Raw genomic sequence first — 50,346 nt, 5'->3', positions numbered from 1 at the left:
GGGAGGCGCGGCGCCCGCGGGTCCGGGGGTCCCGGTCACGCCGCGCGCCGCCAGCGCGGCGGCGGTCGCGGCGACGAGGGGGGCGGTCGGGGGGTCGCTCGGCGCGTCGCCGGTCGCACCGCTCGGCGGGTCGGCGGGGGCGTCGGCCGAGCTGGCGGCCGGGCTGGCGGGCACGTCGGGGTAGAGGTCCGGGGCGTCGTCGTCGGTGGGGGCGGGCGCCGGCGACGCCGGCTCCTCCTCGCCGCGGAAGAGGCCGATGAGGGCGCGCTGGAAGTCGTGGCCGGTGGGGGTCGACTCGCTGCCGTCGTCGGGCGGTGTGGTGGACATACCTCGTCTCCGGGCCGGCGCGCGGTGGCCGGTCTCCTCGGTGGAACGCGCGGGGACGGGCCAGGTTACGCCGACGGCGCCTCCCTGCCGACCCCTGCGGACCGGTGGGGAGGCGCCGTCGTGGCGCTCGGGACCGGGGACCCGGCCCCGGGCCTCAGCCCGCGTCGCCGCCCAGCGCGGTGATGGCCTCGTGGATCGAGAGCACCCGCTCGGCCGACTCCACGTGGAGGTTCTCGACCATCTTGCCGTTGTAGGTCACGACGCCGGAGCCCTTCCCGGCCTCCCAGGCCTCGAGCACGCCGCGGGCGTCCTCGACGGCCCTCGCGCTGGGCGCGAAGGTCTCGTTGGCGCCCGCGACCTGGCCGGGGTGGATGAGGGTCTTGCCGTCGAAGCCCATCTGGGCGCCCTGGGTGCACTCGGCGAGGAACCCGTCGGTGTCCTTCACGTCGTTGTAGACGCCGTCGAGGATCGCGACGCCCGCCGCGCGCGCCGCCAGCACCGACCACGACAGGGACGTCAGGAGCGGCGCACGGCCCGGGACGTGCTCGGCGTACAGCTCCTTGACCAGGTCGTTCGTGCCCATGACGAGCACCGCGAGGCGCTCGTCGGCGGCCGCGAGCTCGCGCACGCCGAAGATGGCCTCGGGCGTCTCGACCATCGCCCACAGGCGGGTGTGGTCGGGGGCGCCGGCCTTCTCCAGCGCGGCGACGAGCTGCTTGACCTCCTCGGCGCTGTTGACCTTCGGCACCACGACGCCCGCGGGCCCGGCCTGGGCGGCGGCGACCATGTCGTCGTCGTGCCACTGGGTGCCGAGGCCGTTGACGCGGATGGTGACGGTACGGCGGCCGTACTCGCCGCTGCCGACCGCGGCGGCCGCCGCCTCGCGGGCCGCGGGCTTGGCGTCGGGGGCCACCGCGTCCTCGAGGTCGAGGATGAGCCCGTCGCAGGCGATGCTCTTGGCCTTCTCCAGCGCGCGCTCGTTCGAGCTCGGCATGTAGAGCACCGAGCGGAGCGGCGTGAACTGCGGGGTGGTCTCGCTCATGGCTCAGGCCTCCTGACCGGTCGGGGCGTCGATCGCGTCGTACTGCTGCTTCAGCTCGGGGTCGATGGCGGCCAGCTGCTCGGCCAGCTCGACGAGCACGAGGCACTGCTTGAGGGAGGCGTCGTCCTCCATCTTGCCGTCGAGCATGACCGCGCCGGTGCCGTCACCCATCGCGGCGACGACGCGGCGGGCGTGGGCGATGTCCTCCACGCTCGGGCTGAAGACGCGGTTGGCGATGGCGATCTGCTTGGGGTGCAGGCTCCACGTGCCGACGCAGCCGAGCAGGAACGCGTTGCGGAACTGGTCCTCGCACGCCACGACGTCGGCGATGTCGCCGAACGGGCCGTAGTAGGGGTAGATGCCGTGCATCGCGCACGCGTCGACCATCCGCGCGATCGTGTAGTGCCACAGGTCCTGCTGGTACGTCGTGCGCTGGGCGTCGACCTGCGCCGCGCCGTCCTCGCCGCGCGGCGGGTCCTGGCGCACGAGGTAGCCGGGATGGCCGCCACCGACGCGCGTGGTCTTCATGCGGCGGTCGGCCGCCAGGTCGGCGGGGCCCAGCGACAGGCCCTGCATGCGCGGGCTCGCGCCGCAGATCTCCTCGACGTTCGCGACGCCGCGGGCCGTCTCGAGGATCGCGTGCACGAGGATCGGGCGCTCGAGCCCGGCCTTGGCCTCGAGCTGGGCGAGCAGGCGGTCGACGTACTGGATGTCCTCGGCGCCCTGCACCTTCGGCACCATGATGACGTCCAGCTTGTGCCCGATCGCCGGCACGAGCGTCAGCAGGTCGTCGAGCACCCACGGGCTGTCAAGAGCGTTGATGCGCGTCCACAGCTGGGTGGACGCGCCGGGCCCGCCGAGGCCCTTGGTCTCCTGGCCGATCCGCACGAGACCCTCACGGGCGGCGACCTTGCTGTCCGCCTTGATGGCGTCCTCGAGGTTGCCGAGGAGCACGTCGACCTTCCCGACCATGTCGGGCACCTTGGCCGCCATCTTGGGGTTGCCCGGGTCGAAGAAGTGGATGGCCCGGCTCGGCCGGGCCGGGATCTCACGGACCGGGGCCGGGGCGCCGACCGCGAGCGGGGCGAAGAAGTCCTTGGCGCTGCGCATGGAACGGGAACGTAGCAGCGACTACCGGGCGGTAGGAGCGGGGGCGTGGCCGTCGTCACGTCGGGGTGGTGCGCGCGGGCCGGGGGACAGCGGGTGGCGGCGGAAGAGTGCGCAGGTTCAGTCGTCGGGCCCTCCGGGGACTGAATCTGCGCACTCAGCCGGCGGCCGCCGCGGCCTCGTCGTGGACTCGCGATGCTCGATGCGCTCGTCGAGCGTGAACCGGGCCGGCCCCCAGGGAGGGTCCGCCTCCCACCGTCGAGGCGCCGTGGACGCCAAGGCCCGAGACCGAGCGGCGGTCAGGCGGCGGTCGAGCCCCGGGTCGTCGAGGTCCCCGGCGACGACGACGAGCACCGCGAGCCCGGCTGCCTCGAACCGCTCGCGCCGGTGGGTGTCGGCGCGGTGCCGGGCCCGCGAGCGGTGGGCGGCTCCGTCGTACTCGATCGCGAGGCCCGCCTCGACGTCGAGGAGGTCGGGCACCCCGACGAAGGCGCCGGCGTCGTCGTGGACGCGGGCGTTGCACAGCGGCCGGGGGTGGCCCGCTGCCACCCACCGGGACCGCAGCCGGGACTCGGGTGGGGACAGCACTCGCTCGTCACAGAGGTCGAGCAGGTCGCCGAGGCGGCGCCTCCCGGTCACGCCCAGGGCGGACCGGGACCCCGGCGCAGCCGGTGCACGGAGGTCAGGTGCGCTGCGAACGCCATGTCGACGGCGACGACGCGCTCGACCGGGTCGGGGAGGTGGCGCAGCTCGTCGACGAGCGCCCGTTCAGGCCGTGTGCAGCGGACACCGGCGACGACGGCGACGTCGCCCGCAGGGAGGGCCGCCCGGCTGGGACGTCGACCGGACGTGGCACGCAGCTGCCGGGTGGGGTCGACGACCTCCACCGGGCGGCCCGGGGCCGGGTCGTCCCCGAAGTAGAGGGCACCGTGCAGCCGCAGCGCTGCCCAGCCCGTGAGGGCGGCCGAGCCCGTGGTGACCGCGCCGGCGACCGTGGCCACCTCGAGGATCCGCTGCTCGACGGTCGGGTCGGCCGATCGCGGCACGAACCAGCCGCCACCGAGGGCGCGCCACGCCGGCCCGTACGCCACCGATCGGGGAACACGGTCCGCGGGGGGCTTCCGTGCCTGACCGTCCGATCGCCACGACCGCTGCGGCTGCGTCCACACGACGGGGCCCTCGCGGCGTGCGGTCCACCCGATCTCGTCCACCGCCGTGCCCTGCCCGCGCTGGGCCGGGCCCACGCACCCGCGCCCCGGGCTGTGGACGACGCGGGTTCACGCAGAGTGCGCAGGTTCAGTCGGCGAGGGGCCAGACGGCTGAACCTGCGCACTCACCGCTCCTACCGCGACCCCCTCAGCCGGTACGGCGGAACCAGCGGCGCCGCTGCTGCTCGCGCCGGTCCGCCTGGACGGCGGCGGCGCGCTCGGCGGCGGCCGCTCGGCGGGCGGCGAGGCGCTCGCGCCAGGCGGCGACCTCGGCCTCGACGTCGCGCCGCTGCGTCAGCACCGGCGGTCCGCCGGGGTTGCCGTAGAGCGCCCGGCGCACCCGGTCGTTGAAGTCGACGAGCTCGCGGCGCACCTCCTTCTCGGTGACGAACCGGTCGAGGCGGGCCTCGAGCTCGGCGTCCTCCTTGCGCAGCGCCAGCGCCGGCGGCAGCACGCCGGTGATCTGCTCGCGCTCGACGAGCCGCTTCACCCACCAGTCCGGGTCGTGCTCGACGCCGAGGTCGGCGATCGGCTTGCCGTAGCCCGGCAGGTCGTCGAAGTCGCCCCGGTCGCGGGCGCGTTGCAGCTGCAGCTCCACCCACTGCGTCTGGTGGCGGATCCGCTCGGCGGCCGCACTCCGGCCGGTGCGCTCGTCGCGCTCGTCCTCGCGGAAGCGGTCGCCCGGGCCGGGACGCGTGGTCGCGTCGGGCCGCTCGGTCGGATCGGGTTCGTCGGGCACGGTCATCACCCCCGCCGACCAGCGTACGAACCACCCGGAGGAGTGAGGCGCCCTCCGGGCCACGCGGGGGACGGGTCCGGAGGGCGCTGCGGCGGCCGGCGCTCGGGGGTGCGGGGCCGCCGTACCCATGGTGGGGGCTCTACCTGCGCGGGGCCTGTGCCGCGACCGTGGTGTGCGTCACGGCCGACGCGGTCGACGCGGTCGGCGCTCCCGCGCGGGGTACGGCGAGCAGGGCCAGCGCCGCGAGCAGCGCGCTCCCCGAGCACAGGCCCCAGACCGTGAGGTAGCCCGACAGGGGCGCCGCGCCCACGCCCGGCTCGTCCAGCGAGCCCGTCGCGGTCAGGGCGATCGCGAAGACGGCCGAGGCGATGGCCCCGCCGACGGTCTTCGTCGCGTTCGTCATGCCGGTCGCGAACCCCGTGCGGTCGGGCGGCGCCGCGGCGGCGGCCGCCGCGGGCAGGGCGGCGACGAGCAGGCCCGAGCCGAGCCCGGCGATGCCGAGGTTGGTGAGCATCTCGGTCACCGAGCCGTGCAGCGGCAGGAACAGCCCGTAGCCCAGCGCCACCAGCAGCAGCCCGCCGACCATCGCACCGCGCGGGCCGAGCACCCGCGTGGCGAGGGGCAGGAGGAGCGCGCCGACGAGCATCGTCACGACGTACACCCCGACGAAGGTCGACACCGTCGCCGCGTCCACCCCGAGGCCGTAGCCGACCTCCTCGGGGTCGGCGCGCGCGAAGGTCGACAGCGGGATCTGCGCGCCGAGCACGCTCATGCCGAACAGGAACGCGGTCAGCTGCACCGGCCACTGGCCGGGCGTCGCCAGCAGCCGCACGTCCACCAGCGGCTCCGGGGTGGCCGCCTCGACGCGCACCAGGAGCCACAGGAACGCGGCACCCGCGAGCAGCAGCAGCCACGGCCAGGGCGAGCCCACGCCCTCGAGGCGCACCACGACGAGACCGGCCATCACCAGGCCGAGCACGACGGTGAGCAGGCCCAGCCCGCGGAAGTCGTAGCCGCCGGTCGCGACGCCCGGGTCGCGCTCGATGCCGAACCAGATGACGACGAAGCAGAGCGTCACGGCGACGGCGGGCAGGGCCAGGAGCACCGGCATCGACGTGGCCTCGACCAGCGCACCGCTCGTCAGCGCGCCCACGATGACGCCCGCCTCGAGCGCCGCCACGAGCACCGCGGCGGCGCGCCGGGTCAGCCGGTCCTGCTCGCGCGTCGCGGAGGTGCGCCGGTGGATGATCGCGACCTCGACGGGCAGCCACACGACGTACGCGCCCTGCAGCGCCCAGCCCACCAGGAACGTCCAGAAACTCGGCGAGAACGCCAGCATCCACGAGCCCAGCGCCGTGACGGCCGTCGAGACGAGCAGCACGTTGCGGTGGCCCCACAGGTCGCCGAGCCGCGCCAGCAGCGGCACCGCGAGAGCGGAGACCATCAGCTGCGCGGCCTCGAACCAGTTGACGTCGCCCTCGGGGATCCCGAGGTGGTCGGCGATGTCGGAGAAGATCGGCGTGTAGTAGCCCTGCAGCACCCCGCTGGCCAGCTCGACGGCGACGAGGAAGCCGACGATCGCCCACAGCCCGGGCACGAGGGGCGAGCCGCCGGGCGGGGAGCCGACCGGCGCCCCCGGGCGCGCGGCGCTCACGCGGGCAGCCCGCGCAGGAGGGCGGCGTACCAGTCGACGCCCCGCAACAGCCCCTCGACGGTGAGGCGCTCGTCGTAGGAGTGGATGGCCTCGCGCTGCGCCTTGCTCATCGGGAACGGCGCGAAGCGGTAGACGCGCTCGCAGATCGCGGTGAAGTGGCGGGAGTCGGTGGCCGCCATCATCACGTACGGCGTGGGCACGGCCTCGGGGAACACCTCCGCCGTCGTCGTCTCGAGGAGGGCGAAGGCCGGGTCGTCCTCGTACGGCGACACCGGGCTCGGCTCGCCCGGCTCCAGCACGCTCACCTCGGCGTGGTCGCCCACGACGCGGCGCAGGTGCTCGTGCACGCTCGCCACGGTGTCGCCGACGAGGATGCGGGCGTTGACGACGGCCGTGGCGGTCGACGCGATCACGTTGGGCGCGGGCGAGCCGGACAGCATCGTCGTGGCCAGCGTCGTGCGCGTCAGCGCGGCGGCCTCGGGGCCGGCGGCGGCGAGGACGCGGGTGAGCAGGGGCGTCAGCCGCCCGCCCGCCGCGGCGAGCGCGACCCGCAGGGGCGCCGGTGCGTGCGGGGCCAGGCGGCGGAACAGCTCGATCGCCGGGGCGGGCAGGCGTGCCGGCATCGGCGCCCGGTCGATGGCCAGCACGGCCCGGGCGACGCGGGCGGTCGGCCCGTTGCGCGCCGGCGTGGAGGAGTGCCCGCCCCGGCCGGTGGCGCGCACCTCGAACAGGGTCGTGCCCTTCTCGCTCACCCCGACGACGGCCATCGGCGTCGTGACGCCGGGGAACGCGCCGCCCGCCACCGCCCCGCCCTCGTCGAGCACGAACCAGGGTGCGACGCCGGCGTCGCGCAGGTGGTCGACGGCGGCCTGGGCCGTCGTGCCCGAGACCTCCTCGTCGCTGCCGAACGACAGCCAGACGTCGCGGGCCGGCGTGAAGCCCTCGGCCAGCAGCCGCTCGACCGCGGCGCAGACGCCGACGACGCTGCCCTTGTCGTCCAGCGTGCCGCGGCCCCAGACCGCCCGGCCCTCCGGGGAGTCGGCGACCACGGCGTCGAACGCCGGGTGGGTCCACGGCGCCTCGCCGTCGACGGGGACCACGTCGAGGTGGGCCATCAGCACGACGGCCGGGCCCCCGCCGGTGCCCCGCCAGCGGAACAGCAGCGCGTCACTGCCCACCCGCACGAGCTCGAGGTGCTCGTGGAGCAGCGGGAAGTGCGTCGCCAGCTCGTCGTGCAGCCGCGCGAACACGCCCGGCTCGACGGTGTCGGGGGCGCGCCGCGAGACCGTGGGGACGCGCACGAGCGCGCGCAGCGCCGCGACCGCCGGGTCGTCCTCGGGTCGTGCGGATGGTGCTGGTCCTGCGTGCGCCTGCTGCGCGTCCTGCGTCATGGTGCCCTCCCTGCGCGGCACCGTAGCGCCCGCACGGGCCACGCGGGCGGGTTCGCCCGGACCGGCGGGGGCCGGGCGGGCGGGGCGTCAGGTCGTGCGCGCCAGGTCGACGCGCAGCAGCCGCACGACGCCCGCACCGAGCAGCACGACGGCGACCACCCCGACGTACGCCGCGCTGACGCCGGCGCCCCACGGCACCACCCCGCTGCCGGTGCCGACGACCTCCAGCGCGTTCGCGAACGGCCCGAACCGCGCCAGGTGCTCCCCGTGCGGCAGCACGGCGGGCACGAGCGGCTCGACGAACGCGGGCCACGCGACGACGAGGCCGAGGGTCACGCCCGCGTGGCGGGTGAGGGCCGCGACGCCCAGCGCCATGAGCGAGAACGCGAGGACGACGTAGGTGGTGCGGGCCGCGACGCCGATCGCGGCGGCCGACAGCGGCTCGACACGGGCGGCGGCGGGCCCCGCGACGACGTCGAAGACCACCCCCGAGGCCAGCGTCGCGACGAACGTCGTCGGCACCACGACGAGCACGACCAGCGCGATCTTCGCGAGGACGACGGGCAGCCGCCGCGGGGTCACGAGGAACGCGGTGCTCAGCGTGTTCGTGCGCACCTCGGCGAGCAGCAGCACGGCGGCCAGCACCGTCAGCACGGTGAGGCCGGCCCCCGGCACGCCGTCGCCGAGCACCCCGATCGTCGCCACCGTCTCGTCGGGCAGCGCGAGCGTGTTCCGGCACTCGTTGCCGGGCGTCGCGCAGAAGCTCTCCCGCGAGCCCATCGCCGCGCCGAGCAGCGCGGCCAGGACGGGCGGGAGCGCCAGGGCGAGGCCGACGCCGCGGGTCAGCAGCCGGGTCGAGGTCGCCTTCAGGAGCTCGGCCGCGAGGTGGTCGCGCAGCACGCGGCCCGGGCTCGGCGCCGGTCGCGGGGTCCAGGTCGCCGTCATCGCTCGCTCCCGGCGCTCGTGGGGGTGGGTGGGTGGACGGCGGGGGTGCCGGGCAGCGTGGCGCCGCGGACGAGGTCGGCGTACGCCGCGCCCAACCCACCGCCCCGCTCCTCGATGCCCCGCACGGGTACGCCGGCGCCCGCCAGCGCCGTCGCGACCGCGTCGAGCCCGGCGCCCGGCAGCAGCCAGCTGCCGTCGGGCCCCACCTCGGGGCGCAGCCCGGCGATGCGCAGGGCGCGCCGGGCGGCCTCCTCGTCGCGCACGGGGTCGAGGAGGCGGACGGCGACGGCGGTCGTCGTGCCGGCCACCAGCTCGGCGACGGGTCCGTCGAAGAGCGCGCGTCCGCGGCCGAGCACGAGCACGCGGTCGACGAGGGGCTCGAGCTCGGCGAGCTGGTGGGAGGAGAGGACGACGGTGCCGCCGGCCGCGACACGCGCGGCGGCCAGCTCCGCCAGCCAGCGGGTGGCCGCGTGGTCGAGCCCGTTGAACGGCTCGTCGAGGACGAGCACGGGCGGGTCGCCCAGCAGCGCGCCCGCGAGGCCGAGCCGCTGGCGCATGCCGAGCGAGTAGCGCTCGACCGCCTCGCCCGCGGCGTCGGCGAGGCCGACGGTGTCGAGCACCTCCTCGACGCGCGCCCGGGGCAGGCCCGCGGCGCGGGCCATCCACCGCAGGTGGTCGCGCCCGGAGCGGCGGGGGTGGAACCAGCCGCAGTCGAGCAGCGCACCGACGACCTCGGCGGGCCGCGCGACGCGGGCGAGCGGGCGGCCGCCGACCAGCGCGGCGCCGGCGGTGGGCCGCTCGAGCCCGAGGAGCACGCGCAGCAGCGTCGTCTTGCCCGAGCCGTTCGGGCCCAGCAGCCCCAGCAGCGTCCCCGGCGCGACGGTGGCGTCGACGCCGTCGAGCGCGACACGGCCGGGGTAGTGCTGCGCGACGCCCCGCAGCTCCAGGACGGGTGCCGGGCCGGGTGCCGGGCCGGGGGAGCTCACGCCACGTCCCTCCCCGACGACGCCTCCGCGCCGCAGGCGTCGAGCACCTCGGCGAGGTCGGCGACCGCCGCGGCGGCGCCGTGCTCGACGGCGACGGCACCCACGTTGACGACGACCTCGTCCACGCCGAGGCGGCGGTGCTCCGCGACGACCTCGGCGACGTCGGCCGGCGAGCCGTAGGTGAAGAGCCCGTGGCCGACGGCGGCGCGCAGGTCGCGCGCGGGGTGTCCCTCGATCGGCACGCCGGCGGAGCGCAGCATCGCCTGGTAGTGCGGCAGCCCGAGGTGGGTGCTGCACGCGATCGCCGCCAGGCGGGGAGCCACGCGGCCGGGGCGGGCGACCGCCGCCTGCACCACCGACACGAGCCGCGGGCGCCGGCGGCCGGCCTCCGCGGCCCCCTGCTCGAGGCCGGGGAGCACGGTGTCGGCGAGGTACGCCGTCGGCGCCAGCCACGTCACCGCGAAGTCCGCCACCTGCCCCGCCAGCCGGGCCATCCGCGGGCGCAGCACGCCGAGCCCGACCTCGACCGGCGGGCTCGCCAGCGGGTACGGCGCCATCCCCGTCGCTGCGGCGTCGCTGTCGAGCAGCGCCCGCACCTCGCGGGCGTAGTCGCGCACCCAGCTGCCCGGACGCTCGAGCGGGGCGCCGCGCAGGGCGGCGGCGGCGCTCGCCGTACCGATGCCGTAGGCGACGGAGAACGGCCGCTCGCTCAGCGCCGCCACGCCCCGGGCCCGCAGCGCGGCGTCGAACGGGGTGCGCAGCGGTGCGACCGCGACGGCCAGCCCGGCCCGCACGTGGTGGCCGCGCCCGGCGAGCGCCGTGAGCGCGTCGTGGGAGTCGAGCTGGAACGACTGGCCGAGCCAGAGGCGCACGTCGCGCTCCTCCGCCAGCGTCGCGGCCTGCGCCAGCGGGCCGAGCCCGTCGAGCTGGGCGCCGAGCATCACCGAGACGTGGTCCATCACCGGCTCCCCTCGCGGGTCGCGACCGGACGCGCCGGGCGCGGCTCGTCGACGACCGGGTACGGCGCGACCTGCAGCGCCGCGGGCACCCACGGCCGCTCGCCGCGCCGGGCGAGCTCGAGCAGCAGCGCGGTGTCGGCGATGCCCGCCCAGCCGTGGAAGTAGCCCAGCACCGCCGTCTTGGCCCGGTCGCCGGTGAAGAACCCGTGCTCAGCGGCGTGGTGGGCGCTCGAGCGCCAGCACGCGTCGGCCAGGTCGAGGGCCCAGGAGGCGTCGAGCCGCTGCGCCACGTGGAGGAGCACCTGCACGACCCCCGCCGCGCCGTGGCAGACGCTGAGGTCGACCGGCCCGGCGGAGGCGACCAGCGGGGCCGCGGCGCGCTCGGCGAGGTGGCGCAGGCGGGTGACGTCCTGGTGCTCGTCGACCGTCTCGGCCAGCACGAGCGCGAGGGCGGCGGCGCCGCTGCACCAGCCGCGGGCGGAGCGCGGCGGGTCGACCGCGGCGACGGCGAGCACGCCGTCGACCGCTCGCCGCAGCTCCCGCTCGTCGCCGAGGCGGCGCGCCATCGCGGCGCGCGCCCACAGCACGCCGAGCGTGCCGTGGGCCAGGTCGTGCTCCGCACGGTCGGGTACGCCGTGCCGCGCCGTCGCGGCCAGCGCCCGCTCCAGCGTGGCGAGCGGCATCGCCGGGTCGCCGGCGAGCACGAGTCCGGCACCGGGGAGCCCACGGGTCAGGTCGTCCGCCGCGAGGCGCTCGGCGTCCAGTCCGCCGCGGCCGTCGAGGCCCAGCGCGGCCTCGACGAGGGGCAGCACGCCCGCGGCGCCCGGGGCGGTCAGCTGCGCGCCGTACGCCAACGAGGCCCGCCCCGAGATCACCGAGAGCGGCAGCTGCTCGAGCGACTCGCGGTAGCGGCGCACCAGCGCGGCCTGGCCGCGGCGCACCTCCCCGAGCTCGTCGGTCGTGTCCAGGGAGCCCTCCGTCCGCGCCGCGCGCTCCAGGAACACCCCGATGCCGCCGGCGTCGTGCAGCGCGACGGCCGAGCCGATGTCGTAGGTGGGCAGCGAGTCGGCGTGCAGGCCCGTCACCCAGCCGCGCTGGGCGCCGTCGACGCCCGGCGTGCGGACGGCGGTGCGGCGCAGCAGCGCGCGCACCGGCCGCCAGTCGATGCCGCCCGCCGCGCCCGGTCCGGACACCAGGGGCGCCACGTCGACCGGCAGCGTGTCGCGGGGGGCGCCAGCGGTGTCGGCCCCCTCGGTCTCGGCGGCCCGGGCGCGCAGGCGGCGCATCTCCGACATCCCGTCCTCGACGAGGAGGCGCTCGAAGAGCAGGTCGTCCTCGCTCATGTCCCGCAGCCCGAGCCACGCCCAGTCGGCGGGCGTGTGGTCGGTGAAGGGCACGGAGCGTGCGTCCTCGCCCAGCAGCCGGTAGTCGTCGCTGTCGACGGTGAAGTAGGGGATGTCGCCCTCCGCCAGGGAGGCGCGCTCGACCTCGGCGATGAAGCGCGCGACGTGGGGCAGCTTGAGGCCCAGCGGCGGCTGGAGGCGGGCGAGGAACCGGTCGAGCTCGGCGGGGTCGCGCAGCAGGTCGGGGTGGGTGGCGGCGTTGAGCAGGCGCGCGTAGGTGCCGGTGGGCCGCACGATCTGGCGCAGCGTGAACGGCCGCGCGGTGAGGTGGCCGAGGATCTCCCGGCGGTGCGCGACCACGCTGCGGTAGCCGGCGGTGAACCCGTCCTGCAGCGCCGCGTAGTGGTCGAGCACGCTGCTGACCCGGCCGTCCGCGAAGGCGAGCACGTGCTGACGGCGCAGGAACGTGTAGGTGCGCCGCGCGATGTCGACCCCGTCGGTGCCGCCGTCCTCGACGACGAACTCGGTGCGCGACGACTCCTGGTCGTAGGGGATGCCGACGCCGCCGAGCACGACGGAGTAGGGCCCCGTCGGCATGCGCTGCGGGAACATCAGGGTCCCTGCGACCGAGCGCCGCACCCGGTCGCCGAGACCGTCGGCCACGTCGAGCGAGCCGGTGGAGCGCTCCGCGTGCAGCACCGTCTCGAGGTCCACGAGGACGGGCCGGTCGCGCACGGCCATCACGTTCTCCTCGTGCAGGTCGGTGGCGCCGATGGGGCCGAGCAGCGCGGCGAGCGCCCCGAAGCGCCAGTAGTAGGTGTCGGCGTCGCGGTGGTCGGCCGCCGGGGCGGGTACGACGTGCTCCTGCCACCCGTGCGTGCCGCGGTCGAGCGCCGCCGGGACGCAGGCGGTGAGGTCGTGGGGCAGGTCGCGGGAGATCAGGCGCAGGCACGCGCGCAGCGCCGCGTCGCCCGCCAGGGTCCGCGGCTTGTAGACGAGCCGCGCCCCGGAGGCGAACGTCAGGCCCATCACCATCCGGCCGCCGCGGTGGGGGTCGGAGTCGAGGTGGGCGAGCCGCACGAGCGGGCCGGCGTCGGCCGGGAGCATGCCGGCGGCGACGAGCGCGTCGCGGTCGGCCACCAGCCGGTCGGCCGCCTCGGCCACCGCGCGGCCCGTGTTCGCCGCGACCCGGTCGAGCAGCGTGGCGAGCGCCGGGTAGCGCTCGAACCAGCCCGCGACCTCGGCCGCGTCGAAGCCGGCGGTCCAGGCCTGCATGGCGCGGGTCGAGGCAGGGTCCGCGGGCCAGCCGCGGGCCTCGCGGAAGGCGTGGAACTCGACCACCGTCACGCGGCTGACCAGGCTGGCGACCCGGGCCAGCAGCAGGGCGCGGGCCGCGTCGTGCACCACCGCGTCCGGTACGCCGGCCCGCTCGCCCCGCGGGCCGGTGCCGTCGGTGCCGTCGGTGGAGGAGGACGCGGCGAGCTCGCGGTGCAGCACCGGGGCGAGGACGTCGACGACGGTCTCGGTGATCGTGTCCATGGCGGGTGCCTCCTCAGCTGAGGAACATGCGCGCGTACGCGCCGTCCCGGGCGGTCAGGTCCAGGTGGGTGCCGACCTCGGTGACCCGACCGTCCTCGAGCAGGACGATCTGGTCGGCGTCGACGACGGTGGAGAGCCGGTGGGCGATGACGACCTGCGTGCAGCTCATCTCCGCGATGGCCTCGTGCACCAGGCGCTGGTTCTCGTTGTCGAGCGCGGAGGTCGCCTCGTCGAGCACGAGGATGCGGGGGCGGCGCAGGAGTGCCTTGGCGATCGCGACCCGCTGGCGCTGGCCGCCGGAGAAGTTCGTGCCCATCTCCGAGACCACCGTGTGGTAGCCCATCGGGAGGCCGTCGACGAAGCCCATGAAGGGCAGCGCGCGGCAGGCCGCGATGGCGTCCTCCTCGGTCAGGTCGGTGCCGAGCACCAGGTTCTCCGCGACCGTCTTGTTGTGGAGGTAGCCCTCCTGCGGGATGTAGCCCACCTGGCTGCGCAGGGCCGCCAGGGAGAGCTCCTCGCGGGGCACCCCGCCGTACCGGACCCCGCCGGAGGTGGGGGCGTAGAGGCTGCAGAGGATCTTGCCCAGCGTGGTCTTGCCCGACCCCGACTCGCCGACGAGGGCGACCTTGGCGCCCGGGGCGATCTCCAGCGAGACGTCGGTGAGGACGTCGGGGGAGTGGTCGGTGTAGCGGTAGCCGATGCCGTCGAGGGTGATGCCGGCGTGGGGCAGCCGCTCGCGGGTGCCGGGGTCGGCCTCGGGGGCGTAGTCGTAGATGTCCTCGGAGCGCTCGAGGTAGCGCGAGGCGACGGTGATCTCCATCAGCCCCTGGTAGACCGCGAGGCCCAGGCCGAAGACGAGGGCGGCGACGCCCTGCACCGAGACGGCCTCGCCGAGCGTGATGGTGCCGGCCTGCACCCACGAGAGGCTGATGAGCATGACGGTCAGGGGGCCGAGCGCCTGGATGGTGGCGACGGTCGAGCCGATCCAGCCCTGCTGCACCCGCATGCGGCGGCGCATCGCGGCCAGCATGGAGCGGTAGCTGTCGCGCCACTCGTCGAGGAACGTCTCGGTGTAGCCGCCGATCTTGAGGTTGGCGACGGAGACGGTGGCGTCGAGCTGGATGCTCTGCACCTTGCCGGCGTGGTGGACCTCGTCGTCCGTCGCGCTGCGCACCAGCTTCTGGCTGGCGGCCAGCAGCACGACCACGACGAGGTAGCAGCCGAGCACGACGGCGCCGAGCTGCGGGGAGACCCAGAAGACGTAGCCGACCAGGACGATCGAGGTCAGGAGGTCGATCGCGCCCTGCATGAGGCGGGTCGCGATGATGTCGCGCACCTGGTTGAGGCTGTTCAGGCGGTACATCAGCTCGCCCGGCGGGCGGACCATGAAGTAGCGCAGCGGCAGCCGCAGCAGGTGGGAGAACGCCCGCTCGAGCAGCTGCCAGGACACGCGGCAGACGAGCGCGGTCGCGGCGTACGTGCGGACCACCTGCACGAGCGCGAACCCGACGGCGAGGATCGCGACGGTGCCGAGCGCGGCGCCCAGGCCGGAGCCGGGCTGCACGATCTCGTCGACGAGCTCCTTGGTGAGCACCGGGATGGCGAAGGTGAAGCCGAACGCCACGACGCTCATCAGCCCGAGCAGCGCGAACCCGCCGGCGGAGGCCTCGGGCCACAGCGGCTTGTCGCGCCACGCGGCGGCGAACGGCCGCCGCTCGGGGGTGAAGGCCGGGCCGGGCGCGAAGGTCAGCACGAACTCGGAGAAGTCGCGCTCCAGCTCGTCGCGGGGCACCCGCACGCGGCCGACCATCGGGTCCATCAGCACGGCGCCGCGGCGGTCGACCGACTCGACGACGACGAAGTGGTAGCCCTTCCAGTGCGCGATGAAGGGGCCCTCGAGGGCGTTCAGCCCGTCGACGTGCCGCACCCGCAGCATCGAGCACTCCATGCCCTGGCTCTCCAGCACCGCCTTGATCTGGCGCATGCCGAGGCCGTCGCGGCCCGGCTCGAGCACCTCCCGCAGCCGGGTCATCGACAGCTCGCGGCCGTGGTGGGCGAGCGCCGAGCGGGCGACCGCGAGGCCGCACTCGGTCTGCGTCACCTGCAGCGTGGTGGGGACGCGGTGCCGCAGCCGTGGCAGCGCCAGGCCGGCGGCGCTCACGCCGTCGCCCCGGTGATGCCGCGCGCGAAGGCCAGCGGGGAGGCGAGCACGCCCGGCTCCACCCGGTCGAGCAGGTGCCACAGCACGCCGGCGCGACCGGTCATCAGCCCCGGGCTCTGGTTGTAGCGGATGAGCGGGTCGGCCAGGCGCCGCTCGACGAGGTCGGCGCCCAGGCAGGTGTCGAGGTCGGCGCGGAGCCGGTCGGCCTCCGCGGCGGCCGGGGTGCCGGGCGCGGCGGCGCCGACGAGGCCGAGCGCGTCGCGCAGCCCCAGCGCGCCGTGGCACAGCGTGAGGGAGGTGGCGACCCTGCTCGCCCGGATCCCGGCGAGCGGGGCCTCGAGCACGCCGGCGGGCAGGGCGCCGACGCGCACCGCCTCGCCGAGCGCGACGAGCGTGCCCGCCGAGCCGTTGCACCAGCTGTCCGTGTGGTTCTCGACGCCGGCGCGGTTGGTGCGCAGGGGGTACGCCGCGTCCTGCCCCGCGGTGCGGAACCCGCTCAGCAGCTCGTCGTGGCAGCGCACCGCCAGGTCCCGGGCCGGCTCGTGGCCGGTCGCGGCCAGCGCGCGGGCCGCCAGCAGCAGCAGGCCGGAGACGCCGTGGGCGAGACCCGAGGCGGCGAGCCGGCCCGGCAGGTCGGTGCCGAGCGCGTGCAGCACGGCCTCGGCGACCTGGTCGGGCGCGCGGCCGCCCGGTCCCTCGGGGCCGGTGACGGCGTCGTCGCCGAGCACGAGCCAGCGGCCCACACCGCCGGCGACGACGTCGAACCAGCCGTCGTGCACGTCACCGGTGGGCACGAGCGCGTGGGCCGTGCGGGCGGCGTCGAGCAGCGCCGGGTCGTCCAGCAGGCGGCCGGCCTGCCAGATGCCCCAGGTCGCACCGGCGAAGCCGTTGTAGGCGCCCTGCCCGGCTGCCGCGAGGCTGCGGGACTCGTAGGAGTTGGCCGCCAGGATGCGCGCCACCGGGTCGAACACGTGGCGGGCGGCGGCGACGAACCGCTCCTCGCCGAGCACGACGCCCGCAGCGGCCAGCGTCGTGGCCGGCCCCGTGCGCCCCGTGTAGAGGTCGTAGCCCAGCACGCCGGGGGGCCAGGGGCGCTCGGAGTCCGACGACGCGACCGGTCCGACCCACGTGTGGGGCAGGTGCGGGTAGCGGTCCTCGACCTGCTCGTCCGCGATCTCGTGGGCGAGGCGGGCGGCGAGGTCGCGCAGGGCGCCGCGGTCCGTCGTACGACGGGCGGCCGGGGCAGCCGACGCGAAGACGGCGGCGGCGTCGTACATGCCGTGCGGGTCGGGCAGCTTGGCGCTCAGGGCGATGCGGATGAGCTGCAGCTGCTCGGCCAGGTCGCGCTCGCCGAGCCGGTCGAGCTTGCGCTGCTGCTGGGCCAGCGGGCTGGCCACGAGGTCGGCGACGGGCGTGGGGTCGTGGGCCGCGGTCAGGTGGCTCTGGTCGGCGCGCACGAGGAGGTAGGGCACGTCGGTGTCCCACATCTGGGTGCACTCCGAGGCGACGAGGCGGTGGTCGGCCCCGCGGCTCGCGATGGCGATGCGCTTGAGCAGGCTGGCCGCCAGGCGCGGGTCGGCGCCGGTCGCGGCGCCGGTGAGGGTGCGCAGGCACTGCTCGTACTGCACCGTCGCGTTGTGCACGTAGCGCAGGCGGGCGGTGCCGAAGAGCTCGACGACGAGCGCCCGGAACTCCTCGCGGTGGGCGAGCACCTGCTCGTAGGCGCGGGCGAACCCGTCCGTCATCGCGGTGATGGCGTCGATGGTGCGGCGCTGCGCGTCGCGGGGCAGCTCCTCGCGGCGCTGCGGCTCGGGGGCACGGCGCCCGTCCCAGTGCACGCGCACCTCGGCGCGGAACGGGTGCTCGACCGCGAAGCGGCGGAACGGGCCGGAGCCGCGCGCCTCGCCGCCGCCGAGGAACCCGACGTCGACGTAGCCGTCGCGGTCGGCGCGGGCCATCACCATCGGCAGCACGCCCATGGCGAAGACCGAGGTGTCCATCTTCCGGTACGCCGAGAGGTCGGTCTCGACGAGGCCGCGGGCCTTGTGGCGCTGCGGGTGCAGGAGGGTCTCGAGGTCGACGGGCACCGGTCCGCGTGCGGTGGCCAGGATGTTCTCGAAGTGCATGTCGCGGGCGTTGAGCGCGTAGAGCACCGCCGCGAGCTCGCCGATCGCGTCGAGGTCGGGCTCGGCGCCCGGGGTGGCCTCGACGAACTCGACGTACCCGTAGCCGTCGCGGGCCAGCACGGACGCGGCCTGCAGGTCGGTGCCGACCAGCGCGTTCCAGCGGCGGGCGAGGTCGGCGTACGCGGCCTCGGCGTCGACGGGGCGGGGCTTGTAGACCACCCGGACGCCGCCCTCGAGGGTGACCACGGAGACCGACCGGCCGCCGGCGTGCGTGTCGCCCGCCAGGCTGAGGCCCGCGATGCGGGCGGGGGCGACGCCGAGGTGGCGGTGCACGTCGTCGGCGTCGGCCACGACGCGGCGCACCGTCTCGGCGACGGCCGCCATGCGGCGCTCGAGGCGGGTGCCGACGCGCGACCAGGTCACCGGGTGGGCGAGGGCGAGCGGGCGGAGGCGGTAGGCGAGCTGCTCGGCGCAGAAGCGGCGGTAGGCCTCGGCCGAGTCGACGCCCTCGCGGGGCACCAGGAGGTCGGCCAGCGGCCGGACCGCCAGGTCGAAGAAGTCGCGGACGAGCACGAGCTCGACCTGCGCGCGGAAGGCGGCGGGGTCGGCGAGGTGCAGGTCGAGGTCGGGGTCCCACAGCGCGGCGTAGACGTGTGCGGAGACGGCCTCGCTGATGCGGGCGAACGTGTAGGTCTCGGCACCCTCGCCGAAGGAGTCGAGGGGCAGGCGCCGGGGCGGCAGCGCGTCGAGGACGTGCTCGTCGCGCAGGTCCAGCCGCAGGTCCGCCAGCGGCTCGATGATCTCGTCGACCTCGCTCGAGGTCAGCTCGGGGTAGAACGTGGCAGACATGGCGGCCCTCTCGGCGTCGGCTGGTGGGTGGGGCGGTCGCGGCGGCTGGTGCCGGCGGCTCACGGGCGGGCGAGGTGCCTCAGCACTCGTCCGTGCAGGACGTGGTGGGGCAGCTGTTCGTCGACACGTAGGCCGAGATCACGCTGATCACGACGGTCGGCGTGCCGCCGCCCTGCGCGTCGCCCTCGGTCAGCTCGACGAGCTCCTCGTCGGTGTAGCGGCCGAGCTCCAGGTTCTTCTTCATCGTGGCTGTTCCTTCCGTGCTGGGAGTGCTGGATGTGGTGGACGGGTGGTGCCGGTGGTGCGGTCCTGCTGGTGGTGGAGCGGGTGGTGCGGGCCGCTCAGGGGCACCAGGCCATGCACTCCTGCGAGAGGGTGCACCAGTCGCCGGTGTTGCCGTAGGCGTCGCTGAGGGAGAACGTGTTCGTCGTGCAGGCGCCGAACACCTCGTTGTCGAACGACTGCTCGTCGATCTCCTCGATCCAGTCGATGCTCTTCATGAGGTTTCCCCTTCCGAGGGATGTGTGGGTGATGGATCCACGCGTCTCCGGGCGATCGGCTGGATGAGGTCCTGCTCTTGCTCGCTGCTTCCGGATGCCTTGTGGTGAGCACCAACCTGCCAACCCGTGGGGGGACGCACATCGGCCGCGCGGGCGAGGTGTCGCGGGGGATTTCTGGGCCCTGCGGGGGGTGGACACGGGCCCTGTCTCCGCCGCGCGGGGGAGGCCGGGTCGCCCCGTCTCCGCCGCTCAGTCCTCGAGCAGCCAGGCTCGCTCGACGAGGGCCCGCACGGGGGCCGCGTCGTCGTCCCCGCCGGGCGGGGGAGCGGGCTCGCCGGCGCGGTGCCCGACGCGGAGCGCGACCGCCCGCCGCAGGGCGGACTCGTCGAGCCGGGCGTCGGGCGGCAGGCCGCGGTAGCCGGTGGTGAACGCGGCCGCCAGGCGCTGCAGGGTGCCCGCCGGGTGGCCCGCGGCCTCGACGTACCACTGCAGCCGCGCGAGGTCGCCGACCACGCCGCCGACGTCCGCGGCCGGGTCACCCAGGGGGTGGGCGGTGACGCGCACGAGCACGACACCGGAGGGCTGCGCGTGCAGCCGGTCGAGGCCGAGGGGGCCCTGCAGTGCGGTGCCGCCGGCGGCGAGGGCGTCCGCCCAGTGCTCCAGCGAGACCCGGTACGGCGCGGGCAGCGCCGCGGGCCGCGTCCAGGTGGGGCTCTCGGGCGCGGGGGGTGCCGGCGAGGTGGCGTCGGCGACCGCGTCGTGGCGGCCGCGCAGCCAGGCGCCCACGGCCCAGAGCGTCCGCAGCCAGCGGCGTACCGCCGCCGGCGCCCGCCCCGGGTCGGCCGCCACGGCAGGGCCCGCCGCGACCAGCTCGTCCTCGAGGGACGGGGTCGTCGCGGGTCCGGTCGTGGCGCGGACCTGGATGCGGGTCGGGTGCACGATGTCGGCCGCTGGCGGCCGCTCCCCTCTGGGTCGGCGGGCCCGGCGACCGGGTGGGCCGACGGTGGTGGCCCTCGAACCTAGGCAGGGGGAGGCGGGCGGCGCATCGGCCGCGCGACGGAGATCCGGGCCGGCGGCCGCTCTGGGGCCGGTGGCCGCTCAGTCCGGGCCGGCGGCCATGAACCCCGACTCGAAGGCGAAGACGACGAGCTGCACGCGGTTCACCAGCTGCAGCTTGGCCAGGCACGCCGACACGTGGGTCTTGACCGTCGCAGGCCCCACGAAGAGCTCCGCGGCGATCTCGCTGTTGGAGCGGCCGTGCGCGACGTGGCGCAGCACCTCGCGCTCGCGCTCGGTCAGCTGGTCGAGCGCCGCCTGGTTGGCGGGGGAGATGGCGACCTGGTCGGTGCTCGAGCGCTCCAGCCCGCGCGTGATGACCGGGCGGGTGACCTCGGGGGCCAGGAGGCTGTGGCCGGCGGCGGTGGCCAGCACCGCGTCGGTGAGGTGGGCGGGGTCCGTGTTCTTCAGCAGGAAGCCGACGGCGCCGGCCTGGAGGCAGGCGAGCACGCGCTCCTCGTCGCCGAAGGTGGTCAGCATCAGCACCTTGGCGTCGCTCGTGGCGGCGATGCGCCGGGTGGCCTCGATGCCGTTGAGGCGGGGCATCTCGATGTCCATCAGCACGATGTCGGGCGCCAGCTCGGCGACGGCGGCGACGGCCGCCTCGCCGTCCGCGGCCTCACCGACCACGGTGAGCCGCTGGTCGACGCTGAAGAGCAGCGCGAACCCGGCGCGCACGAGCTTCTGGTCGTCCACCAGCAGCACCCGCACGGGCCCGGTGGATGTCGTCGGTGTGTCGCTCATGCGTGTGCCGTGGCGTCGTCCCACCGCAGGTGTGCCGCCACCACGAACCCCCCTTCGTCGCTCGGTCCGACCTCCAGGTCGCCGCCGTGCAGCAGCACCCGCTCGCGCATCCCCACCACGCCCATCTGCGACCCCGAGGTCGGCTCGCTGCGCGCCGGGCCCGGGTCGCTCACCCGCAGGTCGAGGCGACCGGCACCCGGCCCGGCACCGCCGTCGACCGCCAGGTCCACCCGCGCGCACCGGGCCCGCGAGTGCCGGGCCACGTTGGTGAGCGCCTCCTGCACGACCCGGTACGCCGCCAGCGCCGCCGCGGGCGGGACGGTCCGCACGTCGCCGGCGGGGGCGTAGTCGACGTCGAGGCCGAGGGTCTGGTACGTCGCGAGCAGGTCGGGCAGGGCCGTCAGGTCGCCGCGCACGACCTCCTCCTCCGCCGCGTTCTGCACGCGGAGGGTGTTGAGGAGCAGGCGCAGGTCGCTCGTCGCGCCCCGGGAGATCTCCTCGACCGTCAGCATCGCGTCGGCGGCCTGGTCGGGGGAGGAGCGCAGGACGGCGCGGGCCGCCGCGGTCTGGATGCCGATGAGCGCGACGTGGTGCCCGATGACGTCGTGCAGCTCGCGCGCGATGCGCAGCCGCTCCTCGGTGACGGAGCGCTGGCGCAGCCGGTCGGCCTGCTCGGCGATCGTGACGCCCCGGTCGCGGGCCTGGGCCTCGCGCCGGGCGGACCACCACGCGGCCGTGCCCCCGAGGGACGAGGCGAGGAAGAAGGTGAGGGCGGAGATGCCGGCCTGGGCCATCGCGGCCACGGGCGGCGAGATGGACCCGACCTCCGGCAGCGTGCGCAGCAGGTCGAGCACGTCGTGCAGCAGCACCTCGGAGAGGACCCAGAAGACGGTCGCGAGCGCCATGACGACGGTCATCACCAGCGCTCCGGTGCGGTGCGCCGACCAGGCGACGGCGCTGAAGAGGGTGAAGAAGTAGTAGACCTGCAGCGCGAACACGGCCGACACCTCGGGCACCGCCACCGCGGTGGCGACGTAGTGGCAGATCGCCAGGGTCAGCACGAAGAGCGGCGCGACGCGGCGCAGCGCCAGCGTGAGCACCGGCAGCACGATCCAGAGGTAGGTGCCGAGCAGGCCCAGCGCCGAGTCGTCCAGCGTGCCGAGGCTGCGCGTCGTCTCGACCGACAGCATCGCGCCGACGGCCAGGGCGAGCGCCAGCACCGGGTCGACCGTCAGCGCGTTGCGGACGTCCACCGGTCGCGTCCACCCCTGGTCGACGCCGTACAGGCGTTGCAGTGCCCGCAGCACCCCGGTCCCCCTCCCCGTCGGTCCCGGCCCCCGTCGGGTGGGCCGGCGGACTCCCTTCCCCGCCCCGGGGGGTCGAAAACAGTCTCGTCGTACCCGTCCTCGCAGGTCCGCGCCTCCCCCGCGCGGGGGAGATCCCGGCGCCGGCGGATCCCCCCGGCGACCGATGCCCGCGGGGGCGCCGCGCCCCTACCGTCGAGGGACGAGCTCGGGCCGTCACCGGGACGGTCCGCACCACCGGAGGGACGAACGATGACCAGCGCGCTGCAGCAGACCCCGACCGCCCGTCCGTCCGAGGACGTCGTCCGCGACCCGCTGGAGGACGTCGTCGGCAGCATCGAGGACGAGCTGTTCGAGCAGGCCGTCGGCGAGCAGCTCGCGAGCCTCGGCACGATGCCGAGCATCTCGACGGTGCACTGCCTCACCTCGAAGCACGACACGGTCCTGCTGCCCCGGCTCTGAGGCCGCGGGCGCGGGGGGACCGCGGACGACCGCAGCACAGATCGACGAGGAGGGAGGGGAGCGCGGTGGACGACCTGGCGACGTGGACGCGCGTGCTCCCCGAGCTCGGCGACGAGCAGGCGGTCGCCGACCTGCTGGCGTGGGCCGACGCGCTGCCCTCCGACCTGCCCCCGGACCCGGGGTCCGGGGCACCCGGCGACCGGTCCGGGGTCGGGTCTCGGGAGACCCCGGACCGGTGCTCCACCCCCGACGACGGCGTGCTCGGGGCCTTCGTCGCGGCCGTCGCCGCCCCGCTGGTGGCGCGGGCGGCCGAGCGCCTGGACGCGCTGACGGTCGTGGCCGACCGCGAGCGCGTCGTCGCCACCGCGGCCGGGGTGGCCCGGTCCGCGGTCGCCGAGCAGGTCGTGCGCCCGCTGGTGGCCCTCCTGGCCGAGGACGGCGCCGCCCGTCGCCTGCCCGGCGCGACGCCGGAGGACCGGTACGCCGCGTTCCTGGCCCACCTGCTGTCCCCGGCCGGCCGCGCGCGCGTCGACGCCCGCCACCCCGACCTGCTGCCGCGGGCCCGCGGCCTGGCCGCCCAGCGGCTCGACGCGCTGTGCGCCGCCCTCGAGGAGACCGAGGACGCCTGGACCGCCGTGTGCGCGTCCCTCGCGCTGGACCCCGACGACCGCGTCGTGGCCATCGACCCCGGCGGCGACGCCCACGGCGGGGGCCGCACCGTCCTCGTCCTCACCACCGCCGGCGGTCGACGCCTGGTGGTGAAGCCGCGACCGGTGGACCTCGAGGCGGGGTACGCCGCGTTCGCGGCCTGGCTGGGACGCAGCGCCACCGGCCTCGAGCTGCCGCGGCCCGCCTTCCACCGCGGCGCACGGACGGGCTGGATGGAGCACGTCGCGCCCGGCGCCGCGCCCCACCCCGACTTCCACGCCATGGTCGGCGTCCACCTCGCCGCGCTCCACCTCCTGCGCGGCACCGACGTGCACTACGAGAACCTGCTCGCCGACCCGCAGGGACGTCCGGTCGTGGTCGACGCCGAGGCGCTCTTCACCCCGCGGCTCGGCGACGGCGCCCGCCCCGACGTCCTCGACGTGACCGCCACCGGCCTGCTGCGCGTGGCCTTCCCGGGCAGCGACTTCGACTTCGGTGCCCTCGACTACCGCCGCGGCTCCACCTCGCCCTTCCGGGCCTGGCACGTGCGCGGCGCGGGCCGCGACGACCTGCGTCTGGAGATGGGGCCGGTGGTGGTCGACGACCCCGAGACGGTGCCCGGCGGCGGCCCCCGCACGGCGGCCGACGCCGACGCCCTCGTCGACGCCTTCGTCCGCTGCCTCACCTTCGCGCGCGAGCACCGCGCCGCGGTCGTGGCGCGGCTGGGCTCCGACTTCGCCCGGGGACGCTGCCGCTACGTGCACCGCCCGACGATGAGCTACGCGCAGCTGCTCCGCATGGCCACGCACCCGCGGTTCGCCGCCGAGGCCGACCGCCGCCGCGTGCTGGCGCGCCTGGCCGTGCTGGCGCCCGCGACCGGCCCCGAGCTGCTGGCCTCCGAGGTCCGCCAGCTCACCGGCGGCGAGGTGCCGGCCTTCGTGCTCGACCTGCACGACCGCCGGGTGCGCGACGCCCGCGGACGCGACACGGGCGCGCGGGCGGTGGCGACGCCGTACGACGACGTGCTGGCCCTGCTCGGCGGCCTCGACGAGGCGCACGTCGCCGCCCAGACCGAGACGCTCCGGGCCTGCACGGCCCACTGGTCCGGCGGCACCCCCGCCGCGTCGGACCGGCTCGTGGGAGCGGGGGACCAACCCAGAAGAGGAGAAGTCCAGTGAACAGCTCCAGCACCCTCGACGGCCGCGTGGGCGGCCAGGTGGGCACCTCCGGTGGCGCCGGGCGACGGGGCCTCCACCTCGTCCTGGCGCTCGTGGTCGGCGCCCTCGTCTCCGTCCCCGCGCTGCCCGACGCGACCGCGTCGTCGGTCGGCGTCGTCGGCCTCGTCGCCGGCGTCGCGGTGGCCGTGCTCCTGCAGCGTCGTCCCGGGGGCGGCGGCAGCGTCGGCCGGGCCACGCGCGGTCTGCTCGTCGGGGCCGGCATCGTCGGCGCCCTCCTGCTGCTCAGCATCGGGTTCGGCATCGCGGCCGCCGAGGCGCCGCTGCTCGTCGCCGTGCCCGCGCTCGTCGCGATCGCGATGACCTACGCGATCGCGCGCGCGGTCGACGCCTGAACCGGCCCGCGACCGACGGGCCGGGGCTCAGGAGCCCCAGTACCCCCGGTGCACCACGTCGGCGACCGGCTTGCGCTCCCGCCGGGCGGGCGACCCCGAGGACCCCGTGTCCTCGGGGTGCCGGTGGCCGATGGTCAGCGCCCCCACCGGCTGGTACGACGCGGGCACGCCGAACGCCTCGCGGAAGTCGCCGACGCGTTCGGGCGTGATGCCGAAGAAGCAGGCACCCAGTCCCTCGTCGACGACCGTCTGGAGCGCGAGCAGCGTGGCCATGCCCGCGTCGACGTACCAGTAGGGGACCGGCCAGCGGGCCTCGTCGCGGTCGGTCCAGCCCTTGTCGGGCGCGGCGTAGCGGTCGAGGTAGGCGTCCTTCGACGTCAGCGGCACGAGGACGACCGGCGCGGTGCGCATCCCCGAGAGCCAGCGGCCCTCGGGGTCGGCGTGCTCCGGTGAGGTGACCTCCCAGAAGCGGGCGACGTCGACCGGGGTGTCGAGGCGCAGGAACGCCCAGCCCTGGCTGAACCCGGCGCTCGGCGCCCGGGTGGCGTGCTCGAGCACCTTGTCGACGAGTGCGGGGTCGACGGGCCGGTCGGCGTAGCGGCGCACCATCCGGCGTCGGCGGACCACCTCGGAGAACTCCATGGCCGCAGTGTCCCAGGGCCGGCGACGGGCCGGCCGGGCGTGGCCCGGGTCACCTCGCCTGAGGTGGGCGGGGGAGTCGGGACGAGGACTAGGGATCGCGCCCGATGTGCGGGGCTACCTCAGACCGGGAGCCTGCTGCGCAGGCTCCCGCCGGGAGCCGACCGACCCGCACCGACCCCGCCCCCGCAGGAGGCCCCCGTGTTCGCCACCCCCGACTACCTCGTCGCCGAGGCCCGCCACCGCGCCGAGGAGGTACGCCGCTTCCTCCCCCGCCGCGACACCCGCCCCGACGCCGAGCGTCGTCGCCGCCGCTACCGCTGAACCCCTCCCCGCCCGACCGCCCGTCCCAGCGCCCGCCCGACCGGACGCGGCGCCCGGCGCCGTCGTCGGTGATCATGGGACCCGTGGTGGTCTCCCGTGGCTCGGCGCTGGTCGGACGGGGCGCCGAGCTGGACCAGCTCGGCGCCTGGCTGGGCATCGGCGCTGCCGGTCCGGACGTCGCCGCAGCGCCCGGCGACGCGGCGCCCGACGACCTGCCGCCCTCGGTGCTCGTCGCCGGTGACGCGGGTGTCGGCAAGACCCGGCTGCTGCGGGAGCTGCGCGACCGGGCCGTCGCGGACGGCTGGCGCGTCGACGCCGGTCACTGCCTCGACTTCGCCGACTCGGCGCTGCCCTACCTGCCGTTCTCCGAGATCCTCGGCCGGCTCGAGCGCGACCTCCCCGAGGTCGTCGCCGCCGTCGTCGAGACCCACCCGGCGCTGGCCCGGCTGCAGCCCGGCCGCCGCATGCGCACCGGCGAGACCGACGACGCGACGAGCCTCGCCCGCGGCGACCTGCTGCCCGCGGTGCACGCGCTGCTCGAGGCGGCGGCCGCGCCCGCGCCGTACCTGGTCGTGGTCGAGGACGCCCACTGGGCGGACCAGGCGACCCGCGACCTCCTCTCCTTCCTCTTCACCCGGCCCTTCGGGGCGCGGGTGGCGGTCGTCGTGTCCTACCGCTCCGACGACCTGCACCGCCGGCACCCGCTGCGTCGCCAGGTCGCGGAGTGGGCCCGGCTGCCCGACGTGCGCCGCCTGCAGGTCGACCCGCTGCCGCCGCCGGACGTGCGCCGCCTCGTGCGCGGCCTGGCCCGCCAGCGCTCGCGGCCCGCGGGGCGGCTGAGCGAGGCCGAGATCGCGGCGATCGTCGACCGCGCCGACGGCAACGCGTTCTTCGCCGAGGAGCTGGTCGTCGCCGCCGGCGGGGACGGCCTGCCGGACGACCTGGCCGACCTGCTCCTCGTGCGCCTCGACCGCCTCGACGACGACGCGACGCGCGTCGTGCGGGTCGCGTCGGTGTCGGGGCGCCGCGTCAGCCACGAGCTGCTGGCCGTCGCCTCGGGGCTCGCGCCCGAGCGGCTCGACGCCGCCCTGCGGCACGCGGTGGAGATGAACGTGCTCGAGCCGCGCAGCGACGGCTCCTACGTCTTCCGGCACGCGCTGCTGGGCGAGGCCGTGTACGACGACCTCCTGCCCGGCGAGCGGGTGCGCCTCCACGCGGCGTACGCCGAGGCCATCGCCGACGGGCGGGCCGCCGGCACGGCCGCCGAGCTGGCCCGGCACGCCCGGCTGGGCCAGGACCCGACGACCGCGGTGCGTGCCAGCGTCGAGGCCGGGGGCGACGCGATGCGGGTCGGCGCGCCCGACGAGGCCGCGCAGCACTACCAGCACGCGCTCGAGATGCTCGGCGCGCCGGGCGTCGTCGTGGCGGCCACGGAGCTCGCGGACCTCGTGACGCGGGCGGTCGCCGCGCTCGTCGCCGCCGGCCACGTCGCCCGCGCCACCGCGGTGGCCCGCGAGCAGCTGGAGACCCTGCCGGCCGACGTGCCCGACGCGGTGCGCGGCGAGGTGCTGACGGCCTTCGCGACCGCGCTCGGCATGGCCGACACGACCGAGGACGTGCTCGGCTACACCCGCGAGGCCGTCGAGCTGACCGTCGACGCGCCCGTCGCGGTGCGGGCGCGGGCGCTGGGCTTCCACGCCCGGGCGCTCACCGCGTGGGGCGAGCCCGACGACGCGCGCCGCGTGGCCCTCGAGGCGCTGGGCCTGGCCGAGCGCCACGACCTCCCGCGCCTGGCCAGCGACTCGCTGGCCACGCTGGTGGGCCTGGAGCGCGACGGGCCGGTCGACGAGGTCCGGGCCTCGATGGAGACCGTGGTGCGCCGGGCTCGCGCCGCGCGCGCAGTGGACGCCGAGCTGCGGGCCCTCTTCTTCCTCGGGCGCCTCCACCAGGACCGCGCCGAGCACCAGCTGGCCGCCGACGCGTTCGCCCGCGGCGTACGACGGGGGGCCGCGGCCGGCACGCCGTGGGCGCCCTACGCCTTCGACTGCCGCTTCCACCTCGCGTCGGTCGCCTTCGACCAGGGCGACTGGGACAGCGTGCTCGAGCTGACCGACGTCGCCGGGCAGACGCCGCCCGCCCTGAGCGAGGCGTGGCTGCTCGCCCTGGCGGTGCGCGTCGCGGCCGCCCGCGGCGAGGCCGACGCCCTCGCCCGCGCCCGGTCCCTGCGCGAGCGCTGGCGGGAGGAGGGCCTGCTCGCGGTGAGCGCGGCGACCGCGGAGCTCACCGTCGCCGAGCACGAGCGGGACGCCGCGGCCGCCCTCGAGGTGTACGACGCGCTCGTCGCCTGCGTGACGGTCACCTGGCGCGAGCACTTCCCGGCCCGGCTGCGGCTGGCCGCCACGGCGCTCGGCGTGCTCGCCTCCGCGGCGCTGGGCCGCGACGGGGTGGGCCTGACGGAGGACGAGCGCGGCCGGCTGGCACCGCAGGCCGAGCGGCTGCTCGACGACGGGCGCCGGGTGCTGGCCGACGTGCGCGAGTCGGGCACGGGCTTCGGCCCCGAGGGGGAGGCGTGGGCGGCCCGGCTGGGTGCGGAGTGGCTGCGGTGGCGCTGGGCGGCCGACCTCGACCCGCCCGCCCCGGACGAGCTCGTCGCCGCGTGGCGGCGCGCGGAGGAGACCACCGAGGCGGCGCGCAACTCCTCGCTGCTCGCGCAGGTGCGGGCCCGGCTCGCCGTCGTGCTGCGGGCCACCGGGGACGCCGCGGCCGCCCGCGAGGTGGCGGCGGCCGCCGACCGCACCGCCCAGCGCCTCGGCCTGGCGCCGCTGCGCGCCGAGCTGGCACCCGTGCTGGGGCGCCGAGCGGCCGGGTCGGGCGCGTCGGGGCGCGGGGGCGCCGCGAGGCCCGACCGCACGGACGAGCCGCTGACCTCCCGCGAGCGGGAGATCCTCGGCCTGGTCGCCCAGGGCCGCAGCAACGGGGAGATCGCCCGCCAGCTGTTCATCAGCGTCAAGACGGTCTCGGTGCACGTCTCGAACATCCTCGCCAAGCTCGGCGCGTCCGGGCGCACGGAGGCGGCGGCGCTGGCCCGACGGAAGGGACTGCTGTGACGTTCCGCTGCGCCGCCGCCAGCGCGGCCGACGGCGAGCCCCTCGCGGGCACCGCGCCGACCGACGACACGTGGTTGCTCGTCGAGCAGCCCGGCCCGTGGGGCCGCAAGGCGCTGCGGGAGAGCGACCTCCCGCCCGAGGTGGCGGCCCACCTCGGCGGGCTGCGGGGCGTGCGGGTGCAGCTGGTGCGCCGGCCCGGACGGCGGCCGGACGGCCCGCGGCACGTGTTCGCCGCCCGCCGCGAGGGTGCAGGGTACGCCGTCACCGCGGCCCTGCTGCCCGACCTCGCCGCCCTGCTGGGCACGACCGCCGACGACGTCGCACGGGGCGCGCTGCCGGGAGCGACGCCGTACCCCGACCCGCTCTGGCTGGTGTGCACCAACGGCCGGCGCGACCTGTGCTGCGCCGAGCTCGGCCGTCCGGTGGCGCAGGCGCTCGCGGAGCGGTGGCCCGGGGCGACCTGGGAGACCACCCACCTGGGCGGGCACCGGTTCTCCGCCACGCTGCTGGCCCTGCCTTCGGGGGTGGCGCTGGGCCGGCTCGACCCGGACGGAGCGGTCGAGGCGTGTGCCGCGCTGGCCGACGGGCAGGTGCCGCTCGGGGTGGCGCGGGGCGCGGCCGGCCTGCCCGCGGCGGCCCAGGCGGCGGAGCTGCACGTGCGGGCGACGACGGGGCTGACCGCGCTCGACGCGGTGCGGGTGCTCGCGACCGGGGGCGACGAGGTCGTGCTCGCCGTGACGGGCGGCGACGGGACCGAGGAGCTCGTGCGCTGCCGCGTCACGTCGCACCCGGGCGCCGCGCGCCGGCAGAGCTGCGGGGACGAGAAGACGGGTGCCGCACCGGTCTGGGAGGTCGTCACCGTGCCGTGAGCCGTGCCGTGAGGACCGCGGCGCCCGGTCGCCCGTTTGGTCGGCTTGACACCCGCGACGAGAATGGCCGACCAACGGCCCGCGGTGCGCGGGCAGGGACGAGACCGAGGGAGTCACCGCGGTGGTGGACGAGAACGACGACCGGCCCGTGCTCGTGGGCGTCATCGCCCTCGTGGGGGTGGGCCTCGTCGTCGGCCTGATCGTGGGGCTCGTGGCCCTCGGCGGCGTGCGCGTGCTCGGTCTCTCCGGGGGTGGCGGCGGCGGTGGGGGCGAGGCCGCGGAGCCGACCCTCGTGCTGCCCGAGGTGAGCCTCACTGACTCGCCCACGGGGCCGCTCATCACGCTGACCCCCGAGGGCGAGGGGGGCTCCGAGGACGCGGAGGAGTCCGAGGAGCCCGAGCCGGCGGCGACGACCACCACCACGACCGCGGCGGCCGCGCCCGAGATCACGCTGCAGGCGAGCACCACGAGCGCGGGCGTCATGGACCGCATCGACATCTCCGGGGTCTACACCGGCGGCGACGGCGCGATCCTCACCATCCAGCGCTTCACCGACGGCAGCTGGAACGACATCGCCGCCAACACCTCGGTCTCCGGCGGGCTGTACTCCACCTACATCGCGCTGGGCCGGCCGGGCGAGAACCGCATCCGCGCCGTCGACGACAGCACGGGGCTGGCGTCGAACGAGGTCACCATCCAGATCGGCTGACCGGCGGGTCCGCCCACCCGGCTGGTCCGCCCACCCGGCTGACCCCTGCCTGACGCGTCAGGCGCCGAGGTGGGCCCGCGCCGCCGCCACGAGGTCAGGGTCCGGGTGGTCGCGGTTGAGCGCGTCGATGCTCGCGACGGTGGGGGCCATGGCGCCGTCGGTGTCCGTCACGAACAGCACCGGGTGGCTGCCCGGCGCGACCTCCGCCAGGCGCGCGCGCACCCGTGCGTCGCCCAGCGCGTCGACCAGCAACGCTCGGCCGACCCGGCGCCACTGCCCGGCGTCCGGGGCGGCGTCCAGAGCGGCGTCGTGGGCGTGGGCGAGGGCATCGCTCACGCGCACCAGGGGCTCCGCGCCGACCTCGGGGACCACGCCCAGGTCGCCCTCGCCCCACTCGTCGGCCACCAGCGCAGGTGGGCGCGCATGCCCTCGTCATCCCGGTCGGCCGCGGACTGCGCCGCTACCAGCCGCGCCAGGGCCCCCTCGCCGTGCGCGGCCAGACCGACCGTCGACACGTCGGAGTCGGTCAGCAGCGCGACCGCGTAGACCCGCTCGCCGTCGTACGGCGCGAGCAGCGGTCCGAGGGTCGCGACGATGCTCGTGACCAGGCGGTCGCGCAGTGCGTCGAGGTCGTCCACGGAGGCAGCGTAGTGGGCCGGATCACGGCGTCGCGGCGGGAATGCCACCCGCCCGACCTGCGTTGACCGGTACGACGAAAGTTGAGTTGAGTCGGCTCAGGAAATTTGTGAGACTCGACCCGGCGACGCACCATGGGAGTCACGCCCGGAGCGTCGGTCGCGGTCGGACGCAGATGGTCCGCACCCGGCTCGACGCCGGTCCCGCAGACAGCCCGGTACCCAGCCCGGCACCCCAGCACAGGAGGAACACATGGCTCGCGCAGTCGGAATCGACCTCGGCACCACCAACTCGGTCGTCGCCGTCCTGGAGGGCGGCGAGCCGACCGTCATCGCCAACGCCGAGGGCGCGCGCACCACGCCGTCCGTCGTCGCGTTCGCGAAGTCCGGCGAGGTCCTCGTCGGCGAGGTCGCCAAGCGTCAGGCGGTCACCAACGTCGACCGCACCATCCGCTCGGTGAAGCGGCACATGGGCACGGACTGGAAGACCCAGCTCGACGACAAGTCCTTCACCCCCCAGCAGATCAGCGCGTTCGTGCTCCAGAAGCTGAAGCGCGACGCGGAGGCCTACCTCGGCGAGCCCGTGACCGACGCGGTCATCACGGTGCCGGCGTACTTCTCCGACGCGCAGCGCCAGGCGACGAAGGAGGCGGGCGAGATCGCCGGCCTCAACGTCTCCCGCATCGTCAACGAGCCGACGGCGGCCGCGCTGGCCTACGGCCTCGACAAGGGCGACGACCAGACGATCCTCGTCTTCGACCTCGGTGGCGGCACGTTCGACGTCTCGCTGCTGGAGATCGGCGAGGGCGTCGTCGAGGTGAAGGCCACCAGCGGTGACAACGAGCTCGGTGGTGACGACTGGGACAAGCGCGTCGTCGAGTGGATGGTCACGAAGTTCAAGAACGCCAACGGCGTGGACCTCGGCGCGGACAAGATCGCCGCGCAGCGCCTCCAGGAGGCGGCGGAGAAGGCGAAGATCGAGCTCTCCTCCTCCAGCGAGACCACGATCCACCTGCCCTACATCACGCACGGCGAGTCGGGCCCGCTGCACTTCGAGGAGAAGCTGACGCGCGGTGAGTTCCAGCGCATCACCGCCGACCTGCTCGAGCGCACCAAGTCGCCCTTCCAGCAGGTGCTGAAGGACGGCGGCGTCGCGGTCTCCGCGATCGACCACGTCGTGCTCGTGGGTGGCTCCACCCGCATGCCGGCCGTCTCCGACCTGGTGAAGGAGCTGCTCGGCGGCAAGGAGCCCAACAAGGGCGTCAACCCGGACGAGGTCGTCGCGCTCGGCGCGGCCCTGCAGGCCGGCGTGCTCAAGGGCGAGGTCAAGGACGTGCTGCTCCTCGACGTCACGCCGCTGAGCCTGGGCATCGAGACGAAGGGCGGCATCATGACCACCCTCATCGAGCGCAACACGACGATCCCGACCAAGCGCAGCGAGATCTTCACGACGGCGGACGACAACCAGCCGTCGGTCGAGATCAAGGTCGCGCAGGGCGAGCGCCAGATGTGGTCGCAGAACCAGCCGCTCGGCAACTTCGAGCTGACGGGCCTGCCGCCGGCGCCGCGTGGCGTGCCGAAGATCGAGGTCACCTTCGACATCGACGCCAACGGCATCGTGCACGTCTCGGCGAAGGACCAGGCCTCGGGCCGCGAGCAGTCGATGACCATCTCCGGCGGCTCGGCGCTCGGCAAGGACGAGATCGACCGCATGGTCAAGGAGGCGGAGCAGTACGCCGAGGAGGACGCCAACCGGCGCGCCGCCGTCGAGGCCCGCAACACCGCCGACCAGCTCGTCTACACGACCGAGAAGTTCCTGACGGACAACGCGGACAAGCTGCCCGAGGACGTCAAGACCGAGGTGCAGGGCGACGTGGACGCGCTCAAGGAGGTGCTGGGTCGCGACGACGCCACCGCCGACGAGATCCAGGCCGGCGTCACGAAGCTCAACGGCTCCAGCCAGAAGATGGGCGCCGCGCTCTACGCCCAGGCCGAGGCCGACCAGGCCGCGGCCGGCGGCACCACCGGCTCGACCGGTGAGGCCGACGAGGACGTCGTCGACGCCGAGATCGTCGACGAGGGCCCCGAGGGTGAGCAGAAGTGACGGCTGACCAGCCGCACGAGGAGCGCCCGCCGTCCGAGTCGCCCTCGGGCGAGGTGGACGAGCCGCAGGTCGCCGAGCCGACCGAGTCGAGCCTCGCCGGTGGCGAGGCCGGCTCGGCCGGCGAGGCCGCCGGGACCGCCGGGACCACCGGGTCCGGGGAGGCGGCCGAGGCGGGTGCCGCCGACGAGGCGGGGACCGGCCAGGCCGTCGCCGACGAGCTCGCGGTGACGCGGATGGAGCTGGCGGAGCGCACGGCGGACCTCCAGCGCCTCCAGGCGGAGTTCGTCAACTACAAGCGCCGCGTCGAGCGCGACCGCGAGCTGCTCGCGCAGAACGCGTCGTACAAGGTGCTCGCGCCCGTCGTCGAGGTGCTCGACACCATCGACCGCGCGCGGGAGCACGCCCCGCTGGAGGGCGGCCTCAAGGCCGTCGCCGACCAGCTGGAGCGGGTGGTCGGGGCGCAGGGCCTGACGAAGTTCGCCGAGCCGGGCGACGCGTTCGACCCGAACCTCCACGAGGCGCTGTCGACCATGGGCAGCGACCCGGAGGTCACCGTGCCCACGGTGAAGGTCGTGGCCAAGGCCGGCTACCGCATCGGCGAGCGCGTCGTGCGCGCCGCGCAGGTGCTGGTCGTCGACCCGGAGTGAGGTGACGGCCGGGCCGGTACGACGTCGTACCGGCCCGGCCGGCCCACCCCGCCCGCACGAGCGGGCCGGGTGGTGGACGTCGGAGACGAGTGACGAGGAGGTGCGCGGATGAGCAACGCCGACTGGGCGACGAAGGACTTCTACAAGGTGCTGGGTGTCGGGAAGGACGCCTCGGCCGACGACATCAAGAAGGCCTACCGGAAGCTGGCGCGCGCCAACCACCCCGACTCCAACCCGGGCGACACGGCGAAGCACGACCGCTTCAAGGAGGTCGCCGAGGCCTACGACGTGATCGGGGACCCGGCCAAGCGCAAGCAGTACGACGAGGTCCGCGCCATGCCGAGCGGGTTCGGCGGGGGCTTCGGCGGGGGCGGCGCCGGCGGGTTCGGCGGGTTCGGCGGCTTCGACCTCTCCGACCTGCTCCGCGACCGCGCCGGCGCAGGTGGCGCGGGCGGGGCCGGCGGCATCGGCGACATGTTCGGCGACATCTTCGGGGGCCGGCGCCAGCAGACGCGCAGCCGCGCCACGAAGGGCGCCGACGTCGAGAGCACCGCGACCATCAGCTTCACCGACGCCCTCGAGGGCGTCACGATCTCGCTGCGCCTGGCCAGCGAGGCGGCCTGCCCGACGTGCAACGGCACCGGCGGCAAGCCCGGCACCAAGCCCCACGTGTGCGTGGAGTGCGAGGGCGCGGGCTACGTCGTCGGCTCGGTGGGCGGCGCGTTCTCGATGAACGAGACCTGCCCGGTCTGCCACGGCCGCCAGCTCGTGTACGACGAGTCGTGCCCCACCTGCCACGGCACCGGCCGCGGCACGTCGGCCCGCACGATCCAGGCGCGCATCCCGGCGGGCGTGAAGGACGGTCAGCGGATCCGCCTGCGCGGCAAGGGCGCCCCGGGCGAGAACGGTGGCCCGGCGGGCGACCTGTTCGTCACCGTGAAGGTCTCGCCGCACCGTCTCTTCGGGCGCCGCGACGACAACCTGACCCTCGACGTGCCCGTCGGCTTCGACGAGCTCGCGCTCGGCGCGGAGATCAAGGTCCCGACGCTGGGCGGCGGCCCCGTCACGCTGCGCATCCCGCCGGGCACGCCCAGCGGACGCACCTTCCGGGTGCGCGGCAAGGGGGCGCGCCGCGCCGACGGCACCAACGGCGACCTGCTCGCCACCGTGCAGGTGCAGGTGCCCGCCACCCTCGACGCCGGGGCGCGCGAGGCCGTGGAGAACTACCGCGCGGCGATGGCCGGGCGCCCGCTGCGGGCCGGGCTGTTCGAGGAGGCGTGATGGCCGCCCGCGGTGGCCCCGCGGGGCCGGACCCCGACGCCGCGGTCTTCGTCATCTCCGTCGCGGCCGAGCTGACCGGGCTCCACCCGCAGACGCTCCGCGCGTACGAGCGGATGGGGCTCATCACCCCCGGCCGCACGGGCGGCGGGGGCCGGCGCTACTCGGCCCGCGACATCGACCGCCTGCGCGACATCGCCGAGCTCACCTCCGCCGGCACCGGCATCGAGGGGGTGCGGCGCATCCTCGACCTCGAGAACCACCTCGTCGCGTTGCGCCGGCGCAACGAGGAGCTCGTCGCCGAGCTCGAGGCGACGCGGGAGGCCCTGCGGCAGGCGGTCGCGGCCCGCCGTACGACGCCCGCCCCCGCCCGCGCGGGGAACCTGCCCGTGCTGCGCCCGGCCGACCCCAGCCAGTCCCTCGTCGTGTGGCGGCGCAACCGCGGCGTGTGAGCCCGCGGGTGATCCAGGTCTCGCGATCGTGGTCCGCCGAGGCTACTTGCGGTTAACCTTCGCAACGGCACGAGCGGGAGAACGACCCGGGGGCGGCGACCCGCACCGGGCAGGACGTCGCGAGGGGTGAGGTCGACACGTGGACGCTGCAGGTGAGTGGCTGCGTGACTACCTCGCCCACATGGACTGGGTGCACTTCTGGTCCATCCCCGTCTTCACCGCCGTCGTGGGCTGGCTGATCAACTGGTCGGGCCTGTGGATGCTGTTCTCCCCGACCCACTTCCACGGCTTCCGGGTGCCCGGGCTCAAGGAGCTGGCCGCGGCGTCGCCGCGCAAGGTGCAGGAGATCCCCGGCTTCCTGCGCGGCGGGCTGGGCTGGCAGGGCATCGTGCCCGCGCGCGCCGCCAAGATGGGCAGCATCGCCGTCGACAAGGCGATCGCGAAGCTCGGCACGCCGGCGGAGTTCTACCAGGAGCTGGAGCCCGACCGCATCGCCGAGCACATCGTCGAGATGTTCTCCCCCGAGATCCCCGAGCTCGTCGAGCAGGTGATGCTGCGCGAGCACCCGCGGCTGTGGCACGACCTCCCGCGGCCCGTGCGCGTCGCGATCGTGGAGCGGGTGCAGCACCAGCTGCCGCAGGTCGTGCGCCGGGTGACGACGGAGATCGGCATCCACATCGACCAGCTGCTCGACCCCAAGATCATGGTCATCGACCACTTCGAGAAGAACCCCGACCTGGTCGTGCGGATCTTCCGCGACTTCGGGGCCAAGGAGCTGCGGCTCATGGTGGTCTTCGGGTTCGTCTTCGGCTTCCTGCTGGGCATCCCGGTGGCCGTCATCGACCACGCCTTCGGGCAGTGGTGGGCGCTGCCGCTCATGGGTGTCGTCGTCGGGTGGATGACCAACCTGCTCGGCATGTGGCTGATCTTCGACCCTGCGGAGCGCACCAAGGTCGGGCCCTTCACCTTCCAGGGCCTCTTCCCGCGCCGCCAGTCCGAGGCCGCCGAGATCTACGCCCGGCACATCGCGACGGACGTGATCACGCTGGAGCGCATCGGCGACTTCCTGCTCGACGGCCCGCGCGGCGACCGCACCCGGCAGATGCTCGCGACGGCGCTGGAGCCCGCGATCGACGGCGCGATCGGGCCGGCGCGCGGTGCGGTGCGCGTGGCCGTCGGCACCAGCCGCTTCGACACCATCAAGGAGTCGGTGGCCCAGGAGGCGGTGGGCCGCACCATGCGCCCCTTCCAGGACCCCGTGTTCAGCGCCCGGCAGTCCGACAAGATCCAGAGCCTCATCGCCCAGCGCTGCAAGGAGCTGCCGCCGCGCGACTTCGTGGAGATGATGCGGGCCGCGATCAAGGAGGACGAGTGGATGCTCTACGCCCACGGCGCCATCATGGGCGCAGCGGGTGGGTTCCTCCACCTCTGGATGTTCGGGGTCGGAGGCCGGTGAGCAGGGGTACGTCGGGCGGCAGCACGTCGGGCAGGGGCACGTCGGGTGGCTGGGGCGCGCCGCGCCAGCAGGTGGTGCGCGAGGACGGCACGCCGGCGCTCCCGGCGCCCTCCCGGTCGAGGCGCCCGCGGCTGCCGGCCCGGGTGCCGTCGTTCCTGCCTGCGGTCGTCGCCGACCGGGTGCCGGCCTCGCTCGCGCCCGCCGTCGACGCGCTGCCCGGGCTGGCCCGCATCGCGGCCACGACGGCGTACCACACCGCGGAGTGGGGGGTCACGGCGTACGCGCGGACCGGCCGCAAGCTCGTGCGCGCCATGGTCGACCCCGACGCCGCGGCGGAGCTGACCCGCGACCTCAACGACGCAGCGGCCCTGGTCTCGAGCGTCGCACGGGCCCTCTCGTCGGGCACGCCGCTGCCCCAGGCCGTGGCGCAGGCGCAGGCGCGCGTCCCGGCGGAGCGGGCGAGCGCGGCGCCCGTCCCCGAGACCCACCACGGCTCGCGGCGCCTCAGCGAGGAGCAGCGGCTGCGCGCGAAGGGCGCGAAGCTGCTGGAGCAGTCGCGCGACGTGTGGCACACCGAGGGCAGCCACCCGGCGTACGAGCGGATCCTCGCCGACATCGCGCCCGACGAGGCGCGCATCCTCGTGCTGCTGCTCAAGGACGGCCCGCAGCCGTCGGTCGACGTGCGCACCGGCGGCCCGGTCGGGATGGTGAACTCCCAGCTCGTGGCCCGGGGGCTCAACATGATCGGAGCGCGGGCCGGGCTGCGGTACGTCGAGCTCGTGCCGCAGTACCTCAACAACCTCTCGCGCCTCGGGCTGGTGTGGCAGTCGTCGGAGTCGCTCGACGACCTGCTGCGCTACCAGGTGGTCGAGGCGCAGCCCGACGTGCTGAGCGCGACGCACTCCGTGAAGTTCGCGCGCATCCTGCGGCGCAGCATCCACCTGACGCCGTTCGGGGTGGACTTCGCGCGGATGTGCTTCGTGACGGAGGCCGAGGTCGCCTCCACCGCCTTCCCGGTGCACCAGGCGCCGCCCACGTCGCCGTCGTCGGAGAAGCTGGCGCCGGCGCCCCGGGCCGACTGAGGACGGATCCCGCTCGCTCTGGCCCCGGCTGGCAGCCTGGGAGGTGTGAGCGCCCCCCGTCCCGACCTCCCGCCGCCCGGCGTCACCCACGACGTCGACGACCGCCCGCCCACGCCCTGGACCCGGCTCTACGTGGCCGGCATGTGGCTGGGGCGCGACAAGGACGCGTTCACGGGCGCCGAGCACACCCGGGAGAACGCGCTTGCGCTGCAGCGGAAGGGCGACGCCCCGCCCACGCGGTGGACGCGGCGGCGCCTCGACGTGCGCGAGGAGCAGCGGCACGGGATGCGCACGTGGGTGGTGCGGCCCCGCGACACGGCGCCCGTCGCCCGGGTGGTCTACCTCCACGGCGGTGGCTACGTGCACCCGCTGACGGCAGACTACTGGCGCCTCGTGCGCGCCCTGGCCGCGGCGCCCGCGGAGGTCGTCGTGCCGGCGTACCCGCTCGCGCCGGGCGCGGACGTCGACGAGGTGCTGCCCCGCCTGATCGGCCTGGTGCGCGACGCGTGCGCCGACGGCACCCCCACGGTGCTGATGGGGGACTCCGCGGGTGGGGCGCTGACGCTGGTGATCGGCCAGCGGCTGCGGGGCCAGCCGCGGCAGCCGGCGCGCCTCGTGATGCTGTGCCCGTGGCTCGACGCGACCCTCGACGAGGACGAGGTCGGCGACCTCGAGGCCACCGACCCCATGCTGGAGGAGGGCGGGCTGCGCGCGGCCGGCCGGTGGTGGGCGGGGCCGCGCGACCCCGCCGACCCGCTGGTCAGCCCCGTCGCCGGGCCCCTCGACGGCCTGCCGCCGCTCGAGCTGTTCATCGGCGACCACGACATCCTGCGGCCGGCGGTCGACGGGCTGGTACGGCGCGCGCTCGCCGCCGGCGCGACGCTGCGGGTGCGGGAGGTGACGGCCATGTTCCACGTGTGGATGACGCGGGCGGTGCCGGAGGCCGCGGGGACGCGGCGCCAGCTGCGCGAGCTGGTGCGTGCGGCGGCGGCCGACGGGGTACCGGGCGGGGGTCGGCGAGGTGGGTGACGTGCCGTCGCGCGGGTACCGGGCGCCCATGACCAGCGACGCCGTGTCCGTCGAGCCTGCCCCGGGGCCGCCGCCCGCCGAGGGCGTGGAGCAGCTCACCACCGTCTTCTCGACCGAGCTCATCCGGTGGGACCGGCGCGTTCTGGAGCCGCGGCCGTGGACCGTCGCCCAGTCGGTGTGGGTGGCGCAGCTCGCCGCCACCGCCCCGCCCGGCCCGATCCTCGAGCTGTGCTGCGGCGCCGGGCACATGGGGATCGTCGCGGCCAAGACCGCCGGCCGTCCGCTGGTGCAGATGGACCTCGACCCGGTCGCCTGCGACTACGCCCGCCTCAACGCGGCCGCTGCCGGCGTCGACTCCGAGGTCGTGCAGGGCGACTTCCGCGCCGTGGAGCCCCTCGAGCCGACGTACCCCCTCGTGCTGGCCGACCCACCGTGGGTGCCCCGCGAGGAGGTCGGGCAGTTCCCCGAGGACCCCCTGCTCGCCATCGACGGCGGACCCGACGGCACCGACCTCGCCGTCGCCTGCGTCTCCCATGCCGCGCGCGTCCTGCTCCCGGGCGGCCACCTCGTGCTGCAGGTCGGTCCCGTCGACCAGCTCGCCGCGCTCGAGGGCCACCCCGACGTCGCCTCCGGCGCGCTGCGCGTCGCCGAGGTGCGGCAGTTCGACCGCGGCATGCTCGTCCACTTCGCCGCCGCGGAGTAGAGGGCCGGGCGCGCCGGGTACGCCGAGTCGTCGCGAGCTGCACGCGCAGGGCCGCCGAGTCGTCGCGAGCCGCACGCCTAGGGGCGCCGAGTCGTCGCCAGCCGCGCGCCGCCCGGCGCGCGCGCTCCTGGTGGTTGAGGTGGCCGCCCCGGCGGCCCTCGAAACCACGCCGGGGTACGCCGAGTCGTCGCGCGCTGTACGCCTAGGGGCGTCGAGTCGTCGCGAGCCGCGCGCCGCCCGGCGCGCGCTCTTGGTGGTTGAGGTGGCCGCCCCGGGCTGCCCTCGAAACCGCGCCGGGGTACGCCGAGTCGTCGCGCGCTGTACGCCTAGGGGCGTCGAGTCGTCGCGAGCCGCGCGCCGCCCGGCGCGCGCTCTTGGTGGTTGAGGTGGCCGCCCCGGCGGCCCTCGAAACCACACCGGGGCACGCGAGTCGTCGTCAGCGACGCACCCCTTCTGAACTGCGCAGACGTCAGTTGTGGAGAGGCGCGGATCGAGCCCAGGAATGTCGGTGGTCCCTGGTGTCATGGACCTATGACCGAGACGGCGCTGCACCCCCTCGCCGGGGTCGTCGCGCGCGTCCACGACGACCTGGACGACGGGTTCGAGCTCGGTCTGCTGACGCTGGGCCCGGTCGAGACGGGCGCGGCCCTCGTCGAGCTCGAGCGGGCCGCGAACCGTCTTGCCGCGCTGCAGTCGCGGCTCCTGGCCCACGCCAGCGAGGTGCGCGTCGAGGACGCGACGGGTGCGGCGTCGACCGCGGTGTGGTTCGCGAACGCCACCCAGGTGACCCGCGCCGAGGCCCATCGCCGCGTCCGTGTCGCGGTCGCCGTGAACGAGCAGTACGGCGTCCTCGCCGCCGCGGCTGCTTCCGGCGCGGTCTCGCCCGATCAGCTCGAGGTGGTGGTGCGGGCGCTGGATGACCTGGGCGACGTGACCGCGGAGGTCAGGGATGAGGCGGAACGCACGCTGGTCGGGTTCGCCCGCGAGCACGACGCCAAGGCCCTGCGCGTCCTGGGCCGGCGGATCCTCGACGTCGTCGCGCCCGCTGTCGGTGAAGCCCGGGAGGCGGAGCTGCTGGCGCAGGAGGAGCGCGAAGCGGTCGCGAAGATCCGGTTGACGATGCGCGAGGACGGCCACGGCTGTGTCCACGGGCGGTTCACGGTGCCGGAGCTGCACGGGGCGATGTTCACCAAGATGCTCGACGCCATCTCTTCGCCGCGACGCAGCCACCTCCGGGCCGGGAGCGATGGCGACGCGGCTGATGCTCGGCCCGCCTGGGAGCGGCGTGGCCAGGCGTTCGTCGAACTCATCGAGCGGATGCGTGACGCCGACCTCCCCGACGCCGCCGGAGCCGGCGCGACGGTCGTGGTGACGATGTCGGTCGACACCCTCACCGGCGGCCTGGCCGCAGCGTCGCTCGACACCGGCCACCGCATCTCGCCCGGCGAGGCACGACGCCTCGCCTGCGGCGCGGACCTCGTCCCGGCGGTGCTGGGCACGAAGAGCGAAGTCCTGGACCTGGGCCGGGCCGCGCGGTTCCACACCAAACCCCAGCGGATCGCGATGATCCTGCGCGACGGGGGGTGCACCGCAGAGGACTGTGACGCACCACCGCACCGGTGCGAGGCCCACCACGACGATCCCTGGTCACGCGGAGGAGGGACGTCGGTGACGCGCGGTCGGTTGCTGTGCTGGCGCCACCACCGCGTCGCCCACGCCCCGACGTACCTGACCGAGACACTCGGCACCGGCAAGCTCAGGTTCACCCGACGGGTCTGATGAGCCCGGATGTCTGACACGTGGTTTCGAGGGCCGCCGGGGCGGCCACCTCAACCACCGGAATGGGCCGGCGGGCCACCTCGCCAACGCAGTGCGCGCGACCGCCTCAGCCACCGCAGTGCCGCGCGACCACCTCAACCACCGGAATGGGCCGGCGGGCCACCTCAGCCAACGCACTGCCGCGCGACCGCCTCACCCACCGCACTGCCGCGCGACCGCCTCAACCACCGGAATGGGCCGGCGGGCCACCTCACCCACCGCACTGCCACGCGGCCACCTCGCTCACCGGCGGGCGCGCACGCGGCCACCATCAACAGAACCCCTCGGTGGTGAGGTGGGTTGCTCCGCAATCCCTCGAAACCATGCCCGGGCAGGCAGGCAGGTCAAGTCGGGCGGGACGGGGGCCCTCAGGAGTTGTTAGCAGCGCGGCGCTTGTTGAGCAGTGCGTGGGTGCCGTCGCACCAGGGCGCGCGGGCGGTGCCGCCGCAGACGCAGACGGCGACGACGGGGCGGGTGACGGGGTGGGCGCGGCCGTCGGCGTCCATGACCTCGTCCGCGCCGCGCAGCAGCAGCGGACCGTCGGGGCACACGCGCACGCGCACGGGGTCGCGACCGGCCTCCCGACCGCCAGCACGACCGGCGTCGGGGGCGCCGCTGCTCATCGGCCAGCCCCGGCGAGCTCGGGCGCGGGGGCGGTGATCGCGTCGTACAGCGCCTGGCTGGCTTCCGCGTCGATGATGAGGCAGGTGGCGGCGCCGAGCAGCAGGTCGTCCTCGATCGCCGGCTCGGCGGCGACGGCCGCGCCGCAGATGTCGCCCATGACGACCTGCTCGTGGACGGCGTCGGCCTCGACGTGCTCGTGGAAGTACGCCGCGGCGGCGTCCGGCAGGCCCACCCGCTCGATGCCGACCGCGATGCGGCGGCACGGGTCCGTGCTCGTCGCCTCGAACGCCGCCAGGTGACCGAGGGACGCGCCGCGCAGCCGGCGCTGCATCGCGAAGAGCGACATCACGTTGTTGGACAGCAGGGTGGGCGCCTCGACCTGGTCGATGTAGGCGCCGTACGTCGCGTCCAGCCCGCAGGCCTCGAGCGCCTCGGCGTACAGGTGGGAGTGCAGGCGCTCGGGGCGCCCCCCGCCGTACTCGTCGTAGAGCAGCTCGCCCAGCGCCACCTTCGCGGGCCCGTCGACCCGGCCGAGCACGAAGGCCTGGGGGTCCGACTCCTTGAGGTGGTAGACGCTGCGCTCGACGAGGTAGGCGAGCACCTGCTCGCGGGTCGCGCGACGCTGCAGGTGGCGCGCCAGCGGCGTCGACGGCCCGGCGTCGACCAGGGCGCGCAGGCGGCCCTCGACGGTGGCGGCGGCCGCACGGGCCTCGTCGACGGCGGCGCGGGTGAGGTCCCGCAGCTCGGCCTCGAGGAGGTCCTCCGCGTGGTGGCGCCAGCGCAGCAGCTCCAGGTCGCGCTCGGCGTCGGGCGACGCGTCGCCGAACCCGCGGTAGGCGAGCTCGTAGACCGTCCACAACGCGATCTGGGCGTCCTCGCTCCGGATGTCGGTGACGCTGGGGATCTCCGCACGCCCGCCGCGCACGACCTCCACCACTGCCTCGCTGATGGGACCTCGGGGCCGGGGCAGGTGCATGCAGTCCTCCTCTGTCAGTGACGGCGAGCCAGTACCCGTGGACACCGTTCGCAGTCGCCTGTGGATCGCCTCGCCGTCGCCGCCGCGCGGCCCCGCCAGCGTAGGCAGCCGGTGGTCGCGGCCACCCCGCCGCAGGACGACCGCGGGGCGAACCACCGGCGACGACCCGTGGCCGCGCCCGACCCCGCGGCGTACGCTGGCCGGTCAGCGACAGGCCAGGGACGGGGGGCCAGGAGGCGCACGATGCCGAGCCACGACCCCCACCCCCCGCAGGAGGCGCGCGACCACCTCGGGGCAGGTCTCACCGACGAGCGGCTCGACCGCAACTGGTCGGAGCTGATGCAGGAGCTGCGGGTCGTGCAGACCGGCGTGCAGCTCCTCACGGGCTTCCTCGTGACCATCCCGTTCACCGAGCGCTTCGGCGACCTGACCGAGGGTCAGCGCACGCTCTACCTCACGCTGCTCGTCGGCTCGGTGCTGACGACGGGGCTCATCGTGGCGCCGGTGGCCTACCACCGGCTGCTCTTCCGCCAGCGCCGCCGCCGGTGGCTGGTGGAGTCGGCGAACCAGCTGGCGCGGGCCGGGCTGCTGCTCCTGGCGCTCGTGTGCTCCGGCGTCGTCCTGTTCGTCTCCGACGTCGTGCTCGGCCTGCGTCCGGCCCTGGTGCTCGCTGGCGCGGTGCTCGTCACCCTGCTCCTGCTGTGGGCCGTCGTGCCGCTCCTCCTCGGGCGCCGGGACGGGCCCCGGGCCACGCCCGGCCGGCCCCGGACCTAGGCGCCCGGCCCCGGACCTAGGCGGTCGGCAGCTGGACGGTGAAGATCGACCCGCCCTCGGGGTGGCGGCGGTAGGCCACCGAGCCGCCCTGGGCCTCGGCGAGCGTGCGCACGATCCACAGGCCCAGCCCGGTGCCGCGGGCGACGGCGCCGGAGCCGCGGGTGAACTCGCGGAACAGGTGGGGCTCGAGCTCGGCCGGCACGCCGGGCCCGCGGTCGACGACCTCGATGCGCACCGTGCCCGAGCGCCCGTCGCGGACCACGACGGTGCAGGGGGGCGCGCCGTACTTGCCGGCGTTGCTCAGCAGGTTGCCCAGCATCTGCTCCACCCGCAGCGGGTCGGCCATCGCGGCCCGGTCCGAGGTCACGTCGACCGTCACGTCGTCGGCGTGCGCGAGCAGCTCCTGGACCAGCGCGCCGATCACCGTGGGCCGCGGGTCCACGTGGAGGGTGCCGAGGTGGACCTGCGTCGCCGTGTAGAGGTCGGACGTCACGCGGTCGAGCTGCTGCACCTGGCGCACGACGGTGCGCAGCAGCCGGGTGCGCTCCTCCTCGGGCAGCGGGTCGCCGCCCCAGCCCAGCACGTCGACGGCGCCGTCGATCGCGGAGATCGGGCCGCGCAGCTCGTGCGCGGCCGTCGCGATGGCCCGCCGCAGCATGCCGAGCTCCTCGTCGGTGGCGTCGAGGTAGACGAGCACGCCCGCCTCGGTCCGCCGTACCGTCACGTGCACGGAGCCCGCACCGACCGCCACCTGCAGCTCGACGTGGTCGTGGTGGCGGTGGTCGGCCACGGCCTGCGCCAGCTCGGGCGCGGTGAGGCCGAGCAGACCGCCGGGGGAGAGGGGTACGTCGACCACCCCGCGGGCCGCTGCGTTGCTCGCGATCACCCGCGGGGCGGGCTCGTCGGACACGACGAGGATCCCGTACGGCGCGTGGTCGAACGCCAGCGTCGCCAGGTCGGCGTTCGTGACCGGCGCCGGCCGCACCGCGGGCGTGGTCGCCGGGCGCAGCGGCGTCGAGGTCGCGAGACCGGTGGCGGCGGACGTGACGGCCAGGGGACGCGTCGGTCGCTCGGGGTCGCCGGCGAGCTCGCGCACGTAGGTGAGGATCGAGTGGAGCGAGGTGCCCTTCTCGACGTACCCGTCGGCGCCCGCGGCGACCGCCCGGTTCGCCATGTGGGCGGCCCCGAAGGCCGACATGGCGACGATCCGCGCGCCGGGGCTGGCGCGCCGCAGCTGCGGGAGCGCCTCGATGCCGTCCATCCGTGGCATCGCGATGTCGAGCAGCACGACGTCGGGCTGGGTGCGCCCGACGACGGCGAGCGCGTCGAGGCCGTCCACCGCCTCGCCCACGATCTCGAACCCGCCGCGGGTGAGCATCAGGCGCAGCAGGTTGCGCAGGTCCGGGGTGTCGTCGACGACGACCACGCGGGCGGGGCGCGGGGACGCCTCGGGGTCGGCGGGTGGGACCGGCGGCTCGAGGGTGCGCATGGGAGGTCCTTCGGGGAGGGTGGACGAGCCGCCCGACGGGTGGCCCGGTCGATCTTCCGAGTGCCGACGTGTCCCGCGCCACGGAACGCAGCGAAAGACTGGCGCAACGCTGACGCAAGCCGGGCGGGTACCGGTCGTCGGGACGCTCGGCGTGGACAACATCGAAGTTGAGGGGAACAGACTCAACTTGACTGCGGTTGAAGTGGTCAGGCGGCCACACTGGGCCGCGCGCCCCGCACCACCAGCGCGAGGCACCACACCGGATCGTCCAGGGGAGGCACGGAGATGAGTCAGTTCGGGGCCGACAAGTTCACCACCCGCGCGCGCGACGCGATCGCCGCGGCGCAGCTCGCCGCGACGTCGGCGGGCAACAGCGCCACGGAGCCGGTCCACCTGCTCGTCGCGCTGCTGCGCGAGTCAGGCGAGGGCATCGTCGGCACGATCGTCACCGGGTCCGGTGTCGAGCCGGGTGCCCTCCTGGGCGCCGCCGAGCGCGCCGTCGGCGCCCTGCCGAGCGCCACGGGCGCGACGGTGCAGCAGCCCGGCGCGTCACCCGCGCTCACCCGCGTCCTGGCGAAGGCCATCGACCTCGCGGGCGCGATGAAGGACGACTTCGTCGCCTCCGAGCACCTCCTCGTCGCCCTCTCCTCGGTGGAGAGCTCGGCGCAGCGGGTGCTCACCGACGCCGGCCTCACGACGCAGGGTCTCTCGGAGCAGCTCGTCGCCGTGCGCGGCTCCCGGCGGGTCACGAGCCAGGAGGCCGAGTCGACGTACGAGGCGCTGGAGAAGTACTCCGTCGACCTCACCCGCGCCGCGGAGGAGGGCCGGCTCGACCCGGTGATCGGGCGCGACGCCGAGATCCGCCGCGTCGTGCAGGTGCTGAGCCGGCGCACCAAGAACAACCCGGTGCTCATCGGCGAGCCCGGCGTCGGCAAGACCGCCGTGGTCGAGGGGTTGGCCCAGCGCATCGTGGCCGGTGACGTGCCGGACTCGCTCAAGGGCCGCCGCCTGCTCAGCCTCGACCTGGCGGCGATGGTCGCCGGCGCGAAGTACCGCGGCGAGTTCGAGGAGCGCCTCAAGGCCGTCCTCGAGGAGATCAAGGACGCCGGCGGCCAGGTCATCACGTTCATCGACGAGCTGCACACCGTGGTCGGCGCGGGCGCCGGCGGCGAGGGCGCGATGGACGCCGGCAACATGCTCAAGCCGATGCTGGCGCGCGGCGAGCTGCACATGGTCGGCGCCACGACGCTCGACGAGTTCCGCGAGCACGTCGAGAAGGACCCGGCGCTGGAACGGCGCTTCCAGCAGGTCTTCGTCGGCGAGCCGAGCGTCGAGGACACCATCCAGATCCTGCGCGGGATCCAGGAGAAGTACGAGGCCCACCACCGCGTGCGCATCACGGACGCCGCGCTCGTCGCCGCCGCGACCCTGAGCGACCGGTACATCACCGGGCGCCAGCTGCCCGACAAGGCCATCGACCTCATCGACGAGGCCGCGAGCCGGCTGCGCATGGAGCACGAGTCGTCCCCCGAGGAGATCGACCAGCTCCGCCGGCAGGTCGAGCGGCTCAAGATGGAGCAGTTCGCGCTGGAGAAGGAGAGCGACGACGCATCGGTCGAGCGCCTCGCACGCCTGCGGGCCGACCTCGCCGACCGCGAGGAGGAGCTGCGCGGCCTCGAGGCCCGCTGGGAGCGCGAGAAGCAGAGCCTCGAGGGCGAGGGCGAGCTGCGCCGCCAGCTCGAAAGGTTGCGCACGGAGGCGGACCGGCTGGAGCGCGAAAGCACGCCGCTGCCGGAGGGCGCCGAGAAAACTGAAATGCTGCGCCAGCGCTACGAAAACAGCGTGAAGGTCCGAGAGCTTGAGGAGCGGATCAACGCCTCTCAAGCCATGGGGAAGGCCGGCGACGACGACGCGGAGCCGCTCGTCGGCGACGAGGTCGGCGCCGAGCAGATCGCGGACGTCGTCGAGGCGTGGACGGGCATCCCGACCGGCCGTCTCCTCGAGGGCGAGAGCGCGAAGCTGCTGCGGATGGAGGAGGTCATCGGCGAGCGCCTCATCGGCCAGCACGAGGCCGTGACCGCGGTGAGCGACGCCGTACGCCGCTCGCGGGCAGGCATCTCCGACCCGAACCGGCCGACGGGGTCGTTCCTGTTCCTCGGCCCCACGGGCACGGGCAAGACCGAGCTGGCGAAGTCGCTCGCGGACTTCCTGTTCGACGACGAGCGCGCGATCGTGCGCATCGACATGAGCGAGTACTCGGAGAAGCACGCCGTGTCCCGCCTCGTGGGTGCGCCCCCCGGCTACGTCGGGTACGACGAGGGCGGCCAGCTGACCGAGGCCGTGCGGCGCCGGCCCTACTCGGTCGTGCTGCTCGACGAGGTGGAGAAGGCGCACCCGGAGGTCTTCGACATCCTGCTGCAGGTGCTCGACGACGGTCGCCTCACCGACGGCCAGGGCCGCACGGTCGACTTCCGCAACACCCTGCTCGTCCTCACCTCGAACCTGGGGTCGAGCTACCTCGTCGACCCGCTGCTGGACCCGGGGAGCAGGCGCGAGCAGGTGATGGGGGTCGTGCGGGCGAGCTTCAAGCCCGAGTTCCTCAACCGGCTCGACGAGATCGTGCTCTTCGAGGCGCTGAGCAAGGAGGCGCTGACGAGCATCGTCGACATCCAGCTGCGCCTGCTGGAGGAGCGGCTGGCGGCCCGGCGCATCGGCGTCGAGGTGACGCCCGAGGCGAAGCAGTGGCTCGCCGACACGGGCTACGACCCGGCGTACGGCGCGCGCCCGCTGCGGAGGCTCATCCAGAGCGCCATCGGCGACCCGCTGGCGCGGCTGCTCATCGGCGGCCAGGTCGCCGACGGCGGTGCGGTGCGGGTCGTGCGCGCCGAGGGCGACGAGGGGCTGCGGCTCGAGGTCGTCTGATCGGCGGCGTGACGCGGCCCGGCGCGCGGGGACCGAACGGCCCGCCGCGCGTCCGGGCCGCACCCACGCGTCTGGTGGAATGAGCGGGTGAGCCCGTCCGCACAGCAGCCGCGTCCGCCCCAGGTCACCTTCTCCGGGTGGCTGGTCGTGGGCGGGTCCGTGATCGTGCTGCTGGGCGCGTTCGAGGCCATGGCCGCGCTGCGCACGCTCGAGACGCGCGAGATGCTCCAGCAGTTCCTCGCCGAGGCCCCCGGCAGCTCCCTCGGCCTCTCCTTCGAGGGCGCGCGCGAGATGCGTCGCGTCGCGATCCTGGTGCTCGGGGCGTGCGCGACGGCCGCTGCGGTGCTCGGCTTCCTCGCCCTGCGGCGCGACCGGTTCGCCCGGGTGGTGCTCAGCGTGCTCGCGGTGCCGATCTTCGTCGCGGGCTCGATCGCCGGCGGCTTCGCCTCGGCGGTGGTGACCGTCTCCATCGTCATGCTGTGGCTCGAGCCGGCGCGCAGCTGGTTCGCCGGGCGCCCGCTGCCCGAGCGCTTCCGGCTGCCGCGCGAGGGCGGCGCCGCCCGCCGCGACCGCGACCGGCCGGACCCGTTCGCCGTCCCGCCGCGCCACGACCAGCAGCCCGGCCAGCCCGGCCAGCCCGGCCCCCACGGCAAGGCCGGCCAGTCCGGTCAGCCGGATCAGCACGCCCCCCACGGTCAGCACGCCCAGCCCGGCCCGCAGGCGCAGCCCTGGGGCCCGCCGCCCGCTGGTCAGCCGACGCAGGCGCCGTGGGGCGGCCAGCCCGCGCCGTACCAGGGGTTCGGCGAGCCGCAGCGCGGCCCGTGGGGTCCGGCGCCCGCCGGTCGCCACTCCGGGGGGTACGGCGGACCCGTCCCGCCGCGCCCGGCCGCCGTGCTCGTGGCCGCCGTGCTCACGTGGGTCGCGACGACCCTGGTCACGGTCGCCATGGTGGTGCTCGTGGTCGTCGTGGCGTCGTCGCCCGACCAGCTGATGGACGAGATCCGCGCGACGCAGCCCGACCTGGTCGAGCAGGGGGTGACGTCCGACCTGCTGCTCAGCACCGCCGTCACGATGGCGATCGTCATGATCGCGTGGGCCGTCGCGTCGGCGGTGTTCGCCGCCTACGCGCTGCGCGGCGCCGGCTGGGCCCGCGTCGCCCTCGTCATCTCGGCCGGCGTCGCCGCGGTGCTCGGCGTCGTCGCGGCGCTCGCCGCCCCGCAGCTCGTCCTCTTCGTCCTCGCCGCCGCCGTGACGGCGGGTTCGCTGCTGCGCCGCGATGTCGGACGCTGGTACGACGCACGTGGTCGAATGGGGCGGTGACGACCCCCCAGGAGCCCAGCCCCTCGGACCCCACCTGGTCCTGGGGCGCGCCACCGCCCGCGGGGAAGGACGGCATCGCCACCACGGACAGCCGCCGGCCGGGCTCCGTGGTCGCGGCCGCCGTCGTCACCATCGTCAGCTGCACCCTGGCCGGCCTCCTCTGGGCGCTGGCGGGCGTGGTCGCGCTCATCGGCGCGGTCTTCATCGCCAGCTCCGACGACGGCACGTCCGTCGAGGGCCTGGGCGACACGATCGGCATGGCGGCCGGCGCCGCCGGTGCGGTGCTGCTCACCTGCGCCCTGCTGGCGGTCGTCGCGATCGTGCTGGCCGTCGGCGTGCTCCGCGGCTCGTCGGGAGCCCGCACCGCCCTCGTCGTCCTGTCGATCATGGCGGCTGTCGCCTACCTCGGTCTCGCCGTGCTGGCGGGGGCGGGCGGCGACCCCCTGACCTCGATGTTCGCCGTCGTCTACCTCGCCGTGTGCGTCACGACCGCCGTGCTGCTGCTGCACCGCGAGACGCGGACGTGGTTCGAGCGGGGCGGGCGGCCCGGCGCGGCGCTCGCCGCCGGACCGGGGTACGGCGGGCCCCCGCCGGGCAGCGCGCCGTGGGGGCCGGGCCCGCAGCACCCGCAGCAGCCCTGGCGCTGAACCGGCCCGCCGGATCGCGCGACCCCGACCGCGGCACCAGCTCGTCGTGATCCAATGACCCGGTGAGCAACTGGAACCCCGA

At 75.6% G+C, this 50,346-nt stretch carries 45 protein-coding genes and 1 pseudogene (1 of these 46 only partly in view); 21 read left to right on the top strand and 25 right to left on the bottom strand.

The features are described from left to right. The 19 genes and pseudogenes from INN71_RS12170 to INN71_RS12080 form a co-directional block, all read right to left on the bottom strand. Positions 1-327 (bottom strand): annotated as a pseudogene (locus tag INN71_RS12170) (hypothetical protein); the annotation flags it as partial. 154 nt (positions 328-481) lie between these two features. After that, positions 482-1,369, bottom strand: coding sequence for a CoA ester lyase (locus INN71_RS12165; protein ID WP_301800562.1), 888 nt, complete (start codon positions 1,367-1,369; stop codon positions 482-484). A 3-nt stretch (positions 1,370-1,372) separates the two neighbouring features. Continuing rightward, complete coding sequence (locus INN71_RS12160; RefSeq protein ID WP_301800561.1) at positions 1,373-2,479, bottom strand: CoA ester lyase; 1,107 nt, start codon at positions 2,477-2,479, stop codon at positions 1,373-1,375. A 117-nt stretch (positions 2,480-2,596) separates the two neighbouring features. Further along, positions 2,597-3,025 (bottom strand): hypothetical protein, encoded by a 429-nt coding sequence (locus INN71_RS12155; RefSeq protein ID WP_301800560.1) that lies wholly within the window; start codon positions 3,023-3,025, stop codon positions 2,597-2,599. Between the two features lie 86 nt (positions 3,026-3,111). Next, positions 3,112-3,522: a hypothetical protein gene (locus tag INN71_RS12150; RefSeq protein WP_301800559.1), complete on the bottom strand. Its 411-nt coding sequence runs from the start codon at positions 3,520-3,522 to the stop codon at positions 3,112-3,114. Positions 3,523-3,832: 310 nt separating this feature from the next. Beyond that, positions 3,833-4,423, bottom strand: coding sequence for a DUF1992 domain-containing protein (locus tag INN71_RS12145; RefSeq protein ID WP_277500646.1), 591 nt, complete (start codon positions 4,421-4,423; stop codon positions 3,833-3,835). 139 nt (positions 4,424-4,562) lie between these two features. After that, positions 4,563-6,077, bottom strand: a complete 1,515-nt coding sequence (locus INN71_RS12140; protein WP_301800558.1) for an MFS transporter — start codon at positions 6,075-6,077, stop codon at positions 4,563-4,565. After that, positions 6,074-7,468: a M20/M25/M40 family metallo-hydrolase gene (locus INN71_RS12135; RefSeq protein ID WP_301800557.1), complete on the bottom strand. Its 1,395-nt coding sequence runs from the start codon at positions 7,466-7,468 to the stop codon at positions 6,074-6,076. The genes INN71_RS12140 and INN71_RS12135 overlap by 4 nt, the downstream gene beginning before the upstream one ends. Before the next feature lie 87 nt (positions 7,469-7,555). Next, positions 7,556-8,413, bottom strand: a complete 858-nt coding sequence (locus INN71_RS12130) for a hypothetical protein (protein ID WP_301800554.1) — start codon at positions 8,411-8,413, stop codon at positions 7,556-7,558. Then, positions 8,410-9,399: an ABC transporter ATP-binding protein gene (locus INN71_RS12125; RefSeq protein WP_301800552.1), complete on the bottom strand. Its 990-nt coding sequence runs from the start codon at positions 9,397-9,399 to the stop codon at positions 8,410-8,412. Before INN71_RS12125 ends, INN71_RS12130 begins: the two co-directional genes overlap by 4 nt. Continuing rightward, entirely contained in the window at positions 9,396-10,358 is a 963-nt protein-coding gene (locus INN71_RS12120) for an LLM class flavin-dependent oxidoreductase (RefSeq protein ID WP_301800550.1), read from the bottom strand. Before INN71_RS12120 ends, INN71_RS12125 begins: the two co-directional genes overlap by 4 nt. Further along, on the bottom strand, positions 10,358-13,240 hold the full coding sequence (locus INN71_RS12115) for a DUF4135 domain-containing protein (RefSeq protein ID WP_301800549.1): 2,883 nt from the start codon (positions 13,238-13,240) through the stop codon (positions 10,358-10,360). The genes INN71_RS12120 and INN71_RS12115 overlap by 1 nt, the downstream gene beginning before the upstream one ends. A gap of 13 nt (positions 13,241-13,253) precedes the next feature. Next, positions 13,254-15,401 (bottom strand): peptidase domain-containing ABC transporter, encoded by a 2,148-nt coding sequence (locus tag INN71_RS12110; protein ID WP_301800548.1) that lies wholly within the window; start codon positions 15,399-15,401, stop codon positions 13,254-13,256. Continuing rightward, positions 15,398-18,376, bottom strand: coding sequence for a type 2 lanthipeptide synthetase LanM (lanM, locus tag INN71_RS12105; protein ID WP_301800547.1), 2,979 nt, complete (start codon positions 18,374-18,376; stop codon positions 15,398-15,400). The genes INN71_RS12110 and lanM overlap by 4 nt, the downstream gene beginning before the upstream one ends. 79 nt (positions 18,377-18,455) lie before the next feature. Next, positions 18,456-18,620, bottom strand: coding sequence for a class II lanthipeptide, LchA2/BrtA2 family (locus tag INN71_RS12100; RefSeq protein ID WP_277500638.1), 165 nt, complete (start codon positions 18,618-18,620; stop codon positions 18,456-18,458). A gap of 97 nt (positions 18,621-18,717) precedes the next feature. After that, a complete protein-coding gene (locus INN71_RS12095) occupies positions 18,718-18,876 on the bottom strand; it encodes a plantaricin C family lantibiotic (protein WP_301800545.1) in 159 nt (52 codons plus the stop codon). Positions 18,877-19,125: 249 nt separating this feature from the next. Next, positions 19,126-19,815: a hypothetical protein gene (locus INN71_RS12090; protein WP_301800543.1), complete on the bottom strand. Its 690-nt coding sequence runs from the start codon at positions 19,813-19,815 to the stop codon at positions 19,126-19,128. 159 nt (positions 19,816-19,974) lie between these two features. Further along, positions 19,975-20,676 carry a response regulator transcription factor gene (locus tag INN71_RS12085; protein ID WP_301800541.1) on the bottom strand — a complete coding sequence of 234 codons (702 nt, stop codon included), beginning with the start codon at positions 20,674-20,676 and terminating at the stop codon, positions 19,975-19,977. Beyond that, entirely contained in the window at positions 20,673-21,983 is a 1,311-nt protein-coding gene (locus INN71_RS12080) for a sensor histidine kinase (RefSeq protein ID WP_277500634.1), read from the bottom strand. Before INN71_RS12080 ends, INN71_RS12085 begins: the two co-directional genes overlap by 4 nt. Before the next feature lie 249 nt (positions 21,984-22,232). On the opposite strand from INN71_RS12080, the gene INN71_RS12075 reads away from it, so the two are divergent. From INN71_RS12075 to INN71_RS12065, 3 genes are all read left to right on the top strand, one after another. Beyond that, positions 22,233-22,442, top strand: coding sequence for a hypothetical protein (locus INN71_RS12075; protein ID WP_301800539.1), 210 nt, complete (start codon positions 22,233-22,235; stop codon positions 22,440-22,442). Between the two features lie 65 nt (positions 22,443-22,507). After that, positions 22,508-24,268 (top strand): DUF4135 domain-containing protein, encoded by a 1,761-nt coding sequence (locus tag INN71_RS12070; protein ID WP_301800537.1) that lies wholly within the window; start codon positions 22,508-22,510, stop codon positions 24,266-24,268. Then, positions 24,265-24,660 carry a hypothetical protein gene (locus tag INN71_RS12065; RefSeq protein ID WP_301800536.1) on the top strand — a complete coding sequence of 132 codons (396 nt, stop codon included), beginning with the start codon at positions 24,265-24,267 and terminating at the stop codon, positions 24,658-24,660. The genes INN71_RS12070 and INN71_RS12065 overlap by 4 nt, the downstream gene beginning before the upstream one ends. A 27-nt stretch (positions 24,661-24,687) precedes the next feature. Here INN71_RS12065 and INN71_RS12060 read toward each other — a convergent pair whose 3' ends face one another. Continuing rightward, a complete protein-coding gene (locus tag INN71_RS12060; RefSeq protein ID WP_301800535.1) occupies positions 24,688-25,302 on the bottom strand; it encodes a nitroreductase family protein in 615 nt (204 codons plus the stop codon). 198 nt (positions 25,303-25,500) lie between these two features. Here INN71_RS12060 and INN71_RS12055 point away from each other — a divergent pair, with 198 nt between their 5' ends. The 4 genes from INN71_RS12055 (at position 25,501) to INN71_RS12040 (ending at position 30,308) form a co-directional block, all read left to right on the top strand. Next, a complete protein-coding gene (locus INN71_RS12055; RefSeq protein WP_277500628.1) occupies positions 25,501-25,623 on the top strand; it encodes a hypothetical protein in 123 nt (40 codons plus the stop codon). 83 nt (positions 25,624-25,706) lie between these two features. Further along, a complete protein-coding gene (locus INN71_RS12050) occupies positions 25,707-28,730 on the top strand; it encodes a helix-turn-helix transcriptional regulator (RefSeq protein WP_301800531.1) in 3,024 nt (1,007 codons plus the stop codon). Then, entirely contained in the window at positions 28,727-29,599 is an 873-nt protein-coding gene (locus INN71_RS12045; protein WP_301800529.1) for a sucrase ferredoxin, read from the top strand. The genes INN71_RS12050 and INN71_RS12045 overlap by 4 nt, the downstream gene beginning before the upstream one ends. 121 nt (positions 29,600-29,720) lie before the next feature. Next, complete coding sequence (locus tag INN71_RS12040) at positions 29,721-30,308, top strand: hypothetical protein (RefSeq protein WP_277500947.1); 588 nt, start codon at positions 29,721-29,723, stop codon at positions 30,306-30,308. A 57-nt stretch (positions 30,309-30,365) separates the two neighbouring features. Here INN71_RS12040 and INN71_RS12035 read toward each other — a convergent pair whose 3' ends face one another. Both INN71_RS12035 and INN71_RS12030 read right to left on the bottom strand, forming a co-directional pair. Beyond that, a complete protein-coding gene (locus INN71_RS12035) occupies positions 30,366-30,644 on the bottom strand; it encodes a hypothetical protein (RefSeq protein ID WP_301800527.1) in 279 nt (92 codons plus the stop codon). Then, on the bottom strand, positions 30,641-30,946 hold the full coding sequence (locus INN71_RS12030; protein ID WP_301800525.1) for a DUF4303 domain-containing protein: 306 nt from the start codon (positions 30,944-30,946) through the stop codon (positions 30,641-30,643). Before INN71_RS12030 ends, INN71_RS12035 begins: the two co-directional genes overlap by 4 nt. Positions 30,947-31,196: 250 nt before the next feature. On the opposite strand from INN71_RS12030, the gene dnaK reads away from it, so the two are divergent. The 9 genes from dnaK to INN71_RS11985 all read left to right on the top strand — a co-directional run bounded on the left by dnaK (position 31,197) and on the right by INN71_RS11985 (position 41,473). Then, positions 31,197-33,047, top strand: coding sequence for a molecular chaperone DnaK (gene dnaK / locus INN71_RS12025; RefSeq protein ID WP_301800524.1), 1,851 nt, complete (start codon positions 31,197-31,199; stop codon positions 33,045-33,047). Next, the gene (gene grpE, locus INN71_RS12020) at positions 33,044-33,694 is read left to right on the top strand and encodes a nucleotide exchange factor GrpE (protein ID WP_301800523.1); all 651 of its coding nucleotides are present in this window, start codon (positions 33,044-33,046) and stop codon (positions 33,692-33,694) included. The genes dnaK and grpE overlap by 4 nt, the downstream gene beginning before the upstream one ends. Positions 33,695-33,802: 108 nt before the next feature. Further along, complete coding sequence (dnaJ, locus tag INN71_RS12015) at positions 33,803-34,975, top strand: molecular chaperone DnaJ (RefSeq protein WP_301800520.1); 1,173 nt, start codon at positions 33,803-33,805, stop codon at positions 34,973-34,975. After that, positions 34,975-35,424, top strand: coding sequence for a MerR family transcriptional regulator (locus INN71_RS12010; protein WP_277500954.1), 450 nt, complete (start codon positions 34,975-34,977; stop codon positions 35,422-35,424). The genes dnaJ and INN71_RS12010 overlap by 1 nt, the downstream gene beginning before the upstream one ends. A gap of 139 nt (positions 35,425-35,563) precedes the next feature. After that, entirely contained in the window at positions 35,564-36,880 is a 1,317-nt protein-coding gene (locus tag INN71_RS12005) for a hypothetical protein (RefSeq protein ID WP_277500955.1), read from the top strand. Beyond that, positions 36,877-37,962, top strand: a complete 1,086-nt coding sequence (locus INN71_RS12000) for an Abi-alpha family protein (RefSeq protein ID WP_301800517.1) — start codon at positions 36,877-36,879, stop codon at positions 37,960-37,962. Before INN71_RS12005 ends, INN71_RS12000 begins: the two co-directional genes overlap by 4 nt. Before the next feature lie 45 nt (positions 37,963-38,007). Further along, entirely contained in the window at positions 38,008-38,991 is a 984-nt protein-coding gene (locus INN71_RS11995; protein WP_301800515.1) for an alpha/beta hydrolase fold domain-containing protein, read from the top strand. A gap of 28 nt (positions 38,992-39,019) precedes the next feature. Continuing rightward, complete coding sequence (locus tag INN71_RS11990; RefSeq protein ID WP_301800514.1) at positions 39,020-39,694, top strand: class I SAM-dependent methyltransferase; 675 nt, start codon at positions 39,020-39,022, stop codon at positions 39,692-39,694. Positions 39,695-40,225: 531 nt separating this feature from the next. Then, the gene (locus INN71_RS11985) at positions 40,226-41,473 is read left to right on the top strand and encodes an HNH endonuclease signature motif containing protein (RefSeq protein WP_277500959.1); all 1,248 of its coding nucleotides are present in this window, start codon (positions 40,226-40,228) and stop codon (positions 41,471-41,473) included. A 407-nt stretch (positions 41,474-41,880) separates the two neighbouring features. Here the strand turns inward: INN71_RS11985 and INN71_RS11980 are convergent, their stop codons facing one another. Both INN71_RS11980 and INN71_RS11975 read right to left on the bottom strand, forming a co-directional pair. Beyond that, a complete protein-coding gene (locus INN71_RS11980; RefSeq protein ID WP_277500960.1) occupies positions 41,881-42,135 on the bottom strand; it encodes a CDGSH iron-sulfur domain-containing protein in 255 nt (84 codons plus the stop codon). Next, complete coding sequence (locus INN71_RS11975; RefSeq protein WP_277500961.1) at positions 42,132-43,112, bottom strand: iron-containing redox enzyme family protein; 981 nt, start codon at positions 43,110-43,112, stop codon at positions 42,132-42,134. The genes INN71_RS11980 and INN71_RS11975 overlap by 4 nt, the downstream gene beginning before the upstream one ends. Positions 43,113-43,355: 243 nt before the next feature. Between INN71_RS11975 and INN71_RS11970 the strand changes: the two genes are divergently transcribed. Next, the gene (locus INN71_RS11970; RefSeq protein ID WP_277500962.1) at positions 43,356-43,886 is read left to right on the top strand and encodes a DUF6328 family protein; all 531 of its coding nucleotides are present in this window, start codon (positions 43,356-43,358) and stop codon (positions 43,884-43,886) included. Positions 43,887-43,902: 16 nt separating this feature from the next. On the opposite strand, the gene INN71_RS11965 is transcribed toward INN71_RS11970, so the two are convergent. After that, a complete protein-coding gene (locus INN71_RS11965) occupies positions 43,903-45,375 on the bottom strand; it encodes a hybrid sensor histidine kinase/response regulator (RefSeq protein ID WP_277500963.1) in 1,473 nt (490 codons plus the stop codon). A 285-nt stretch (positions 45,376-45,660) separates the two neighbouring features. On the opposite strand from INN71_RS11965, the gene INN71_RS11960 reads away from it, so the two are divergent. The 4 genes from INN71_RS11960 to INN71_RS11945 all read left to right on the top strand — a co-directional run. Then, positions 45,661-48,297, top strand: a complete 2,637-nt coding sequence (locus INN71_RS11960) for an ATP-dependent Clp protease ATP-binding subunit (protein ID WP_277500965.1) — start codon at positions 45,661-45,663, stop codon at positions 48,295-48,297. 87 nt (positions 48,298-48,384) lie between these two features. After that, positions 48,385-49,617, top strand: a complete 1,233-nt coding sequence (locus INN71_RS11955) for a hypothetical protein (protein ID WP_301800510.1) — start codon at positions 48,385-48,387, stop codon at positions 49,615-49,617. Continuing rightward, positions 49,614-50,264 carry a hypothetical protein gene (locus INN71_RS11950; RefSeq protein WP_277499871.1) on the top strand — a complete coding sequence of 217 codons (651 nt, stop codon included), beginning with the start codon at positions 49,614-49,616 and terminating at the stop codon, positions 50,262-50,264. The genes INN71_RS11955 and INN71_RS11950 overlap by 4 nt, the downstream gene beginning before the upstream one ends. Before the next feature lie 62 nt (positions 50,265-50,326). Further along, positions 50,327-50,346: the beginning of a hypothetical protein gene (locus INN71_RS11945; RefSeq protein WP_301800507.1), read on the top strand. The gene runs 724 nt beyond the window's last position; only the first 20 of its 744 coding nucleotides appear in the window; the start codon lies at positions 50,327-50,329; its stop codon lies off the right edge, out of view.

Origin of the sequence: Nocardioides sp. ChNu-153 (assembly GCF_030466625.1) — a bacterium.
GTDB lineage: Bacteria > Actinomycetota > Actinomycetes > Propionibacteriales > Nocardioidaceae > Nocardioides.
This window is presented reverse-complemented; position numbering and strand designations above follow the sequence as displayed.

What these genes read in the sequence shown, in the direction of transcription:
- INN71_RS11985 (WP_277500959.1), top strand. Translation starts at nt 40,226, where the DNA reads ATGACCGAGACGGCGCTGCACCCCCTCGCCGGGGTCGTCGCGCGCGTC.
- INN71_RS12165 (WP_301800562.1), bottom strand. Translation starts at nt 1,369, where the DNA reads ATGAGCGAGACCACCCCGCAGTTCACGCCGCTCCGCTCGGTGCTCTAC.
- dnaK (WP_301800524.1), top strand. Translation starts at nt 31,197, where the DNA reads ATGGCTCGCGCAGTCGGAATCGACCTCGGCACCACCAACTCGGTCGTC.
- INN71_RS11990 (WP_301800514.1), top strand. Translation starts at nt 39,020, where the DNA reads ATGACCAGCGACGCCGTGTCCGTCGAGCCTGCCCCGGGGCCGCCGCCC.
- INN71_RS12115 (WP_301800549.1), bottom strand. Translation starts at nt 13,240, where the DNA reads ATGGACACGATCACCGAGACCGTCGTCGACGTCCTCGCCCCGGTGCTG.
- INN71_RS12075 (WP_301800539.1), top strand. Translation starts at nt 22,233, where the DNA reads ATGACCAGCGCGCTGCAGCAGACCCCGACCGCCCGTCCGTCCGAGGAC.
- INN71_RS12095 (WP_301800545.1), bottom strand. Translation starts at nt 18,876, where the DNA reads ATGAAGAGCATCGACTGGATCGAGGAGATCGACGAGCAGTCGTTCGAC.
- INN71_RS11970 (WP_277500962.1), top strand. Translation starts at nt 43,356, where the DNA reads ATGCCGAGCCACGACCCCCACCCCCCGCAGGAGGCGCGCGACCACCTC.
- INN71_RS12130 (WP_301800554.1), bottom strand. Translation starts at nt 8,413, where the DNA reads ATGACGGCGACCTGGACCCCGCGACCGGCGCCGAGCCCGGGCCGCGTG.
- INN71_RS11965 (WP_277500963.1), bottom strand. Translation starts at nt 45,375, where the DNA reads ATGCGCACCCTCGAGCCGCCGGTCCCACCCGCCGACCCCGAGGCGTCC.
- INN71_RS11980 (WP_277500960.1), bottom strand. Translation starts at nt 42,135, where the DNA reads ATGAGCAGCGGCGCCCCCGACGCCGGTCGTGCTGGCGGTCGGGAGGCC.
- INN71_RS12135 (WP_301800557.1), bottom strand. Translation starts at nt 7,468, where the DNA reads ATGACGCAGGACGCGCAGCAGGCGCACGCAGGACCAGCACCATCCGCA.
- dnaJ (WP_301800520.1), top strand. Translation starts at nt 33,803, where the DNA reads ATGAGCAACGCCGACTGGGCGACGAAGGACTTCTACAAGGTGCTGGGT.
- INN71_RS12120 (WP_301800550.1), bottom strand. Translation starts at nt 10,358, where the DNA reads ATGGACCACGTCTCGGTGATGCTCGGCGCCCAGCTCGACGGGCTCGGC.
- lanM (WP_301800547.1), bottom strand. Translation starts at nt 18,376, where the DNA reads ATGTCTGCCACGTTCTACCCCGAGCTGACCTCGAGCGAGGTCGACGAG.
- INN71_RS11960 (WP_277500965.1), top strand. Translation starts at nt 45,661, where the DNA reads ATGAGTCAGTTCGGGGCCGACAAGTTCACCACCCGCGCGCGCGACGCG.
- INN71_RS11975 (WP_277500961.1), bottom strand. Translation starts at nt 43,112, where the DNA reads ATGCACCTGCCCCGGCCCCGAGGTCCCATCAGCGAGGCAGTGGTGGAG.
- INN71_RS12060 (WP_301800535.1), bottom strand. Translation starts at nt 25,302, where the DNA reads ATGGAGTTCTCCGAGGTGGTCCGCCGACGCCGGATGGTGCGCCGCTAC.
- INN71_RS12085 (WP_301800541.1), bottom strand. Translation starts at nt 20,676, where the DNA reads ATGAGCGACACACCGACGACATCCACCGGGCCCGTGCGGGTGCTGCTG.
- INN71_RS12160 (WP_301800561.1), bottom strand. Translation starts at nt 2,479, where the DNA reads ATGCGCAGCGCCAAGGACTTCTTCGCCCCGCTCGCGGTCGGCGCCCCG.
- INN71_RS12100 (WP_277500638.1), bottom strand. Translation starts at nt 18,620, where the DNA reads ATGAAGAAGAACCTGGAGCTCGGCCGCTACACCGACGAGGAGCTCGTC.
- INN71_RS12010 (WP_277500954.1), top strand. Translation starts at nt 34,975, where the DNA reads ATGGCCGCCCGCGGTGGCCCCGCGGGGCCGGACCCCGACGCCGCGGTC.